The 57,671-nt window shown below is 40.8% G+C and carries 63 protein-coding genes and 1 riboswitch (2 of these 64 cut by a window edge); of the genes, 3 read left to right on the forward strand and 60 right to left on the reverse strand.

Going from position 1 to position 57,671, the window contains the following annotated elements; translation table 11 throughout:
- From AKG37_RS00885 to AKG37_RS01035, 31 genes are all read right to left on the reverse strand, one after another.
- Positions 1-264, reverse strand: the 5' portion of a protein-coding gene (locus AKG37_RS00885; RefSeq protein ID WP_060697165.1) for a YpiF family protein. It extends 183 nt beyond the left edge of the window; 264 of the gene's 447 nt are visible here — the first part of the coding sequence; the start codon lies at positions 262-264; its stop codon lies beyond the left edge, outside the window.
- A gap of 61 nt (positions 265-325) precedes the next feature.
- Entirely contained in the window at positions 326-865 is a 540-nt protein-coding gene (locus AKG37_RS00890; RefSeq protein ID WP_008344562.1) for a ReoY family proteolytic degradation factor, read from the reverse strand.
- 75 nt (positions 866-940) lie between these two features.
- On the reverse strand, positions 941-2,212 hold the full coding sequence (locus AKG37_RS00895) for a tetratricopeptide repeat protein (RefSeq protein ID WP_060697166.1): 1,272 nt from the start codon (positions 2,210-2,212) through the stop codon (positions 941-943).
- Between the two features lie 280 nt (positions 2,213-2,492).
- Positions 2,493-3,779: a 3-phosphoshikimate 1-carboxyvinyltransferase gene (aroA, locus tag AKG37_RS00900; RefSeq protein ID WP_060697167.1), complete on the reverse strand. Its 1,287-nt coding sequence runs from the start codon at positions 3,777-3,779 to the stop codon at positions 2,493-2,495.
- A 10-nt stretch (positions 3,780-3,789) separates the two neighbouring features.
- Positions 3,790-4,905, reverse strand: coding sequence for a prephenate dehydrogenase (locus AKG37_RS00905; RefSeq protein WP_060697168.1), 1,116 nt, complete (start codon positions 4,903-4,905; stop codon positions 3,790-3,792).
- 115 nt (positions 4,906-5,020) lie between these two features.
- Positions 5,021-6,118: a histidinol-phosphate transaminase gene (gene hisC, locus AKG37_RS00910; protein WP_060697169.1), complete on the reverse strand. Its 1,098-nt coding sequence runs from the start codon at positions 6,116-6,118 to the stop codon at positions 5,021-5,023.
- A 12-nt stretch (positions 6,119-6,130) separates the two neighbouring features.
- Entirely contained in the window at positions 6,131-6,934 is an 804-nt protein-coding gene (gene trpA, locus AKG37_RS00915) for a tryptophan synthase subunit alpha (protein ID WP_060697170.1), read from the reverse strand.
- The gene (trpB, locus tag AKG37_RS00920; RefSeq protein ID WP_060697171.1) at positions 6,931-8,130 is read right to left on the reverse strand and encodes a tryptophan synthase subunit beta; all 1,200 of its coding nucleotides are present in this window, start codon (positions 8,128-8,130) and stop codon (positions 6,931-6,933) included. The genes trpA and trpB overlap by 4 nt, the downstream gene beginning before the upstream one ends.
- The gene (locus AKG37_RS00925; protein ID WP_060697172.1) at positions 8,111-8,779 is read right to left on the reverse strand and encodes a phosphoribosylanthranilate isomerase; all 669 of its coding nucleotides are present in this window, start codon (positions 8,777-8,779) and stop codon (positions 8,111-8,113) included. Before AKG37_RS00925 ends, trpB begins: the two co-directional genes overlap by 20 nt.
- Positions 8,776-9,528, reverse strand: coding sequence for an indole-3-glycerol phosphate synthase TrpC (trpC, locus tag AKG37_RS00930; protein ID WP_060697173.1), 753 nt, complete (start codon positions 9,526-9,528; stop codon positions 8,776-8,778). The genes AKG37_RS00925 and trpC overlap by 4 nt, the downstream gene beginning before the upstream one ends.
- Positions 9,521-10,543 (reverse strand): anthranilate phosphoribosyltransferase, encoded by a 1,023-nt coding sequence (gene trpD / locus AKG37_RS00935; protein ID WP_060697174.1) that lies wholly within the window; start codon positions 10,541-10,543, stop codon positions 9,521-9,523. The genes trpC and trpD overlap by 8 nt, the downstream gene beginning before the upstream one ends.
- On the reverse strand, positions 10,515-12,062 hold the full coding sequence (gene trpE, locus AKG37_RS00940) for an anthranilate synthase component I (RefSeq protein WP_060697175.1): 1,548 nt from the start codon (positions 12,060-12,062) through the stop codon (positions 10,515-10,517). The genes trpD and trpE overlap by 29 nt, the downstream gene beginning before the upstream one ends.
- A gap of 231 nt (positions 12,063-12,293) precedes the next feature.
- On the reverse strand, positions 12,294-12,677 hold the full coding sequence (aroH, locus tag AKG37_RS00945) for a chorismate mutase (RefSeq protein WP_060697176.1): 384 nt from the start codon (positions 12,675-12,677) through the stop codon (positions 12,294-12,296).
- The gene (gene aroB, locus AKG37_RS00950; protein ID WP_060697177.1) at positions 12,674-13,765 is read right to left on the reverse strand and encodes a 3-dehydroquinate synthase; all 1,092 of its coding nucleotides are present in this window, start codon (positions 13,763-13,765) and stop codon (positions 12,674-12,676) included. The genes aroH and aroB overlap by 4 nt, the downstream gene beginning before the upstream one ends.
- The gene (aroC, locus tag AKG37_RS00955; protein ID WP_060697178.1) at positions 13,765-14,937 is read right to left on the reverse strand and encodes a chorismate synthase; all 1,173 of its coding nucleotides are present in this window, start codon (positions 14,935-14,937) and stop codon (positions 13,765-13,767) included. The genes aroB and aroC overlap by 1 nt, the downstream gene beginning before the upstream one ends.
- 73 nt (positions 14,938-15,010) lie before the next feature.
- The gene (locus tag AKG37_RS00960; protein ID WP_060697179.1) at positions 15,011-15,790 is read right to left on the reverse strand and encodes a CheR family methyltransferase; all 780 of its coding nucleotides are present in this window, start codon (positions 15,788-15,790) and stop codon (positions 15,011-15,013) included.
- A 121-nt stretch (positions 15,791-15,911) separates the two neighbouring features.
- Entirely contained in the window at positions 15,912-16,358 is a 447-nt protein-coding gene (gene ndk, locus AKG37_RS00965) for a nucleoside-diphosphate kinase (protein ID WP_060697180.1), read from the reverse strand.
- A gap of 129 nt (positions 16,359-16,487) precedes the next feature.
- Complete coding sequence (hepT, locus tag AKG37_RS00970) at positions 16,488-17,450, reverse strand: heptaprenyl diphosphate synthase component II (protein WP_060697181.1); 963 nt, start codon at positions 17,448-17,450, stop codon at positions 16,488-16,490.
- Positions 17,451-17,474: 24 nt separating this feature from the next.
- Positions 17,475-18,179 (reverse strand): demethylmenaquinone methyltransferase, encoded by a 705-nt coding sequence (locus AKG37_RS00975; protein ID WP_060697182.1) that lies wholly within the window; start codon positions 18,177-18,179, stop codon positions 17,475-17,477.
- A 3-nt stretch (positions 18,180-18,182) separates the two neighbouring features.
- Positions 18,183-18,950, reverse strand: coding sequence for a heptaprenyl diphosphate synthase component 1 (locus tag AKG37_RS00980; RefSeq protein ID WP_060697183.1), 768 nt, complete (start codon positions 18,948-18,950; stop codon positions 18,183-18,185).
- 115 nt (positions 18,951-19,065) lie between these two features.
- Positions 19,066-19,296, reverse strand: a complete 231-nt coding sequence (mtrB, locus tag AKG37_RS00985; protein ID WP_060697184.1) for a trp RNA-binding attenuation protein MtrB — start codon at positions 19,294-19,296, stop codon at positions 19,066-19,068.
- 24 nt (positions 19,297-19,320) lie between these two features.
- A complete protein-coding gene (gene folE / locus AKG37_RS00990; RefSeq protein ID WP_060697185.1) occupies positions 19,321-19,890 on the reverse strand; it encodes a GTP cyclohydrolase I FolE in 570 nt (189 codons plus the stop codon).
- A gap of 190 nt (positions 19,891-20,080) precedes the next feature.
- Positions 20,081-20,359: a non-specific DNA-binding protein Hbs gene (gene hbs, locus AKG37_RS00995; RefSeq protein WP_003215863.1), complete on the reverse strand. Its 279-nt coding sequence runs from the start codon at positions 20,357-20,359 to the stop codon at positions 20,081-20,083.
- A gap of 374 nt (positions 20,360-20,733) precedes the next feature.
- Positions 20,734-22,212: a stage IV sporulation protein A gene (gene spoIVA, locus AKG37_RS01000; protein ID WP_060697186.1), complete on the reverse strand. Its 1,479-nt coding sequence runs from the start codon at positions 22,210-22,212 to the stop codon at positions 20,734-20,736.
- Between the two features lie 205 nt (positions 22,213-22,417).
- Positions 22,418-23,143, reverse strand: coding sequence for a hypothetical protein (locus tag AKG37_RS01005; RefSeq protein ID WP_060697187.1), 726 nt, complete (start codon positions 23,141-23,143; stop codon positions 22,418-22,420).
- An 18-nt stretch (positions 23,144-23,161) separates the two neighbouring features.
- Complete coding sequence (locus tag AKG37_RS01010) at positions 23,162-23,365, reverse strand: DUF2768 domain-containing protein (RefSeq protein ID WP_060697188.1); 204 nt, start codon at positions 23,363-23,365, stop codon at positions 23,162-23,164.
- A gap of 267 nt (positions 23,366-23,632) precedes the next feature.
- Positions 23,633-24,670, reverse strand: coding sequence for an NAD(P)H-dependent glycerol-3-phosphate dehydrogenase (locus AKG37_RS01015; protein ID WP_060697189.1), 1,038 nt, complete (start codon positions 24,668-24,670; stop codon positions 23,633-23,635).
- Positions 24,671-24,684: 14 nt separating this feature from the next.
- Positions 24,685-25,995, reverse strand: coding sequence for a ribosome biogenesis GTPase Der (gene der, locus AKG37_RS01020; RefSeq protein ID WP_060697190.1), 1,311 nt, complete (start codon positions 25,993-25,995; stop codon positions 24,685-24,687).
- Positions 25,996-26,154: 159 nt separating this feature from the next.
- Entirely contained in the window at positions 26,155-26,349 is a 195-nt protein-coding gene (locus AKG37_RS01025; protein ID WP_008344527.1) for a capping complex subunit for YIEGIA, read from the reverse strand.
- A gap of 6 nt (positions 26,350-26,355) precedes the next feature.
- Positions 26,356-27,240: a YIEGIA family protein gene (locus AKG37_RS01030; RefSeq protein WP_060697191.1), complete on the reverse strand. Its 885-nt coding sequence runs from the start codon at positions 27,238-27,240 to the stop codon at positions 26,356-26,358.
- Positions 27,237-27,839, reverse strand: a complete 603-nt coding sequence (locus tag AKG37_RS01035) for a YphA family membrane protein (RefSeq protein ID WP_420805444.1) — start codon at positions 27,837-27,839, stop codon at positions 27,237-27,239. Before AKG37_RS01035 ends, AKG37_RS01030 begins: the two co-directional genes overlap by 4 nt.
- A 119-nt stretch (positions 27,840-27,958) precedes the next feature.
- Here AKG37_RS01035 and AKG37_RS18350 point away from each other — a divergent pair, with 119 nt between their 5' ends.
- The gene (locus AKG37_RS18350; RefSeq protein WP_064497540.1) at positions 27,959-28,090 is read left to right on the forward strand and encodes a YpzI family protein; all 132 of its coding nucleotides are present in this window, start codon (positions 27,959-27,961) and stop codon (positions 28,088-28,090) included.
- Between the two features lie 17 nt (positions 28,091-28,107).
- Here AKG37_RS18350 and fni read toward each other — a convergent pair whose 3' ends face one another.
- The 17 genes from fni to AKG37_RS01120 form a co-directional block, all read right to left on the reverse strand.
- Positions 28,108-29,175, reverse strand: coding sequence for a type 2 isopentenyl-diphosphate Delta-isomerase (fni, locus tag AKG37_RS01040; RefSeq protein ID WP_060697192.1), 1,068 nt, complete (start codon positions 29,173-29,175; stop codon positions 28,108-28,110).
- Between the two features lie 14 nt (positions 29,176-29,189).
- Positions 29,190-30,341, reverse strand: coding sequence for a 30S ribosomal protein S1 (gene rpsA, locus AKG37_RS01045; protein ID WP_041085926.1), 1,152 nt, complete (start codon positions 30,339-30,341; stop codon positions 29,190-29,192).
- Positions 30,342-30,564: 223 nt separating this feature from the next.
- Positions 30,565-31,242, reverse strand: a complete 678-nt coding sequence (cmk, locus tag AKG37_RS01050) for a (d)CMP kinase (protein WP_060697193.1) — start codon at positions 31,240-31,242, stop codon at positions 30,565-30,567.
- A 71-nt stretch (positions 31,243-31,313) separates the two neighbouring features.
- Positions 31,314-31,496, reverse strand: coding sequence for a YpfB family protein (locus AKG37_RS01055; protein WP_060697194.1), 183 nt, complete (start codon positions 31,494-31,496; stop codon positions 31,314-31,316).
- A 63-nt stretch (positions 31,497-31,559) separates the two neighbouring features.
- On the reverse strand, positions 31,560-32,207 hold the full coding sequence (locus AKG37_RS01060) for a flagellar brake protein (RefSeq protein WP_060697195.1): 648 nt from the start codon (positions 32,205-32,207) through the stop codon (positions 31,560-31,562).
- Between the two features lie 102 nt (positions 32,208-32,309).
- Positions 32,310-33,659, reverse strand: coding sequence for a germination protein YpeB (gene ypeB / locus AKG37_RS01065; RefSeq protein WP_060697196.1), 1,350 nt, complete (start codon positions 33,657-33,659; stop codon positions 32,310-32,312).
- 16 nt (positions 33,660-33,675) lie between these two features.
- Positions 33,676-34,578: a spore cortex-lytic enzyme gene (gene sleB, locus AKG37_RS01070; RefSeq protein ID WP_060697197.1), complete on the reverse strand. Its 903-nt coding sequence runs from the start codon at positions 34,576-34,578 to the stop codon at positions 33,676-33,678.
- Positions 34,579-34,710: 132 nt separating this feature from the next.
- Complete coding sequence (gene prsW / locus AKG37_RS01075; RefSeq protein WP_060697198.1) at positions 34,711-35,367, reverse strand: glutamic-type intramembrane protease PrsW; 657 nt, start codon at positions 35,365-35,367, stop codon at positions 34,711-34,713.
- A 153-nt stretch (positions 35,368-35,520) separates the two neighbouring features.
- Entirely contained in the window at positions 35,521-36,492 is a 972-nt protein-coding gene (locus AKG37_RS01080; protein WP_060697199.1) for a YpdA family putative bacillithiol disulfide reductase, read from the reverse strand.
- A 123-nt stretch (positions 36,493-36,615) separates the two neighbouring features.
- Positions 36,616-37,890 (reverse strand): Glu/Leu/Phe/Val family dehydrogenase, encoded by a 1,275-nt coding sequence (locus tag AKG37_RS01085; RefSeq protein ID WP_007500982.1) that lies wholly within the window; start codon positions 37,888-37,890, stop codon positions 36,616-36,618.
- Positions 37,891-38,086: 196 nt separating this feature from the next.
- Positions 38,087-38,665 carry a genetic competence negative regulator gene (locus tag AKG37_RS01090; RefSeq protein WP_024428080.1) on the reverse strand — a complete coding sequence of 193 codons (579 nt, stop codon included), beginning with the start codon at positions 38,663-38,665 and terminating at the stop codon, positions 38,087-38,089.
- A gap of 165 nt (positions 38,666-38,830) precedes the next feature.
- On the reverse strand, positions 38,831-39,619 hold the full coding sequence (locus AKG37_RS01095; RefSeq protein ID WP_060697200.1) for a metallophosphoesterase: 789 nt from the start codon (positions 39,617-39,619) through the stop codon (positions 38,831-38,833).
- An 86-nt stretch (positions 39,620-39,705) separates the two neighbouring features.
- Entirely contained in the window at positions 39,706-40,158 is a 453-nt protein-coding gene (locus tag AKG37_RS01100) for a DUF2663 family protein (RefSeq protein WP_060697201.1), read from the reverse strand.
- Positions 40,159-40,222: 64 nt separating this feature from the next.
- The gene (locus AKG37_RS01105) at positions 40,223-41,023 is read right to left on the reverse strand and encodes a LysM peptidoglycan-binding domain-containing protein (RefSeq protein ID WP_060697202.1); all 801 of its coding nucleotides are present in this window, start codon (positions 41,021-41,023) and stop codon (positions 40,223-40,225) included.
- On the reverse strand, positions 40,959-41,609 hold the full coding sequence (locus tag AKG37_RS01110; protein WP_060697203.1) for a CPBP family intramembrane glutamic endopeptidase: 651 nt from the start codon (positions 41,607-41,609) through the stop codon (positions 40,959-40,961). The genes AKG37_RS01105 and AKG37_RS01110 overlap by 65 nt, the downstream gene beginning before the upstream one ends.
- Complete coding sequence (locus AKG37_RS01115; RefSeq protein WP_060697204.1) at positions 41,606-43,114, reverse strand: RecQ family ATP-dependent DNA helicase; 1,509 nt, start codon at positions 43,112-43,114, stop codon at positions 41,606-41,608. Before AKG37_RS01115 ends, AKG37_RS01110 begins: the two co-directional genes overlap by 4 nt.
- Complete coding sequence (locus tag AKG37_RS01120) at positions 43,107-44,159, reverse strand: YpbB family protein (protein ID WP_060697205.1); 1,053 nt, start codon at positions 44,157-44,159, stop codon at positions 43,107-43,109. The genes AKG37_RS01115 and AKG37_RS01120 overlap by 8 nt, the downstream gene beginning before the upstream one ends.
- A gap of 266 nt (positions 44,160-44,425) precedes the next feature.
- Between AKG37_RS01120 and AKG37_RS01125 the strand changes: the two genes are divergently transcribed.
- Positions 44,426-44,674, forward strand: a complete 249-nt coding sequence (locus AKG37_RS01125) for a ferredoxin (RefSeq protein WP_003215700.1) — start codon at positions 44,426-44,428, stop codon at positions 44,672-44,674.
- 34 nt (positions 44,675-44,708) lie between these two features.
- Here AKG37_RS01125 and AKG37_RS01130 read toward each other — a convergent pair whose 3' ends face one another.
- On the reverse strand, positions 44,709-45,293 hold the full coding sequence (locus tag AKG37_RS01130) for an ECF transporter S component (RefSeq protein WP_060697206.1): 585 nt from the start codon (positions 45,291-45,293) through the stop codon (positions 44,709-44,711).
- A gap of 141 nt (positions 45,294-45,434) precedes the next feature.
- Positions 45,435-45,566: riboswitch (FMN riboswitch) on the reverse strand.
- A 287-nt stretch (positions 45,567-45,853) separates the two neighbouring features.
- Here AKG37_RS01130 and serA point away from each other — a divergent pair.
- Entirely contained in the window at positions 45,854-47,428 is a 1,575-nt protein-coding gene (gene serA / locus AKG37_RS01135) for a phosphoglycerate dehydrogenase (RefSeq protein ID WP_060697207.1), read from the forward strand.
- A gap of 173 nt (positions 47,429-47,601) precedes the next feature.
- On the opposite strand, the gene AKG37_RS01140 is transcribed toward serA, so the two are convergent.
- The 11 genes from AKG37_RS01140 to AKG37_RS01190 form a co-directional block, all read right to left on the reverse strand.
- A complete protein-coding gene (locus AKG37_RS01140; RefSeq protein WP_060697208.1) occupies positions 47,602-48,249 on the reverse strand; it encodes a peptidoglycan DD-metalloendopeptidase family protein in 648 nt (215 codons plus the stop codon).
- 100 nt (positions 48,250-48,349) lie between these two features.
- Positions 48,350-49,459 carry a hypothetical protein gene (locus AKG37_RS01145; protein WP_060697209.1) on the reverse strand — a complete coding sequence of 370 codons (1,110 nt, stop codon included), beginning with the start codon at positions 49,457-49,459 and terminating at the stop codon, positions 48,350-48,352.
- Positions 49,371-49,979, reverse strand: a complete 609-nt coding sequence (gene sigX, locus AKG37_RS01150; protein WP_024422837.1) for an RNA polymerase sigma factor SigX — start codon at positions 49,977-49,979, stop codon at positions 49,371-49,373. Before sigX ends, AKG37_RS01145 begins: the two co-directional genes overlap by 89 nt.
- 201 nt (positions 49,980-50,180) lie before the next feature.
- Positions 50,181-51,962: an ATP-binding protein gene (locus tag AKG37_RS01155; protein ID WP_060697210.1), complete on the reverse strand. Its 1,782-nt coding sequence runs from the start codon at positions 51,960-51,962 to the stop codon at positions 50,181-50,183.
- Positions 51,959-52,681, reverse strand: coding sequence for a response regulator transcription factor (locus AKG37_RS01160; protein ID WP_003215596.1), 723 nt, complete (start codon positions 52,679-52,681; stop codon positions 51,959-51,961). The genes AKG37_RS01155 and AKG37_RS01160 overlap by 4 nt, the downstream gene beginning before the upstream one ends.
- A gap of 86 nt (positions 52,682-52,767) precedes the next feature.
- Positions 52,768-53,946, reverse strand: coding sequence for a c-type cytochrome biogenesis protein CcsB (gene ccsB, locus AKG37_RS01165; protein WP_060697211.1), 1,179 nt, complete (start codon positions 53,944-53,946; stop codon positions 52,768-52,770).
- A complete protein-coding gene (gene resB / locus AKG37_RS01170) occupies positions 53,930-55,609 on the reverse strand; it encodes a cytochrome c biogenesis protein ResB (RefSeq protein WP_060697212.1) in 1,680 nt (559 codons plus the stop codon). Before resB ends, ccsB begins: the two co-directional genes overlap by 17 nt.
- Before the next feature lies 1 nt (position 55,610).
- Entirely contained in the window at positions 55,611-56,141 is a 531-nt protein-coding gene (gene resA / locus AKG37_RS01175) for a thiol-disulfide oxidoreductase ResA (protein WP_060697213.1), read from the reverse strand.
- A 90-nt stretch (positions 56,142-56,231) separates the two neighbouring features.
- Complete coding sequence (gene rluB / locus AKG37_RS01180; protein WP_060697214.1) at positions 56,232-56,966, reverse strand: 23S rRNA pseudouridine(2605) synthase RluB; 735 nt, start codon at positions 56,964-56,966, stop codon at positions 56,232-56,234.
- Between the two features lie 135 nt (positions 56,967-57,101).
- Positions 57,102-57,638 carry a spore maturation protein gene (locus AKG37_RS01185; RefSeq protein ID WP_060697215.1) on the reverse strand — a complete coding sequence of 179 codons (537 nt, stop codon included), beginning with the start codon at positions 57,636-57,638 and terminating at the stop codon, positions 57,102-57,104.
- A 4-nt stretch (positions 57,639-57,642) separates the two neighbouring features.
- Positions 57,643-57,671, reverse strand: partial view of a nucleoside recognition domain-containing protein gene (locus AKG37_RS01190; protein WP_060697216.1) — the 3' portion only. 559 nt of this gene lie beyond the right edge of the window; only the last 29 of its 588 coding nucleotides appear in the window; the start codon falls outside the window, past its right edge — the gene reads right to left on this strand; the stop codon is at positions 57,643-57,645.

Genomic DNA, 57,671 nt, shown 5'->3' on the forward strand with positions numbered 1-57,671 from the left:
AAAATGATCTTTAAGTGACTGCTTCATTGTAAGTATGTCTTCTTGTTTTCGGTCATTCACTTCCAAATATGTATGGGATGGAAAAAGAAAAACCCGCCCTTTTAGCTGCCTTTCAAGTTCATCTGTTACAAGAATTGTAAACTCCCCTAAAGACACGGTGTGTTTAATTTGATCTGCATCAATCCCAACTAATGGAATGATAGCGGTATCAATGTAATCTTTAGATTGCAAAAAGCGATCCGCATCCTCCGCTTGAAACTTCATCTATTTCCCCTCTTTCATAACATAAGCCCTGCCTGTAAAGGGCAAGGCTTATTTGTTCAGTTTATGACAATAGACTTAATTCTTTAGCTAACTTATTAAATGTTTCTTGGTCATGCCGGTCAAGTGCTTCATCTATTTCTTTCATGAGCCGTTCTTTTTGGAAAGTTGCGATCGAGTGCTCAAGCACTTTCTCAGCAAGATCCTTATCTTTTTCGTTCTCATAAAGATCCTTTGGAATATGAGGGTTTGTTTCAAGAACAGCTGCATATTCCGGTGAACGATAAGCAGAACGGAAATTCAATTGAATAAACAAATCTTGCTGTTTATTCAAACGAATATCATGAAATGACTTTTCAGCATCTGTCGTCATAATGTTTTCTTTATAAAATCTAAAGGGAACTTCATCCACACAGTGTGTTGACATAATAATCCCCCTTGGGCAAAATTCTGCTTGCTCTACAAAATGAACCTTTTCCATCAAAGAGTCGTGACTCATTAAATAATTTAATATCCAAACACACTCTCTTCGCTTTAGCTGATAATGGTTTAAGAACCACCGGATAAATTCCTTTTTTTCATTGACAGAAACAGGGGTCTGCATGTTATTCCCTCCTCTATCGTAAATTAAATTGCTATACATGAATTATTCAACAAACCAGTTCTTCATTCCTGCAAACTATAAGGAAATTTCGTCTTCAATTCTTAAAATCGTTTCTTCGATTTCTTCATTCGTACCATCTTTCTGAAGAACTTTGCGTAATAACGGCAATGCTTCTTTTTGTCTGCCTTCTTCTAAAAGGAACGAAGCGTATTCATATAAAAAGTCACGTTCCTCATCAAAATCAGGCAGGGCCAGCTTGAAATATTCGGCGGCTTCTTTGTATTCTTCTCGCCCGACAAAAGCAGATGCAGCATACCAATTCCATTTTGGATCATCTTCCCCAAAGCTTTTAACCTCTTTAATAACATCCAAAATCTCATCAAACAGCTCTTCATTTAAATAAATCGCAAGCAATGTTTGAACCGCTTCAATATATCCCGGATCGAGAGCAAGTGCTTCTTGAAGCAGCTTTTTCGCATCTTCTGAATCCCCGTTTTTCAAGTCAATCTTGGCACCATATAAATATAATTCTTTGTTATACTCATCAACTTTAATACCCTCTTTTACTACCTCTAAAGCCTCGTGATATAGTCCTTCTTCCTCATAACTTTTCGCTAAAGGCATATAAAGAGACGAATAAGACGGATCAATATCTTTTAGTTCTGAAAGCTGCTGAATGGCTGTTTTCGTTCTGCCAGCCCTCATCGCTGTAAAGCCGTAGCCAAAGAGTGTATTCGGGTCTGCTTGATCTTTTACTGCCTTTTCATACCACTCAAGCGCATCCTCAAATTCTCCAGCTGTACTGAGTGATTCAGCAAGCCGTTGATACACATTGACACCGCCAACTTCATGCTGTTGATCTGCCACTTTGTAGAAATAATCGGCGGCTTTCTTTGAAAGACCTTGAGAAAAATACAATTCACCTAATGCAAAATCGATGATGGCTTCATTCGGAAGTAGTTCTTTCGCTTTTAAGAGCTTTTGTTCACTCACTTCAAATAGTCCTTGCATTTGATACAAATCGGCCATTAACAATAAACTCTCTGGATATGCATCATCATCTTCAGGAATCGTTTCTAAAACCGCAATCGCCTTCTCTTCTTCATCAGAGTCAATCAATAGCTCTGCATAAAAACACGTTAAACCTGTTTCCTCTGGATATAAATCATGTAAATCACTGATGAGATTCCGCGCTTTATCGATATCTCCCCAATCATAATATAACTGAGCCGCCTGCGCCTTTTCTTCATCATGCAAATGCTTCTCTGCTTGAGCAAGTGTTTGGAGTCCTTTTTCAGTCTCACCCGCCTCAACTAATTTTATGGCTTCTTGTAATGAACTATTCAAATCAAACCGTTCCCTTCTGTTTCCAAAAACCAAAACTATTGTTACTTCATATCATAATCGACAGATACACATCCAGCAAATATGTTGCTCTTTTAAAATGAGCCCATTTTTGTGTTTTAAAGACTGTTTTTCATTCCATCCTTTACGAAACTGACGATTTGTAAACTGCAGGCACTTTTTTTATCATTCAAAATGATTTTTTTCAAGGTTTCACCTTGAGACAAGCTATGCTATATTTCTGACAAATATGCAAAAGGAAAGAAAAAGCCTGAGGCTATCCTCAGACTGTTTTCGTTAAATATTCAATGTGTTCAAAGAAATTCGGGTATGAGACACGAACAGCATCTGTATCTTCAATCTCAACCGCTTGCTTTGTTATACATGCTGCAATCCCGAGCATCATCCCGATTCGGTGATCTCCATAGCTTGAGACGACTGCACCGCCTTGAAGCGTGGTTTTCCCATGAATCTTCATACCATCATCTGTTGCTTCAATATCAGCACCAAGTTTTTTAAGTTCAGATACTACCGTATCAATGCGATTGGTCTCTTTTACTTTTAACTCAGCAGCATCTTTAATGATCGTTGTTCCTTCTGCTTGGGTCGCAAGAAGCGCAATAATTGGAATCTCGTCGATGAGTCTTGAAATCATGTCACCAGAAATTTCAATCCCTTTTAATGAAGAAGTAGAGATGATTAAGTCACCATACGGTTCTCCGTCTTTGGCATCTCCTTCATTAATCTCAAGATTTGCGCCCATTTGTTTCAGCACATCAATAATACCTGTTCTTGTTTTGTTTAGTCCAACATTTTTTAAGACGATCCGGCTGTTAGGAACGATCGCTCCAGCTACAAGGAAAAATGCAGCTGAAGAGATGTCTCCAGGAACAAAGATATCTGTTGCTTTTAATGTTTGGCCACCTTCAATAGAAACACTTTGTTCATCTTCTTCTAGTTTTACACCAAACATTGAGAGCATTCTTTCTGTATGATCTCTTGATTTATGTGGTTCAGTTAACGTCGTTGTTCCCTCTGCTTGAAGCCCGGCTAAAAGGACAGCCGACTTAATTTGTGCACTTGCCACCGGAGACTCATAAGAGATGCCTTTTAAATGACCGCCGCGAATGGATAGTGGCGTATACTCGCCGTTTGCTCTGCCATCTATTTTAGCTCCCAATTGTTTAAGCGGCCCTGTCACTCGTTTCATTGGTCTTTTAGCAATGCTCTCATCACCGATTAGTGTACTGTGAAACTCACATCCAGCTAATATTCCCATCATTAATCGAATGGTTGTACCAGAATTACCAACGTCGAGGATGTCGGATGGCTCCTTGAGCTCTTTCAGCCCCTTACCATGAATGACAACATCTGTCCCTTTTTGTTCAATTTCAACGCCCATCTTTCTAAAGCAATCAATCGTACTTAAACAATCTGCTCCAGGAAGAAAGTTTTTCACTACTGTTGTCCCATCAGCAATTGCACCAAACATCACTGATCTATGCGAAATAGATTTATCACCTGGGATATGAATCTCTCCATTCATAGGAGCATTTTTATGAATTTTCATGTTTGTCACCTCAGTCAGCATAAAATGTATCGTAGTTCGCTCTATTTTTTATACAGATTTCTGCACGCTTACGGTCGTCATCTGTTTGAAAACTAATGCGTAAAATCCCGTTAATGTCTTCCCGCGTTTCAATAATACGGATATTTGTAATACTAATGTTTTCACTTGCTAGATGCCCTGTAATCTCCGAAATGACCCCAGGGTGATCCGGAACATCCACATACAGATCATAAAAAGCAGGAATCGCTCCTTTCTTCCTTAGAGGAAGTCCATCGCGATATTTCTTTGCATCCTGAAAATAAGAGAACAATCCTTCAGCATCTTCTTGCTGGACAAAGGCTTCAATACGGTCGATCTCTTTTTTCCATTCATGGAAACGGTCTAAAATCTTATGTTTATTGTGCAGAAGGATATCCCGCCACATTGCAGGGTTGCTTGAAGCAATGCGTGTGATATCACGAAAGCCTCCAGCAGCAAACCGTTTGACAAGTGGGAATTGTTCTTCAAAATGATGCGCTTGATGCACAAGGCTGGCTGCGACAATATGAGGAAAATGACTAATAACACTTGTCACAGCATCATGTTCTTCTGGGGTCATCTCGATGAAATGAGCATTTGTCCCCTTTAACAAGTCCTTCAAACGATCAACAGCCTGGCGGTTTGTTTCCTTTGCCGGCGTTAAAATGTAGAACGCATTTTCAAATAAGAAGTCTTTTGCTGCAATGACACCTGATTTATGAGAGCCTGCCATTGGATGTCCACCAATAAATTGGTAATGCTTAGGCAGTGTTTTTTCAGCAAAATGGACGACCTTTTGCTTTGTGCTGCCGACATCAGTGATTGTAAGCTCTCTTTTAATCCCAGACTCTGCAATATCACTAAGCATCTTCACTGTTTGCTGGACTGGTGTTGCCAAAACAATCATCGAAGATTCATCTAACCCGGCCATAAACGAATCAGCTGCTACATCAATGATACCCAACTTTGTTGCAGCAACCATTTGCTCCTTTGAAACATCATATCCTACAATTTTTTTATGAGGATACTCTTTTTTTATGGAGAGTGCAATGGAGCCTCCAATTAAACCGAGTCCAGCGATTAATATTGTTTCGTTTGCATCATTCATATTCATCACCTGATTTTTCGCGAAAATTAAACAAACCATTTCTAAAACTTATATGTATATAAGGTTGGTACAATGAAAGCCATATCCTGTCTTAGGATATGACTTTATGGTTATGCTACGCACGAATGCCTTGCATTAAATCGGCAAGTGTACTTAGAATGTCTTCATTTTGCTCCTTTGTTCCGACAGTAATACGTAAAGAAGTAGGAAAACCAAGTGCTTTCCCGGAACGAACAATGTAGCCTTTTTTCAACAATGCATTGAACAATTCATCTGCATCTCTTTTAAAATCGATCAGCACGAAGTTTGTTTGAGATGGATAGATCAATAGTCCAAAACGGTCAGCAAAATCTTGATATTGCTTGAGACCTGCTTCATTTTTCTGCCTGCATGATTGAATGAAGTCTTGATCACTTATCGCTGCACGCGCAGCTGCCTGAGCGATGCGACTAGTATTAAACGGCTCTCTCGCTGGTTCAATGGCCGTAATCAGCTCTTCTGAAGCAATCCCATAGCCTACTCGCAGCGCTGCAAGCCCATATGCTTTAGAAAACGTTCGAAGTACAATGATGTTTTGATAGGATTGTAATAAAGATAAACTGTTCGGAAAATCTTCAGCACGAACATATTCGAAATACGCTTCATCAAGTACAACAAGCACGTGAGCTGGTACTTCGTCTAAAAACGCCACAAGCTCAGCTTCGGACAAATGATTTCCTGTCGGGTTATTTGGGTTGCACACCCAGACAACCTTCGTGTTTTCATCAATCGCATCCAGCATGCCCTTCAGATCGTGAGCTCCTCCATCTAAAAGAGACACTTCTCGAACTTCTGCCTTTTCAATCACTGCATTATGACGATATTGCGGAAAAGATGGAGATGGGACGACGGTATTTGTATGTTGGTCAAGGAATGCTCTAGCAATAATTTGTACAAGTTCATCTGAGCCATTCCCGAATATTAATTGTTTTTCATTTACTTGAAGGAACTCGGCCAGTTCTGTTCTTAAACTTGCGCTGTATCCATCTGGATAAATCGCTAAATGTTCAAGCTCAGCTTGTATCGCCTCTCTTGCATGTACGGAACATCCAAAAGGGTTTTCATTTGAAGCCAATTTCACAATTTTGTCTAATTGATATTCTTTTTTGACCTCTTCAATTGGTTTCCCAGGTTGATACGGTTTTAGTTGTTTTAATTGTTCTTTGATTTGCAAAATGTTTTCACCTCATTTGAATGTATAGAGGGGACTAAATGTTTTTGCATATGTTTCGAATTCTCTTAAAGCATCTTGACGTGTATCACTTGCTAACAATTGTTCGTGAAGCTCTTCAATTTTTTTCACAAGTGCACTGCCTACAACGACACCGTCACTCAGTTTATTCATTGAGTCTACCTGCTCTCTAGTTGAGATGCCAAAACCGACCGCAACCGGTATGTGACTCAGCTGTTTCACTTGTTGAATAAAATCAGTAATCGATGCATCAAAGGATTGTCTGACACCTGTTACACCAAGAGATGAAACACAATACACAAAACCTTCTGCCTGCTCTACAATGTTTACTAATCGTTCCTTGCTTGTTGGTGCAACGAGTGAAATATATGAAATGCCATGTGATTGACAGTTCTTTTGCAGCTCGCTGCTCTCTTCAAACGGTAAGTCGGGTGTTAAGAGTCCCGAAATATGATTTTTGCGCAGTAAAGCGAAAAAGTATTCTGTGTCTAATTGTAACACAGGATTATAATACGTAAATAGAATTACAGGAATTTTTACACCGTTTTTTTTCATCTTCCCTGCTAATTCTATCGCTTTTACGATATTCATGCCATGATTTAGAGCTCTTTTCGAGGCTCTTTGAATAACAGGACCATCCGCTAGGGGATCGGAATAAGGAACACCGAGTTCAATCGCATGTGCACCGGCTGCTTGAAGGGAGATAGCTAAATCAATTGTAATCTCTTCTGACGGATCTCCTGCAGTGATAAATGGAATAAATAATTTCTCACCTTGCTCTAATTGAAATGTAATCATTTTGTTTTACCCTCACTTTCAAGCACCTTCATTAATGTGTGCACATCCTTATCGCCTCTTCCTGACAGGCAGACAAGGACGATTTCATCTTCATTCATCGTCTTACTTATCTCACACGCCTTGGCTAACGCGTGTGCAGATTCAATCGCTGGCAGAATTCCTTCTTTTTCAGTCAGCAGCTTTAGGGCATCTAGTGCCTCTTGATCTGTCGCACTCACATATTGAACCCGGCCGCTTGCATGTAAATATGCGTGCTCTGGTCCAATCCCAGGATAATCTAAACCAGCGGAAATAGAATACGGCTCAATAATTTGACCAAATTCGTCTTGGATTAAATATGTCAAAGAGCCATGAATCACTCCTTTTGTACCTTTCGTGATGGTTGCTGCGTGCAGCGGCGTATCGATTCCTTTTCCAGCTGCTTCTACCCCAATGATATCTACCTCTTCATCTAAGAATGCCCGGTACATTCCAATGGCATTACTTCCCCCGCCGACACAGGCTATGACTTTATGAGGAAGTCTTCCTTCTTTTTCAAGCAGCTGCTCTTTTGCTTCATCACCAATCATCCGCTGGAACTCGCTGACAATTTGAGGATAGGGGTGAGGTCCTACAACTGAGCCAATCATATAAAAATGATCACTGCAATGCTGAACCCAATAACGGATGGCTTCGTTGGTAGCATCTTTTAATGTGCCATTCCCGCTTGTGACAGGTATGACCTCAGCACCAAGCAGTTTCATTCGGAAGACATTGAGTGATTGTCTTTCTACATCTTCTTTTCCCATAAATACCGTGCAGGATAACCCGAACTTTGCGGCCACCGTTGCAGCAGCTACTCCGTGCTGACCTGCGCCTGTTTCTGCAATAATGTTTGATTTCCCCATTTTTTTCGCAAGCAGGGCCTGCCCAAGCGCATTGTTAATTTTATGAGCGCCTGTGTGGTTTAAATCTTCTCTTTTTAGATAGATTTTTGCGCCGCCGAGGTATGCTGATAATTGGTCGGCATGTGTAAGCGCAGTCGGCCTGCCTGAATAGTTTCGAAGTAGTGATACATATTCTGCTTGAAAAGCAGGATCTTCTTTTAGTTCACGAAATGCTTGCTCGATTTCTGCAAGTGGCTGCATGAGCGTTTCCGGGACAAATTTCCCTCCGAATTCTCCGTATCTTCCAATCTCATTTGGATATGCGTACATCGTTTAACATCCTTTCTTCGAGCGCTTTAATCTTCGCGCTGCTTTTCTTCCCGTTTTCTTCTATTCCGCTTGAAAGATCAATCGCTTCTGGACCATAGGCGAGCAGCTCTGCTATCGTTTCTGGTGTGATGCCGCCCGCAATAATGCAAGTTTTCTCCAGTTGTTTTGCATGCTGAACATATAGAGGCACTGCCTCCCAAGCAAAAGCTGTTCCAGAGCCGCCTCTCATCCCTTTTACTTTCGCATCAATGAGGAAGCCATCGACTACAGGCGCAAATGCTGTCATTTTTTCAAGTGTGCTTGTTACATTAGACTCGTGATGAAACACTTTCCAAACGATCGCCCCTGTTTGTTGTTTTATTTCTTTTGCATCATCTTGTGTTTCATCTCCATGAAGCTGCACAATATCTAAAGGAATATGCTTTGTGATGTCGCACACTTTTTGTACCTTTTCATTTACAAATACACCAGCAATCTCTTTCTCACACTTTGTTTGAATGAGCCATTGTTTCACTTGATCTGGATGGACTTGTCTTTTACTTGGAGCAAAAATAAACCCGATTGCATCTGCTTGAGTTTGCGCAATGCATTCCACATCTTCTTGTGATACTGCCCCGCAATATTTTAAATAAGGCTTCATCTTGTTCATTCTCCAAACAATGTCTGAACGGCTTTTTCTTGTGATTGTTCTCTCATTAATGATTCCCCTACAAGGACTGCACTCGCTCCATGTTCCTTAACAAAGGTCAAATCATCAAATGTTTGAATGCCGCTCTCACTCACTAGTAAGACATCGTTTGGAACAAGTGGTGCGATCTCTTTTGTTTGTTCAACTGTTGTGATAAATGTATTTAAATTCCGGTTGTTTACCCCAATGATTTCAGGAGTAAACAACTTTAAAATCTTTTCCAGTGTATCTGCTGCATGTACTTCGACAAGGACATCAAGTCCTTTTTCTTCCGCTTCAGCATATAGCTCATACAGCTTTTGCGGCTCAAGTACTTCTCCAATTAATAAAATCGCATCTGCTCCTATACGTCTTGACTCTTCTACCTGTATGGAGTCAATGATGAAATCTTTTCTTAAAATCGGACGATCAACGTGTTCTTTAATGAGTGAAAGATATTCGTTTTTTCCTTGAAAGAACGGTTCATCCGTTAAGACAGATAGGCAATCAGCCTTTGATGTTTCGTAGGCTTTTGCTGTTTGTAAAGGGTCAAAATTCGGTTGAATGATCCCTTTAGATGGAGACGCCTTTTTCACCTCAGCAATCAGACCAATTGAGCGATGAGGATTCATTAATGCTTCTTTAAAGGATCGTCTGTCAAAGTGTCCATCCTCTGGTAATTTCAACGTTTGGATATGTTCTTTTTTTCGGGCAATGATTTGATTAAGCATAGATCTCTTCCTCTTTCGTTTTTTGTTTTAAACGAGCCAACTGTTCTTTCGCTGCACCGCTTTTAATCGTTTCTAACGCTTTTAATGTTCCTGCCATGAGGCTTTCTGACTTTCCTCCGACATATAAAGCCGCCCCAGCATTTAGGGCTGTAATATGAAGCGGCGCCCCTTCTGTTTGATGATTCAATATATTCTGAATCAATTTGGCGCTCTCTTCCGGTGATTGGACTTGAATATCGGATAAATTCCCTTTTTCCAGTCCAAAGTCTTCTGGGTTTAGTGTATATTCTGTCATCACATCTTTTTTGAGTTCAATCACATAGGAATTGGCTGTAATCGTTAATTCATCCAGCCCATCCTCCCCGCAAACAAATAGGACATGTTCTGGCTCTAATGGCGCAAGGGCTTTCGCCATTAATTTTGCCTTTTCCTTTGAGTACACACCGATGATTTGCTTTTTAGCTTGCATTGGGTGGCAGAGCGGGCCTAATAGATTAAAGACCGTCCGGAACCCGAGCTGCTTGCGGACTACTGCTACTTGTTTCATAGATGAATGATACAACGGTGCAAATAAAAAGCCCATGTTTTTCTCTTGTATTTGTCTTCTTGTTTCTTCTGGTGTGGATTGAATATGAATCCCAAGACACTCTAGCACGTCGGCACTCCCGCTTTTAGAAGAAACTGAACGATTTCCGTGTTTTGCGATTTTGGCGCCAGCGGCAGAAGCAACAATGGCAGCGGCAGTTGATATATTAAATGTAGAAAGCCCATCGCCACCTGTGCCGCATGTATCAACAACATCAAACGATTGTTCCATTGGTGCTGCATTTTGTCTCATGGCTTTCACAAAGCCTGTCATTTCCTCCGCCGTTTCTCCTCTATGCGCTAAAATGGATAAACTTGCAGCGACTTCAGCATCTGTTAAAGAGCCGCTCATCATATCATGCATCAGTCTATTTGCTTCATTTTCTGATAAATAGCCGCCATTAACAAGAGCTGATAGTCGTTGATTCATCCTGCACACTCTCCTTTTCTGAGAAAATATGTTCCGCAAGCTGAATGGCTTTTAGAAGCGCTCCTGCCTTGTTACAAGTCTCTTCCCATTCATTTTCTGGAACAGAATCAGCGACAATGCCAGCGCCTGCTTGTATAGAAGCGGTCTGATCTTTGACGCTCATCGTACGAATGGTAATACAGGAGTCGATATTGCCGTCAAATCCAATATAGGCAATACAGCCGCCATACGTTTCCCTTGGCTCAGGCTCCATTTCATTTAATAATTGCATCGCTCGTATTTTCGGTGCACCTGTTAATGTACCTGCTGGAAATGCTGACATGAGCGCATCAACTGGATGTGTATCCTGTTTTAACTTTCCTGTCACAATGGAGATGATGTGCATGACATGAGAGAAGTTCACTACTTTTGTAAAGGTTGGTACTGACACACTCCCGTATTCTGCCACACGGCCTACATCATTTCTAGCTAGATCCACTAACATATAATGCTCTGCTTTTTCCTTTTCATCTTCTAGCAGCTCTTTTGCTAGTGCAGCATCCTCTTCTCTTGTTGTTCCTCGTTTTCTTGTGCCAGCAATAGGATGAATTTCTAAATGCCCGTTTTTGGCATGGATTAATCGTTCTGGCGAGCTGCCGACTAAATCGCGGTCTTTTAATTTCATAAAATACATATATGGAGATGGATTCACAATGCGCAGCACACGGTATAATTCAAATGAACTGACTGACACAGGGATATCAAAGCGCTGCGAGAGGACGCCTTGAAAAATGTCACCCGCTCGGATGTACTCTTTGATTTTTTCTACATCCTTTAAAAATTGTGTTTTTTCATATGTTGATGTCACATGCTCAAAGGATGGCGGCTCGTTCATATTCCCTGTTATAATCAATTCTTTCATATCAATTTTTGTATGGAGTTTGTGAATCATCTGTTCAAGCTGCTTTTGATTTTCTTTGTAAGCTCGTATTTTTTCGTCTTCAGTTTCATTTCCGGCCAGCTGAGTGTATTGGATAAAATGAACATGATTTGTTTCATGATCAAAGGCAATCATCGTTTGGCAAACAAATAATGTACAATTTTCTGTCGTCGATGCGCCCCGGTGCGGCCTGACAGAAGGCTCAATGTTTGGGATCAGATCGTAACTTAAGTAACCAACAGCACCGCCTGTAAATGGGATATCAATATCTGGTGTCTTAATTTGATATTGTTCTTTCATCCAATCTAGCAAATCTTTCAGCTCTTGCTTTTGCATGACTTTCTGCCCCGCGGCGTCACGTGCAATGTATTTGTTTTGATCATCGTGTAAGGTTAAAAACGGATGTAATCCAATGAAGGAATATCTCGACCAGCTGGAAGACTCATCTTTGCTTTCTAGCAAATACACAATATCTTGTTTGAGTTTTTCCACAATTTGAATGGGTGAAATCGTATCAACTGTAATGGTTTTCACAATCGGGATTGTTTTGTGGGACTCACTGTCCTTTAAAAATTGGGTCAGATTTGATTGGGAAATCATATGCACACTCCTTAAATGGATTAAGGAGAATGAGGGGGACATATAGAGGATTTGTATGAGTATACGAAATAAGCCTAAAAGAGGGTTCCTCTTTTAGGCAGTATGATTAAATAGAAGTATCGTATCTCTGCTCAACTCTACTCATCTCAACTACCCTAGTCTCATTCTCATCTTCTCTAAACTTACAATGCCGTTTACACCTGTGTGTAAACTTCGGCTGTTCATATCGTATTATAATTCCTTGTTTTTTGTCAACTGTAAATCAGGGCGAAGCGTCACAGCTTCTTCCAAGTACACATGCTGTATGTCTTCCTGCTTTGTATCTGTCTGGACAGTCATTAAGACACGAATGCAATGCTTTAAGCCGCCATGAATGTCCAGTTCCTGCATACAAGTAACAGGTACATATGTCCATCCTTCAAACTGACGAAGTGCTTTTGCCGGAAAAACGGAGTGAATATCTTGTGTAGCTGAAATTAAGATCTGCACGACACGTTCTGGATCTACTTCATTTCTTGAAATAATCGCTTCTAGCAGCTGTTTCGTTTTGTTTAACACTTCTGTTTCTGTATCTTCTTTCACAGTTGTAGCTCCACGTATCCCGCGAAACATCATAGACATCCCTCCTCCCGTTTCCATTCTTCGAGCCAGTAGTGCAGCTCATCTTTAGTGAAAGACTGTAAGGTGACGTCTCCAACCTGTTTTAATAAAACAAATTGAACACTGCCGCCTCTCGCTTTTTTATCCCCAATCATCCGGTCAACAAATGTTTCCGTTGAAATATCTTGTGTGACTTGTACCGGGAATCCGAGTTCTTTCATCCACTCTTTCAGTTCCATGCGGTTGAGGCTGAGTCCTAGCTGCTTTTCGCTCACATATAGCGCAAACTGCATGCCGATGGCAATAGCATCTCCGTGCGTGATCACACCGTATCCATATTCTGCTTCAATGGCATGCCCAAGTGTATGGCCTAAATTCAAATATGCACGCACACCTTGTTCTTTTTCATCTTCCTGAACAATCGACGCTTTGACTTGAATGCCTTGATACAACATATGCGCCAGCTCACTCTTTGATAAATCTGCCAAAGAACGAATGGACATCAGTTCTGATAAAAAGTCTTCACTTGAAATCAGCGCATGTTTGATGACTTCTGCAAAGCCTGATCTTCGTTCAATTTGAGACAGGGTCTCAAGCATACTCGTATCATAGATCACAGCTTTCGGCTGATGAAATGCACCGATTAAATTTTTACCGAGCGGATGGTTGATCCCTGTTTTCCCGCCAACCGCGCTGTCATGTGCGAGCAGCGTCGTCGGAACTTGGATAAAGTCAATGCCTCTCATATAAGTCGCAGCAGCAAAGCCAGCCAAATCCCCAATCACGCCTCCTCCGAGCGCAATAATGCAGGAGGAGCGATCGAGCTGATATTGAATCGCTTTCGTATGAATATGCTCAAATTCGGCAAAGGATTTCGACTGCTCTCCGCTTGGCACAACCACTTTGTGCACAGACCACTTCTGCTGAAGTAAGTGAACTATTTCATCACCATAAATGGCATCGACAGCTGCATCTGTGACGATTAAGAGCTTCGTATAAGAATGCCCAGTGGAAGTTATCAAGTCGACGATATTGCGTTTAATCCCATCACCGATATATACAGGATAAGCAGCTGAGAACGTCTTAACTTCCAGTGTTTGCATTAAAATTCCCTCTGAAGCTGGCGCATTTTTTCAACATTTTCTTTAATGCGATCGATTTGATCAAGACCAAACTGCTCAACAACTGCATTGGCAATTTCCCATGCAACAACTGCTTCTGCAACAACACTTGCAGCAGGAACAGCACAGCTGTCAGAACGTTCAATGCTTGCAGAGAAAGGTTCTTTCGTTTCAATGTCAACACTTTGAAGCGGTTTATAAAGCGTTGGAATTGGCTTCATCACACCTCTGACGACAATTGGCATACCTGTTGACATTCCGCCTTCAAGACCACCTAAGCGATTTGTTTTTCTCGTATAGCCCTTTTCTTCATCCCAGATGATTTCATCATGGACCTCACTGCCATTTTTAGAAGCTGCCTCGAAGCCAATACCGAATTCAACCCCTTTAAAAGCGTTGATACTAAGTACAGCGCCAGCAAGCTTGCTGTCCAATTTACGGTCATAATGAACATAGCTGCCGACCCCAACTGGCATTCCTTCAACGATGACTTCAACAATTCCGCCAATTGAATCGCCGTTTTTCTTTGCTTCATCAATAGCGTCCATCATTTTTTGACCTGCTTCACTGTCATAGCAGCGCACAGGTGATTCTTCTGTTACCTTTTGCAAATCTTCAATAGACTCATATGCTGTAAGAGCTGCTTTCACTCCGCCAATTTCAAGAACGTGACCAGCTACTTTAATCCCTAGATGCGCCAAAATTTGTTTAGCAACTGCGCCTGCTGCTACGCGTACAGTTGTCTCGCGGGCTGATGAGCGCTCTAATACGTTTCGCATATCACGGTGTCCATATTTAATCGCACCATTTAAATCCGCATGACCTGGTCTTGGGCGAGAGATTTGACGCTTCATTTCACTCTCTTCTTCTTCTGTGATCGGCTCTGCCCCCATCACCTTTGTCCAATGCTTCCAGTCGTTGTTTTCAACAACAAGTGCGATAGGAGAACCTAATGTTTTCCCGTGTCGTACACCACTTAACACCTTCGCTTGGTCTTTTTCAATCTGCATTCTTCTTCCGCGGCCATGACCTTTCTGTCTTCTAGCCAGTTCATAATTGATGTCATCCTGCTCTATGTAAAGTCCTGCTGGAACTCCTTCAATAATTGTGGTCAATTGTGGACCATGTGATTCACCTGCTGTTAAATACCTCATGACTTAATCTCCCTTCATCGCATTAACGCTTTTAAGTAAAACTATAATAACACACTTCCTACTAAAAAGTCAGCTACATACCCTTTTTTTGATAAAAGAAAGTATCAGCAGATGTGAGTCCAAACTTCTCTGGATGAAAAATTTGCTCTGTAGAACCAACAAATAACACGCCATTTTGTTTTAAACTGCTGCTCATTTTTAAGTAAATCTCTTCTTTTGCCTCTTCAGTAAAATAAATCAGCACGTTTCGGCAGACGATGAGATCCAGCTGTTTTTCATATGGGTCTGCTAAAAGATTGTGCTTCTTAAATTGAATGTGCTTTCGAACCTCATCCTTCACAGTGTAAAATGAAGAATCTTCTTTTGTGAAATATTTTTGCTTAATATGATCTGGCACCTCTTGCAGAGAGCGTTCATGATATCTCCCTTTTTGAGCTGTTTGCAGGACCTTATCATCAATGTCCGTTGCAATAATTTGAAAATCTTTCACAAGAGGATGGCTTGACAGCAGCATGGAGAGTGTATATGGTTCTTCTCCAGTTGAACAGGCTGCACTCCAAATCTTTAGGGTGCCGCTATTTTTTAGAAGCAGCGGCAGGATTTTTTGATCAAGCACTTCCCAGCGCTGATAGTTTCGGTAAAATTCTGACACATTAATAGTCATTCGGTCCATTGTCTCATCTAATAGCGCTCTGTCCTTTTCAAGCGCGGACGCGAATGCTTCAAAGTCTTTATATCCTTTTTTATCATATAGTGATGTTAATCTTCGTTTCATTTGTGCTTCTTTATATAAATTCAGATCAACCCCGGTTAGTTTTTTCCATTTTCCAACAAATACTTGATATTGATCCATCAATGTCCTCTCCTGTCTCATCTATCTTTGTCCTAGTATAGCTGTTTTTATCGAAAATTTGTAGAAATATCAATATAAAAAAAGCCAAGGTGCTCATTTGATGAACACCTTGACTTGAACCTTAATAAATCCAGCTTGAGATGGTTTGATCCCAGCTTGTCAGTTCTTCTTGTTTGAAGAATAAGTTAATTTCTCTTTCAGCACTTTCTGGTGAGTCTGACCCATGGATAATGTTTTTCCCAACAGTCAATCCATAGTCTCCTCTTATTGTGCCCGGAAGCGCTTCCTTTGGATTTGTTTTACCGATAATCTGTCTTGTCACGTCCACTACTTGTTCACCTTGCCATACCATTGCAAATACAGGTCCTGACGTAATAAAGTCAACCAATTCCCCGAAAAATGGCTTTTCTTTATGCTCTCCGTAATGTGTTTCTGCTACTTCCTTTGGAATACGCATTAGTTTAGCACCAACAAGCTGGAGCCCTTTTTTTTCAAATCTAGATACAATGTCACCGATTAATTGTCTTTCTACACCATCAGGTTTGACCATAAGAAATGTTTTGTCCATATACGTTCTCCACCCCGTCGTTATGTATGTATAGGCTTACATTGTTACAAAGTGATCGTATCATTTTTTTTTATAATAATCAATTTTTGACAAAAAATTTCACAAAAAAACCAATCAACGAAACGTTGATTAGAATTTTCGTTTTCCAATATATTTTGCAATGGAAGCTAGTGACGTTTTCGCTCGTCCTCGAGGAAGTTTGTCCAGCTGTTCAAATGCTTTTTTCAAATACATTTCACTCACTCGAATCGAGCGGTCGATCGCATCTGTTTGTTTAAGAGTTTCAATGACAGGCTTGAGCTGTTTCTCCGTCGTTTCACTATTGATCAGCTTTAATTGACCTTCTAGTGTCGGATTCTTGAGTGCATACAAGACTGGGAGTGTGACATTTCCTTGTAAAAGGTCTCCCCCAACAGGCTTGCCGAGCTCTTCCTCAGTTGATGTGAAGTCTAGGACATCATCAATGATCTGATAGGACATACCGACATAGTATCCAAACCAGTAGAGAGCTTTATGTGTTTTTTCATCCGTACCTGCTGCAATGGCGCCTAATTGACAGCTGCCTGCAATGAGCAAGGCTGTTTTTCGTTTAATTCTTCGTAAATATGTACGCAGGTTTTGATCCATATTATATTTATCTTTCACTTGCTCTATTTCACCAAGACAGAGCTCGACGACCATCTTTGACAAAATTTCATGTGCCATTGGATGATTGATTTTTGTCATGTACTCGAGTGATCTTGCAAACATATAATCCCCAGTGTACATGGCAATTCTGTTATCCCATTTTGCCTTAATCGTTGGTTTGCCTCTTCTCAGCTCTGCATCATCAATCACATCATCGTGAACGAGTGACGCCATATGAATCAGCTCAAGGGCAACGGCAACATATTTAATTTTATTAATATCATAGTCACCAAACATGCCTGAAAGGAGAACAAAAACGGGGCGGATTCGTTTTCCGCCCGCTTGCAGCAAATGAAGACCTGCTTCACTTAATAATGCATAATCAGAGCGAACTGTCTGTTCAAGCTCTTTTTCAATTATATCGATATCATGATTTAAAAAAGAGATCATTGCTTTTAGTTTCATTATCTTCACCCAAATATCGTTTATTCAAAGCTTCTTTCCGATATGTGTTGCTGCTACACCGCCTGTAAATGGATGATACGAGACATCAGACAAACCTGCTTCTTCGAACAGAGCTGCCAGCTCTTTCATGCCAGGGAATGTTTTGGCTGATTCTTGAAGCCATGAATACTCCTGATAGCTTTTGGCAAACAGTTTACCAAAGAGCGGCATAATGTATTTGAAATAGACATAATAGCCTTGCTTAAAGCCGATCATCTCAGGCTGTGAAGTTTCAAGACAGACAACCATTCCACCAGGCTTCACTACTCTTGTCATTTCCTTTAGCACAGTTAAATAATCAGGCACGTTTCTAAGCCCAAAGCCAATCGTGACATAATCAAATGAGTTGTCTTCAAATGGGAGCTCCATCGCATTGCCGTGAAGCAATTCAATCTGATTATAGCCCCCTGTCTTCACCTTCGTTTCTCCAACACTCAGCATATTTTTACTGAAATCAAGACCTTTGACCTCGCCTTTTTCTCCAACAGCATCCGCAAGCGCAATTGTCCAATCGGCTGTTCCGCAGCATACATCTAATGCTTTGGCTCCTTTTTGCACATTCATGAGCTTCATTGTTTTATCGCGCCATTTTTTATGCTGTTTAAAGCTGATAACAGAATTCATTTGATCATAGTTTTTATAAATTTTTTCAAATACACCGTGTACTCGCTGTTCTTTTGATTGCTGCATGACTTACCCTTCTTCCACTTTCTGATGGTACGCAGGCTCATTTTTAATATGATCCAAGCGATTTAATAGCTCTTTTTGAACGACCGGAGATGAAACAAGATGTTCCTTGATCGGTCGTTTGGCTTGCTCATAGCCTTCATTCTCAAAGTTGTCAAAACATGAATAGGCGTCCGTATAGCTATCGTTCAAAAAAAGTTTTAAATGTTTGTCATCTTCTGCTTGTTTCATGAAACGCTTATAAACAAGGAAACGACTTGCAATCTCATTCCAATGTGTTAATTGAAAATGCTCCGAAATTCTTTGGAATAGCGCAGATTCAACTGTCGCTACACTTTTGTAAAAGTGCGCAGCATCTTGGATGGACCGGTCATACAGTCTAATTTTATGTTCATTGATCTCTTTGATCGCCGTAGCGAGCGTGCGGATCATATAAATGTCTTTCATGTCAGAGAGAAGAGAATAATAGAGACCGCTGAAATAGTCTCCTGCTAGGATGGTCAGCTGACGATTTTTAAATTCGTCTTGCTTGATGGCTGCAGCAGTTGTGACTTCGTCATGGGTATCAAGGGCAATTTGCACAAGCATCGCCGTTAAAATATAATTTTCTTTTTTCTCTGCATCAATTTGAGCTTCATCAAACATTGCATGAAAAAGAAGGAGCTTGTCTTCATCGATGAGTGGCGCGCGTAAATGCTTCGCCAAATAAGGATGAGAAAGCTTTTTATTTAATTTTATATTTAGATTAGATAAAATTCCGTAGATGTCTTGCAAAGATATCACCCTTGTCCCAAAAATTACAGTTTCATATGTAGCCCTGCACATTGTATAGAGAATTATTATACCATATCAGCTCTCACTTTTATGCTATCAAGTGCATACAAGTTTTTTATTTCTTTGCTTCGCTTTGAATTTCGCCGAAGCTCGTTTGAATGACTGCATCGCCTCTTACTTTGATCGCTGACGTATGCTCAGTAAATTGTGCAATGATGACTTCACCTTTATCGAGCTTCTCGGAATGGTGAAATCTTGTATCAGAGCCTCTCGTTAGGCCGATGACATTTACACCATTATCAATGGCTTTAATCACCACAAAATCAGATGCTTTATTTTGACTCAATCTGTTCACCTTCCATCTATTGAATTAGTCGTTTTTAATAAAGGAAAGCACTTCTGCTCTTGCTGCTGCATCATTTGCAAATGTGCCGCGTACTGCTGATGTCACTGTTTTAGCGCCTGGCTTTTTCACTCCGCGCATCGTCATACACATATGCTCTGCTTCAACGACAATCATCACGCCATGCGGATCAAGAGTTTCCACCATACTATCTGCAATGGTTGATGTAATGCGTTCCTGAAGCTGCGGGCGTTTTGCCACGGCTTCTACGGCTCTTGCCAGCTTACTAAGTCCCGTTACTTTTCCGCCGCGCGGAATATAAGCGACATGGGCTTTTCCATAGAAAGGTACAAGGTGGTGTTCACACATTGAATGGAAAGCAATATCTTTTACAAGGACGAGTTCTTCGTGGTCTTCACCAAAAATGGTTTTAAAATGTTCTTTTGGATCTTCATTTAATCCAGAGAACACTTCTTCATACATTTTTGCTACTCGTTTCGGGGTATCAAGAAGTCCTTCACGATCCGGATCTTCTCCGATTGCTTTTAATATATCGCGTACTGCGTGTTCGATTAGTTCTTTATTTACTTCACTCATGTATTATATCCTCCAAAGGCGATTACATTTCATTCAGATTCTAGCACACTTCAGATCCTAAAAGCAAAGGAGAGCGTTCTAAACGAACCTTTTGATTCAAAAGGAAAAGCCCCTTATGAAAGGGGCTTTTCTAGACCAGTGTGAAACTGTATATGTATAACTCCTTTAACAGGATCATTACACATAACGATTATTTACCTGCCACCGCGTCTTTAAGTGCTTTACCTGGTTTGAAAGCAGGTACTTTGCTTGCAGGGATTTCGATCTCTGCACCAGTTTGTGGGTTACGTCCTTTACGAGCTGAACGCTCACGTACTTCAAAGTTACCAAAACCAATAAGTTGGATTTTGTCACCATTTTTAAGTGCATCTAAAATTGTATCAAAAACAGAATCAACTGCTTTTGTCGCGTCTTTTTTAGATAACTCGCTTGCTTCAGCAACCGCGTTAATAAGTTCTGTCTTGTTCATGCCTTTCACCTCCTCCCAAAAATATGCATTCAGTAGATTGTTATCATTTCTTCACAATTCATCTTCTTTCTATACCCTTTTTCAGAAAAAAAGAGCGTCTAGAAAGCGTTATACATGGCTTTTCATTAGAAAACATCTCTTTGAAGGAATGTTTGTCCAACAAAGTGAAGATTTTCTGTAAGTAGATTAACACATATGAAATACCATATCAAGCATTTTAAAGGGAAGAATCCTTATTCGTCAAGGATTAAGGGCACTTTTGCGAACGAATATTCCTAATTTCAACCTGAATCTGACTAATCTTTATACAATTGTCTTTTTATGACTCATTCTCTACGCAAAAAAAGACCCCTATCAATGAGAGGTCTCACATGCTATAGAATAATCGCGATCAAGCCGCCTGATCCTTCGTTGATGATTCTTTCAAGCGTTTCTTTCAGCTTATATCTTGCGTTTTCCGGCATTAGAGACAGCTTTGCTTGAATGCCTTCTCTGACAAGGGAACTAAGGGAACGCCCAAATATATCTGAATTCCAAATTGACAGCGGATCATCCTCAAAGTCTTGCATTAAGTAGCGGACAAGCTCTTCACTTTGTTTTTCTGTTCCGATAATCGGCGCAAATTCGCTCTCTACATCCACTTTGATCATATGAATAGACGGAGCCACGGCTTTTAATCTAACGCCGAATCTTGACCCTTGCCTAATGATTTCAGGCTCATCTAAACTCATATCTGATAAAGCTGGTGCCGCAATTCCGTAGCCAGTCTGCTTCACCATTTTTAGTGCGTCTGATACTTGATCATACTCTGTTTTCGCATGCGCAAAATCTTGCATGAGCTCCAGAAGATGATCTTTCCCCCTAATTTCCACACCAACGACTTCTTTTAAAATATGATCATATAGATCGTCCGGCGCATAGAGGTCAATTTCCGCAATCCCTTGACCCATTTCAATTCCTGCTAAGCCCGCTCTTTCAATAAAGTCAAATTCGCTGAATTGACCAACGACGCGGTCGACATCTCTTAATCTTTTAATATCCTTTACGGTTTCCTTCACTGAATCCTGATAACTCTCTCTCAGCCAATGATCTTCTTTTAGCACCATCACCCAGCTTGGCAGGTTCACATTCACCTCTAGAACCGGGAATTCATATAATGCTTCACGAAGAACACTGAGAACGTCTTGCTCTCTCATGCTTTCTACACTCATGGCGAGTACTGGAATATCATACTTTTGGCTAAGTTCCTGCCGCAGCGCTTCTGTCTCAGGATGATAGGGTCTCACAGAGTTGATCACCATAATAAACGGCTTTCCAACCTCTTTGAGTTCGTCAATCACACGTTCTTCTGATTCAATATAATCATGTCGTGGGATTTCACCAATTGATCCATCTGTTGTAATTACAACACCGATGGTTGAATGCTCTTGAATGACCTTGCGTGTACCAATTTCCGCTGCTTCATGGAATGGGATTGGGTCTTCATACCAAGGCGTATTGATCATTCTTGGGCCATTTTCATCTTCATATCCGCGCGCACCAGGGACAGTGTACCCCACACAATCGACAAGCCTGATGTTGACATCAAGGCCGTCACTCACATGAATAGATGCCGCTTGATTAGGCACAAATTTTGGCTCTGTGGTCATAATGGTTTTTCCTGCTGCGCTTTGCGGCAATTCATCCTGTGCTCTTGCACGGTCTGCCTCATTATTGATATTCGGGAGCACCACGAGCTCCATAAACTTTTTAATAAACGTAGATTTCCCTGTACGAACAGCGCCAACGACTCCTAAATATATATCGCCTCCTGTTCGTTCAGCGATATCCTTGAAAATATCGACTTTTTCCAAGTGATCCCCTCCCGGACTTGCTATCCTCGTTTTCAAATAAAATACTCTATACTTCAATCAAACTGTGCTTGAAAGGTGTCTGGACAATATATGTGTATGACGTTGTCCTATTTGAATATGACACCTTTTTTGTTTTGAGAGTATGTTTAGCCATAAAAAAACCTTTCTCCTCATTTATATGCAGAGGAAAAAGGTTCATTCTTGTTTATGACGTCTTTTTTTCTAAAAAGGCAGGCTCACCTTTTTTGTTGATGGTATACGGGACAGAAAATGCGGGTACAAACGGGGTTTCCTGCCAATATACATCTTGAATGTTTTCACCTGGTTTCGGCTTTTGTTTCGTATTCTTTAAAATATGAGCAAAATCACTGCGGTAGTCTACATAGATTTCGCCATTTGATGAAATCAGTAATGGGAGGGAATTTCCTGTTACTGGACTCATGACTGTAGGCGGCGTTTTTAGCCCTAATTTTTTTTCATTTAACGTATATAACTGTTTGGATACTACTTTGCCATATGGCGGATATGTATGTTCATCTTGATATATTTTGATCCGAAGCCGTAATTCACTGATGGTTTGCGTCATTTTGACATCAAGCAGTTTCACCGTTGGTTTTTTTTCAACATCTGTGAGCACATAAATATATTCGCCCCCGCCTTCAAAGGATGTAGACGGTACATCGTGTAAATATCTTGGTGACAATCGCTTAAAGTCGATGACGTACTTCTGAAAAACCGGCGTGTCTGCTTCTTTCGTTTCAATCGGCAAAAGACCATTTGTTGCTTTTTGAAATTCCTCAATCGCTGTCTGTACACTTTGCAGCTGCTCTTCGTATGGGACCCGATTTTCAGCTTTGCGGTTCTCTGGATACAAACATCCTGTTAGTAATATAAGTGCTAACAACGTAACACTGACTTTTGCTTTGATCATCATATTCTTCCTTTTTCTTTATTCATTGACCGGCCCGCTAAATACAACTATAAACACAATGATACCTGATATGAGCATCAAGCTGTATGCGACAGTTGAGGCTGTTATTTTAAGAAATTTGCTTTTCAGTTTAAACCGGCTGAAATAAATGGTTACAACGGCTAAAAACATGAGCCCCATTGAACCAAGCGCAAACCACATCTTGATTAAAGCAAAACTCATTGTGCCTGTCCCCCTTCAAAACGAACAAATTGTAAGCGTTTATATTTCATTCTAAACCAAAAATAAGGTAAATATCAATCATTTTTCCAATCATTCAGAAAAAAGCGCATAAAAAAAACTGAAGCAAAGAGGGGGACTCTGCTTCAGTCATTAGGTCGACTATTTTTCCTCATTCTGTAGAGGCAAAGCTCTATTCAAACTTCATTGCTATGTTATGCAAGTCTTCCCCTTCTTGCATCCTCTACATGCCTATGTTCAGTCTTCCATTTATTTTGTTTGATTTTCAAACATGTTCACAAGGTCTTCCATCTCATGTGTTTTCACACGTGCCATCAATGATTCAACAGCATCATCAACCTTTTTCCCTTCAAACAGAACGTGGTAAAGCGCTTCTGTAATCGGCATGCTGACTTTGTATTCTTTGGAGAGCTGATAAGCGCCTTTTGTTGTGCGGACGCCTTCAACAACCATCCCCATTTTTTCAAGTACTTCTTCCAGCTTATATCCTTTACCGAGTAAATTCCCGCAGCGCCAGTTACGCGAATGAACACTTGTACATGTCACGATCAAATCGCCAACACCTGTTAAACCGGCAAAAGTAAGAGGATTTCCACCCATTTTTGTGCCAAGACGTGCGATTTCAGCGAGTCCTCTTGTGATGAGCGCCGCTTTCGCATTGTCACCATATCCAAGTCCGTCTGTGATTCCTGCTGCAAGAGCAATGATATTTTTCAACGCTCCGCCAATCTCCACACCAATCACATCAGGGTTTGTGTACACTCTAAAGTTGTTGTTCATGAACAAATCTTGAACTAATTGAGCTGCTTCAATATTTTCTGATGAAACAGTGACGGTTGTGGGATGACGCAAGCCTACTTCTTCTGCATGACTCGGCCCTGATAAGACCACGACAGCCTCTCTTTTCTCAGTTGGGACTTCTTGTTCAATCATTTGAGAAATTCTAAGAAGTGTATCTGGTTCAATCCCTTTACTCACATGAACAAACGGTACCTTCGATGAGATGAACTCATTTGCCTGCTTTAACACCTCACGAATGGCCTTTGTTGGCACAGCAACAATAATCGCGTCTGTTCCCTCTAAAGCCTGCTTCATATCCGTTGTTGCCTGAATAGATGCTGGCAGATCGACATTTGGCAAGTAATCATGATTTTCATGTTTCTCATTGATTTGATCAATAAGCTCTTGTCTATGTCCCCACATGTGTACATCATGATGATTATCAGCTAATACAAGCGCAAGAGCGGTTCCCCAGCTGCCTGCACCAAGTACTGTAATTTTCTTCATTCTGCTCACCCTTTTTATTTTCTCGCTCTAGCAAATATTTTAATTGGTGTTCCTTCAAAACCAAATGCATCTCGAATGCGGTTTTCTAGGAAACGCTCATAAGAAAAGTGCATAAGCTCTGGATCGTTTACAAACACAACGAAGGAAGGAGGCTTAATGGCCACCTGTGTTGCATAGTAAATTTTTAGGCGCTGTCCATTATGGGTCGGCGTTGGATTCATTGCCACTGCATCCATGATGATATCGTTCAAAATATTGGTTTGAACGCGCATAGCATGATTTTCACTTGCTGTAATAATAGACGGCATTAATGTATGAATTCTCTTCTTCGTGAGAGCTGACATAAATAAGACAGGCGCATAATCAAGGAATTGGAAATGCTCGCGGATATTTTGCTCAAATTCCTTCATCGTACGCTCATCTTTTTCAACCGCATCCCATTTGTTCACAATGATTACAACAGCTTTACCAGCTTCATGCGCATAGCCTGCAATCCGTTTGTCCTGCTCAATAATACCTTCCTCACCGTCAAGAACAACAGCGACAACATCAGAACGATCAATGGCTTTTAATGCACGAAGCACACTGTATTTCTCTGTTGTTTCATATACTTTCCCTTTTTTTCTCATGCCTGCTGTATCGACAATGACAAAGTCACGCTGATTGTACGTAAACATCGTATCGACAGCATCTCTTGTTGTACCAGCGATGTTGCTGACAATAACGCGGTCTTCTCCGAGCATTGCATTCACTAATGAAGATTTCCCCACATTCGGGCGGCCAATTAAGCAGAACTGAACAACCTCTTCAGCATACTGCGTATCCGGTAAGTTCTTAAAGTGTTCTGCAACGGCATCAAGCAGATCACCAAGCCCCAATCCGTGCGTTCCAGAAATCGGATACGGCTCCCCAAAACCTAGTGCATAAAAGTCATACACATCGCTTCTCATTTCAGGGTTGTCCAGTTTATTGACAGCAAGTACAACTGGCTTTTTCGTGCGATATAAAATTTTTGCGACTTCTTCATCCGCAGATGTCACGCCGTCTCGTCCATTCACCATAAAGATAATGACATCCGCCTCATCCATTGCAATTTCTGCTTGATGGCGAATTTGCGCCAAAAATGGCTCATCTCCAATATCAATTCCACCAGTATCTATTAAATTAAAGTCATAATTTAACCATTCAGCAGAGCTATAGATTCGATCTCTTGTTACACCAGGTGTGTCTTCTACAATCGAAATTCTTTCGCCTGCGATTCGATTAAAAATTGTAGATTTTCCAACGTTGGGCCTTCCAACAATGGCTACGACAGGTTTACCCATAGTACCCTTCCTTTCAATCCAGCCGCGATTCAATATGTTCATCATCATGTTTCAACCGGGATTTATAATTTTCATTCAGTTTTATGAAATAAACCCTTCAAACATGAAGGGTTCAACTTATATATTATATCAATTTTTAATCAGACCACAATGAATAACTTAAAAATGTTTGACAATCAAGTAAAGATCTTCTCCAATGCCGTGTGCAATTCCATCTAAAATAGCCTCTAAATTCATGGCATACATGTCGAGCTCTTCTTTATTTTCACAGAAAAAAACCGCTGTTCCGCCAATGACCCGCTCTTTATTTGTTGTCGCCACAGCCAATATAAATTGTTCAATGGTGTTCGCCATGCCCTATTACCTCACTTTCTTTTTAATGAAATCTGTCGGCATTCTAATGGCATTTTCTAAAATGGGCACCTCTTCTAATACACGGACAGCCAAATCTTCACGATACCATTGCGGTAAAATGAACACGCCTAGTGTGCCGTTATTCAGATCACGTTTTGCGAGCGGACAGAGAGACGGTTCACCAGAATCACGATACACACCAAGCACGTTGGATAAATCAAATAAAATGGCTTGCCGCTGTCCAAGATTGGCAATCGTTGTCGCTGAATTGAAATTTTTCGGCGTTAAAATAAAGCCCATTCCATGCTCTAGTATGAGCTTTTGCTTTTCAGGCAGCCCGATATTCATAATGTAAATATCATTTACATAAAGCCCTGCCCCATCAAAGCGAAGCTCCCCTTTTTGAATATTGACAATATCTTTTAATTGACTGCCTGACATTAATAGCTTTGCCATGAAAAAACAAAGAATACCGACCACTGTTCCAACAACGAGCGAGAAGAAAATGCAGGCTGTCGTTGTAATAAGTGCAGTGAGAATCGAAATATAATTTCGACTTTCAAAAGCAATGGCAATACCTTCTATATATGTACTGCCTCTAGACACAAGCTCATACGAATCCATTTGAGTTAACGTATTTCTTTCCATATTTCGGACATCTCGAAATTGCGTGGCTGCCAAAGTGAGAAAGGTGATTGCTGTGAATTCCTCCTGAATCAGTGCAGGCATAATAATCGCACCAAGTCCAGAAGCAATGAAACCAAGCGCAATGTGAATCACTTGTCCATGAATATACGTTGGGTACTGCCGGTAGTCTGTTCTTAACATATAAAGCCTGGCCGCCATCCCAAAGATGACACCAATAATCACAGGAAACATATAGTCCGTCATGTTGATTTTGCAGCCCCTTTTACTGGTTTTCTAGATGAACGGGCGTTTAAGAGCTTTTCAAGTTGATCGACACCTAATAGGAAGACAGTCCCTTGAACAACAAGGGATAGAAAAGAGAGATCCCCTATGACAATAAATGATGTGAGGCGATGAATCGTCAGCGCATAAAGGGCTTCGCCGAGACATACTGACATCATCCATAGGGTGATTCGTTCCGCTAACTGATGTCCATATGTCAATGACATCAAGATCAGCAAGGTAAAAACGGCCCAATCCACTTTTATTAGCGTGAACCAAACTGGATCATATAATGCAAAAATCATAAAAAAGGCATACGCGCTCACCATGGAGGATAATTGCATGAATTTCATCATTTTATGAGCAGACCGGAAAATAACGAAAGCCGCACAAGCATATAAAAAAGTCATCAAAAACCCCGCATTGATCGTTATATCGAGAATGGATATCATGAAATTGCTGCATATTATATGGAGAAGTACACAGAAGCCCAGCACGCTGCGCCAAGAGCTTTTTTCCATGATAAATGTCACGATAATCCAAACGAACCATATAGACCAATAATAGTACAATGCCTCCAAGCCTCATCACCTCAATTACATTATGGGAAAATCTCCATTTTTTAAACATGCGGGATCGTTACGTGCTTTGTATGAAATAAACAAGAGGTGACACCCTACTAATTGAGGAGGGATGTATGATGGGAAAAGATAGACAGGAAAAACGTTTAAAGGCGTCAAAAAGAGTGGAGTCTGATCGTGACCAATCCATTCACCATAAGGGTGCAACAGCATTAGAGGGTCCAGAAAGCGCTCGAAAAAGAAATCAATAAAAAGAGGCATGTGATGATCACATGCCTTTTTTTATTGATCTTAAACTATAGTACGTCGTGTCGACGCCTCTTTCTTTGAGCCAATGACTCGTTTCCCCAGAAATCACAACCTGAGCTTGTCTCAGTTCTTCAATTGTCTTCACGCCGAGCACTGTCATCATCATCTTTATATCTTCTTGAAGATCAATGATATCAGCGATGAGGCCGCTTTCTCCTCCACTGGTTAGTGATTTTAAGAAAAATCCAGCAAGACCAGCAGCAGATGCACCAAGAGCAATGGATTTGGTTACATCAAGGGCATCTTGAATACCTCCAGAAGCTAAAACGGTTTGGTTCTGAAACGCTGTATGTACTTCAGCAAGACTCGCTGCAGTTGGAATTCCCCATTGATCAAAAAAACGAAGCGCTTTTTTGCGGCGAAGATTTTCAATCTTAGAAAAGTTCGTTCCACCAAATCCGCCTACATCAACGGCTGCAGCCCCAACATGAAATAGCTTTCTTGCCGTTTCCTTGCTCATGCCAAACCCGACTTCTTTTACGACAACAGGCACGCCAACTGATTGTGTGATGACTGCAATCCGTTCAAGTGCCCCCCTGAAATCGCGATCTCCTTCAGGCATGACAATCTCTTGGATGACATTTAGATGAATCTGGAGCATATTTGCCCCCAGCATGTCGACAGCTTCCTGAGCTTGCTTAGCCGTCGCTTCACTGCCTAGATTCGCAAAAACAATTCCATCTGGATTGACTTTTCGAACAATTTCATACGTTCGTCTTTCTTCTTTGTCTTTCAGTGCAGCCATTTGTGATCCAACGGCTATTGGGATATTGGTCTCCTTCGCTGCGATCGATAAAGAACGGTTGATCTCATAGGTGGATTCTCCGCCCCCGCCAGTCATTGCATTGATAAAAATTGGCGAACCGAAAGTCAGTCCGCCAATTGTCGTATGTGTATCAATTTGTGATGTCGCAAGATCTGGTAAACTGGCGTGAACGAAGGAAACATCTTCTAAACCTGTTGCTGCATGCTGACCAGTGGACAAAGCATGCTCAATATGCTGCTTCTTTCTTTCTGCTCGCGTCAATTTTGATCACCAAATTATTTTAGTTTATTGAGTTTATCGCCGATCAGGTCACCAAGCTGGAATCCGCTTGTGTTTTCTTCTTTCGCCTGATATTGACGATAGTCCTCTTCGATTTGTTTTTCAGGATTTTCTTCTAAATCACGGATGCTGAGTGAAATGCGCTCTTCATCTTCATTCACATCAAGCACTTTCACTTTCACAGTCTGCCCTTCTTCAAGAACTTCTTGCGGTGTACCGATATGTTTATGAGAGATTTGGGAAATATGCACAAGTCCTTCTACACCTGGCAGAATTTCAACAAATGCACCAAAGCTCACAAGACGTTGAACAGTTCCTTCAAGCACATCACCTTGTTTTACCTTTTCACCAATTTGGCTCCAAGGTCCTGGTAATGTTTCTTTAATAGATAGTGAGATACGTTCGTTATCACGATCCACAGCAAGTACTTTGACCTGGACTTCCTGTCCTTCTTCCACTACGTCAGATGGCTTTTCAACATGCGCATGGGATAGTTGAGAAATGTGAACTAGTCCATCAATGCCGCCAATGTCAACAAATGCACCAAAATCAGTAAGGCGCTGCACTTTACCATCAATCACACTGCCTACTTCAAGCTTTTGCAGGAAGTCTTGCTTTTTGTCTAATTGCTCTTGTTCAACGACTGCACGGTGCGAGAGAATCACGCGATTTTTTTCGCGGTCAAGTTCTACCACGACAAGTGAGAGTGTTTTCCCTTTGTAATCTGTGAAGTCTTCTACATAGTGTGCTTCTACAAGAGATGCAGGAATAAATCCGCGCACACCAATGTCTACGACAAGACCACCTTTTACAACGTCTTTTACTTCAGCTTCAAATACTTCTTTTGTTTCAAACTTTTTCTCTAGGTCTTCCCAAGCGCGGTCTGCATCAACAGCACGTTTCGATAAAATCAAAGCATCGTCTTCGACCTTTGTTACTTTAAGCTCTAACTCGTCGCCATCTTTCACGACATCTGATGCTTTTTCAACGTGAAGACTTGATAATTCACTGATTGGGATGATACCAGGTTGTTTCACATTGACGATATCTACATTGACATGCTTGTCCTCAACTTTAGAAACAATCCCTTTCACTACATCTCCAACCTCTGGTACCTGAACATCGATTTGATTCATTTCCTCTGTCATTTCGATAACCTCCTTGGTCCAAACCTACACAGCTTAGTTAAAACGGCTGAGCGAATATGTGTCTTAAGCATGATGATTGCCAGCCGAATATGTATTATAGAAACATTCAAATCAATATAATTGCTTGAATGATCAATAAAAATAGTATTAGTATAAACTTCTAATAAAAGACCTTGTTTGTCAAGAGATAAACCTCTAACTTATAAAAGTTTTCTAAAATTTCTTACTGTTTCTCCACACGGTCTGCTGCATCTAAAATTTTACCTGCCACCTCTTGAATAGAGAGCGAAGTTGTGTCAATTTCAATGGCATCATCCGCTTTCTTTAAAGGTGAAATCTCGCGCTCAGAATCAAGCTTGTCGCGTCTTGCAATCTCTTCGATCAGCTGATCGTAATTGACATCGTAACCTTTTTTCTGATTCTCCTCAAAGCGGCGTTTTGCTCTTTCTTCTACAGATGCAAGCAAGAAAATTTTCACTTCGGCCTCTGGCAGTACGTGAGTGCCTATGTCTCTTCCGTCCATAACAACTCCGCCTCTTTTGCCAAGCTCCTGCTGCCTGCGGACCATTTCTTCCCGAACAGCTCTATGCTTTGCGACAACCGATACTTGGTTGCTTACGCGGTCTGTGCGAATATCCTCAGTGACATCCGTATGGTCTAGATGGACTTTTTGACCCTCGTCCGTTGATACAAGTTCAATGACTGTCTCTTTCAGTAATGAATCAAGTGCCTGTTCGTCTTCAAGATCTACACCTTGATTGAGTGCCGCAAGTGTAATCGCGCGGTACATAGCACCTGTATCGATATAAATATAAGATTTTTTGGCTGCGACAATTTTTGCCACAGTGCTTTTTCCTGCTGCAGCAGGACCGTCAATTGCAATAGATAATTTCTTTGTCATAATACCTCTCCTTGATTGAATCTCCCTTATGAATTGTAACACGATCACCACTCAAACGGGGGAATTTTCTATCAATCCTTCTGCTTGAACGTCTCAATCCATTCTTCAATGCTCATGTTATTCACACCCTCGTATTGTACGACTTTTGACAAGAAGAGTTCTCCTTTCGTCAAATGAAGTGTAATCTGGACAGCTAATAATAAAACAAGCTGAATGAGCACCATTTTCATTAACCATCTTTCCATTGTCTTCATACAAAAAGCCTCCAAGCTAGATTTCTTCACCTCTAGTATGGAAGCTTTTTACACCCTTTATTCTTATGCTTTTTTCACACGTGTTAAAAGCTGCTGCTGGAAGCAGTACTTCATGATGTGCTGCTGATGGTCATTTGTGATCTCGGAAAACTCCATGATTGCTCTTGTTTTGCCAGACTGTTCATCTTGATATATTCGATTCATTTCTGCAACCGCTTTAATTTCCACTGGTTCTTTCAGTGGAAGTGCAAACTCTATGACCACTTCTCCATATTCTTTAAGTGACACACCCTCAGGAACAGCGATCGCTACGCCGCCAGCACTCATATTCACAATAAATGTGTCAAAGGCCTCTTCATCCGTTTGCATGACGGTGGCTTTAACCATCGTATCCACTCTCAGGTATTCTCTGCGCTGAAGCCGGATCATTTCTTCTTTTGGTGGAATAGAAATGACGATCATCGGAATATCTTCTTTTCTTTTTCCAATGACCTCGCTTGGACATTTGTATGGTATTTGATTTTCATCGAAAAAGAAGACGGTGATCTCTGTTTTTTGGTTTAAGTAGATGGTGCGGCCCGTCTCCTTATCAGCTGGATAATTAATGCAAATATCATCGTTATTATTTTCCAAAACTTTAGATTTCCCTGTTTTCACTTCTTTGTTCTCATTGACATATTCAATTGTAATCGCATCCCCAATTTGTAACATTCCTCATCACTCTTTTCATCTGTGAAATCGTATCCTCTCCTATATTAAACCATGTATAAAACAAAAGGAAAAGACTTAATAGCCTTTTCCTCGCTTCCTTTTCTATAGGTCTTTATATATAGGTTCTGCATTTTTTAGTTTATCTACTCGTTCTTCTTTTCCAGTATCCGCATTAATGAACATTCGGTACGTATCATTTTTTATTGTTCCGAGGAACTCATAGCACAGCACTTCCTCTGACATATCATTTTGAACAATTGCTAAATGAGTATCTTCGATCTTTACATGCTGATTCAATGTTTTCTGCGCTTCTTTTTGAGAGATTTTCGGTGCTTTGATGTCTCGAGTCTTATGATTTGTTAAGTAGTCTTTCGCTGAAAATCCAACGACCTCGCCATCATCCAATGCGACTTTCATGCGTATACTATCCGGATAAAGCAGGACATTTTTTTGAAGAGGCACATAGGTAAATACGCCGATATTATCAAATTGTGCACTTTCATCTAAATGGAAAGATTCTGTATTAAATCCCTGCTTCTTTAAAAAGCTAAGTGCTTTTTTTGAAGCATCATTTAAGCTGATTTTTTGTTTTTTCACATCGCGATTTTGAAGAAGGTAGACTGGATGTCCTCCTTTTTCAGTCAAGTCTAAGTAAAAGTTTGCATGGCTGTCTGGGTCTGACATTGATAGACTGTACACGTCGCGATTGGTTTTGCTGCCACTTTTTCTCACTTTAAAATGTTGGTTATGGTCAGGTGTGAATTGCTGGGCAATGCGGATCGCTTCTTTTTTGGAAATTTTTTTACCTTTTAAATGATTGTAGCCCTGTGTTTCTGATTCTGTCGACACGTTTGTAGGTCCAAGATCGACATCTGCAAATGCATCCGCATTTCTCTCGACTGTTTTTAATCCATCAATGATGGTGTTATCATTCTTTCGGTCGCCGTCAGCCAGCGCCATTTCAACGTCCATCCACTTTAAATTTTTATTAAGTACAAGATGCTGTACTTGTCTAAGCTCATTTTGTATATCTGCCGCTTGATCATATAAAGATGTTATGGTTTTGTGCGTATCTTTATTTAATGGTTCATCTGATAAGGATTTGACTGATGATTTGTAGCTAAAGTCTCCGACATTTGCAAGAAATTCTTCCGTTTTATTAAAAGGCATTAATGTAAGCGGTAGCTGACTGACATTGTTATGTGCTTCGGATGACATTCTCCATACATCTGCAAGTGCTGGTGAGATGGATGTTTGGCTGTTCATCGCAAGTGTTGCGCCAAGCTTGTCATGCAGCTGATCCACCTGATACGTTAAATCATGGAAGGCTCTTTGGTAGTTGTTCTCAGCATGAAGCAGTACAGCGTCTTTTTCTTGATGCTCTTTATAGCCCCAGTAACCTGTTGAGATGACAGCAATTCCTAAAATAGCAATCAATATTCCTCTGATCATTTATTTACACCTCTTTTTATTCGCAGAATATATGTTTCCCGATTCGTTTAATTTGTGGCCTTCCCCAAATCCAAGGACTTGTTGCTGTATCAGGATTAAAGTAATAGATGGCACTCTCAGATGGATCCCAGCCATTGATTGCATCAAACACAGCTTTTTTTGCCGTTTCATTTGGCGCCATATAAAATTGCCCATCCGCTACAGCTGTAAACGCAAGCGGTTCAAAAATGACACCTGCTATTGTGTTTGGAAAAGTTGGGTTGTTCAAACGATTTAAGATGACGGCAGCGATGGCCACCTGTCCTTCATAAGGTTCACCTCTTGCTTCACTATATACAGCCTGCGACAAGAGCTGAATGTCATTACTAGAAAAGCCACCAGGCATGTTGGCTGCTGTTTGTTTCGGTGTTTGATTTCCCTGCTGATTGCCTGACTGATTCCCAGACGTCCCGCTTTGACTTTTTTGATTTTCTTTTGCACCTTGAGCTGTCTTTTTTTGTGAGCTTCTTTGCGCAGGAGCCTTTGTTTGCTGATCAAGGGGCTTCCCGCCATAATGGGTAAACTGGTTCCCTTGCTGCAGCTGCTTTTGAACAAACTCTTTATAGTATTTCGTCTTTTGAACTAATAGTTTTTTTGTTTGTTCTCCTACAAGACCATCGACCTTCTTCACACCAAATTGGCTTTGAAAGTTGCGTACGGCCCAGTATGTCCCCCAGCCATAGACGCCATCGATTTTGCCATTGTAAAAACCATTGTATTGGAGCCGCGCTTGCAGCTCGACTACATCTTCCCCTGTTGCCCCCCGCTGGATGACTTGGCTGGTGAAGGCTTCACTTTTACCGGCTGTCAAAAGTGAAGACACGAGTAGAACGATTGAGAAGATGAGGACGATTTGTTTCATAAAACGAGCTTTGTCCATATTTGATCCTCCTGTACTTTTGATGTTTGAATATATGTTTCTTCCGATTCCTATTTTTATACATTCATCACAGGAGAGAATTGGATGGAAAGACAAAAAAACGCCCTATAAACAGATAGGACGTTTTCCAAATTAAATTTGCACCATTTTTACCGCACGGGCTTTTTTTGCTTTCCTTAAGCCAAACCACCATAAAAAAATCATGAACGGCACCATAATATATCCCCAGTTTTTCATCCCTAATAAAATGAAATCATATAGGCCGTGAAAAAGCACAGGAAGCGTTAAAGAAAGCATCAGCCATTTACGCTGCTCTTTTTTATGAGAAAAACGGGCTTTTCCAATATAAAATCCCATCACAACACCAAATAATGCGTGACTTGATACAGGTAATAAAGCACGGGTAAACGCATATTCGACCCCATGACCGACTAAGTAAAGTATATTTTCAAGTGTTGCAAAACCAAGTGAGACGCTTGTTCCATACACAATCCCATCATAGTGTTCGTCAAACTGCGCATGCGCATAGACGCTGACCATTAAAATAAACCATTTTAAGGATTCCTCTAAAAAGCCCGATGTCACAAATGAAATCAAGAGAGGGTTCGTTGCAATTTTTTCCTCTTGAAGGACATATTGAATAAACATGGTTGGAAACACAAGTATGACACCTAGCATAAAAGATCTGATGACCATGTGAACCGGCTCATTGTCGTACTGATCTTTCAAATAAAAATAACTCAAAAGTGCGATGCCGGGAGCTAAACCTGCTGAGATAATTGCGATCATAACCAGACCTCTTTCCCTACATTATCCTTCATTATCGTACCATGATTTACCCTTTTTTTATATGACTCCAGCCCATTTTTCTAAAATAAATTTCTATATAATCCCATTTTATAAAAAAAGAACTGAATCCCTCTTAAGGATCCAGTTCTTTTTTTATCCATTGATTCTTTTATTAATTTCTTCTGCAATGAGTCCACCATGAAATCTTCCATTTTCGATGAAAATTTCATTGGCATTATTTCCAGCTGCAATGACTCCTGCAATGAAAATACCTTCAACATTTGTCTCCATTGTCTGTTCATCAAAGGTTGGACGGCCTGATTCTTGATCAATCGCGACACCCATTTTTTCTAAGAAAGAATGATCTGGATGATAGCCGGTCATGGCAAATACAAAGTCACTTTTCACACGATCCGTTTGATTTTGCTCGTTTGTAAAGATCACTTCATCTTCTGTGATTTCTTGCACCTGCGCGCCAAATTCCATTCGAATCGTTCCATTACGAACAAGCGCTTCAAACTCCGGTAAAATCCAAGGCTTGATGCTGGATGAATATTCTGTTCCTCTATACAGCACAGTAACTCTGCTTCCGCATTTCACAAGCTCCAGCGCAGCATCGACACTGGAGTTTTTCCCGCCGATCACTGTCACATCTTTATCAAAGTACGGATGACCTTCTTTAAAATAGTGATATACGTGAGGAAGGTCTTCCCCTTTCACGTTCATATAGTTTGGGTGATCATAGTAGCCAGTCGCAATCACGACGTAATCACATGAATAGTCGTCTTTTGATGTACTCACGGTAAAACGGCCATCTTGTTTTGTCACGGCGTTTACTTTTTCAAAAGCATGTACACGCAGGCTTTTTCTTCTGACGACCTCTCGATAATAGGAGAGTGCCTGAATACGAACGGGCTTGCGGTTTTCAGTAATAAAAGCAACATCACCGATCTCAAGCTTTTCACTTGTACTGAAGAAGGTTTGATGTGTTGGGTAATGATAAATACTGTTCACGACATTCCCTTTTTCAATCACAAGTGCATCAATCCCAATTTGCTTGAATGCGATGGCAGCTGATAACCCGCACGGGCCGCCTCCTATTATGATCGCTTTTTCTTGTTTCATTTGTTCCACTCCTGTCGTTTCTTGCAATAACAATTGCTGGGCTGTTTGAATCTTTGTTCCATTCCATAAAAAAATCTCCTATTTAAGGATAGGAGATTTTAAAGCGCGATGCAAATAAGCCGCTTAAATCCAGCCTCTGAATCGAGAAGCTTCAGCCATTTTACGTACACCAACCATATATGCTGCAAGACGCATATCAATCCGGCGGTTTTGCGCCATTTCATAAATATTATTAAATGATTTCACCATCATATCTTCTAAACGAGTTTCGACTTCTTCCTCAGTCCAGTAGAACCCTTGGTTATTCTGAACCCATTCAAAGTAAGAAACAGTCACTCCACCCGCACTCGCAAGTACGTCTGGAACAAGCAATACACCACGATCTGAAAGAATTTTTGTTCCTTCCAGTGTCGTTGGACCATTTGCTGCCTCTACGACAATTTTGGCTTTAATATTTGCCGCATTATCTTCTGTGATTTGGTTTTCAATGGCTGCTGGTACTAAGATATCACAATCCAGCTCAAGCAGCTCTTGGTTTGTAATCGTATCGTTAAATAGTTTTGTGACGGTTCCAAAGCTGTCACGTCGGTCAAGCAAGTAGTCAATGTCTAGACCATCCTCATCGTATAAGCCGCCGTAAGCGTCTGATATCCCTACGATTTTTGCTCCAGCATCATACATAAATTTAGCCAAGTAGCTTCCTGCATTACCGAATCCCTGTACGACAACACGAGCCCCGTTAATGTCAATTCCTTTTTTCTTCGCCGCTTCTTTGATGCAGATCGTCACACCTTTTGCTGTTGCAGTATCACGTCCGTGTGATCCTCCAAGAACAATTGGTTTACCTGTAATAAATCCTGGCGAGTTAAATTCATCAATTCTAGAATATTCATCCATCATCCATGCCATGATTTGAGAGTTTGTAAACACGTCTGGTGCTGGAACATCTTTTGTTGGCCCAACGATTTGACTGATGGCGCGAACATAGCCGCGGCTTAGTTTTTCAAGCTCCCTGAATGACATTTCTCTTGGATCACAGATAATACCGCCTTTTCCTCCGCCATAAGGAAGATCCACAATACCACATTTTAAACTCATCCAAATCGAAAGCGCTTTTACTTCTTTTTCCGTAACATTCGGGTGGAAACGAATTCCGCCTTTTGTTGGACCGACAGCATCATTGTGCTGCGCGCGATAACCAGTGAAAATTTTCACCGATCCATCATCCATACGTACTGGAATTTTGACCGTTAATAGACGAATTGGCTCTTTTAGCAATTCATACACTTCTTGCGGATATCCCAATTTGTCTAGCGCTTTATGTATGACCGTTTGAGTTGACTTTAAAACATCTAGCTTATCTTCTGCGTTATGAGCGGCGTTTTGATCGGCTGCCATTAAAATAAACCCCCTAGAAATCTTTCATGATCTACTGCTCCCTTTCAAGCAATAGTATACACCTTCGTACTGGTAAAGCAAAGGTAAAAAGCGTTTTTTATTAAAATAAAATATCAGCGTTTATAAATATAAAAAAGGATATAAAAAAATACTGTTGTTTCATCACAACAGTATTAAATATAATAGAAAAAAGTGATTAAAAATACATTTGAATCGTTTTCACTGCATCTTCTTGCATGATCACTTTTCCGTATTCTTTTAGCCGGTGAATGGTTAATGTCGTAGGCGAGCCAAACTCCGCTAAAATGGAAATGACTGTATCAGCAGATAGTTCTCCAACATCATCTAGGCTGAGATAATATTGGCCTTCATAATGGTAAACTGTACCCCCTAAAAGTCCAATGCGACTTAAACTATGGGACAGTTGAATCACATCTTCAAACGAGGCAAATTGATAGAGCACATGCTTGCTCTCGTCGAGCTTGACTTGCATCTCAATGTAATCTTCATCAAACTCATCATCAGCATCTTCCTGCTGACTCTTTGTGACAATGACGACCATCCCCTGCGCCTGAAGAGAAAATACTTCAACAGCAATCGGTCCATTCGCTTCAAAACCGAGCTCCTGATTCGCTTCGTTCATCATGTCTTTAAACAGCTGATGGACTTTGAACGAATCTTTCCAAAGGTCTTCTTTCGTAAGACCCCGGTCTGTCAGGTCATCTAGTGTGAGAAAAATTTTAATTTTATTATAATTCAGACGCTCCAGTCGCATAACGTTCCCTCCTGCCTCTTCTAAACACACATCATACTGTAGTATATGAGATGATGAGTCATAGGTTCTTAATTTTGTATTCAGTTTACACTGTGTCAAGACGGAAGACAAGCATGAAGCTATGCTTACGGTGACTTTTATGGAAAATATTGAGGGTGCAGCAATTTATTGCGTTTTTAGGGGCATTAAATAGATCAGATGGGTTTCTGGTTCTGCCCCGAGGCGCATAGGAATCTTTGTCGTTCCGTAGCCATTACTAATGAGAAAAAACGCGCCTTTGACCTGTCCTGTTCTTCCTTTTTCATACGGGCCAAATTTCCCAATTCGGATCTGCCCCCCGTGTGTATGACCGCTCAGCACAAGATCGATCCCCTCTTCTTCACTCATCAAATGATGCACATCTGGATTGTGTGACAAGAGAATATTTACATCACCTTTCACATACTCAGGTCGTATCGCTTCATAATCTGCTTTTTCAAGCCGAATATCATCAATTCCTCCGACTTTGATTTGCTGTCCTTCGAAGTTCCATACAGCCGTTTCATTTTGCAAAGTCGTGACATCGTATGCATGAAGAATCTCTTTAAACTTTTGCTGATGCAGCTCATGATCATTATTTCCCCAAACAAAATAAACCGGCGCAATTCTTGATAAACGTTTCACATTTTCTTCAATCCTTGCATAGGGTACACCTTTTTCTGCTAAATCCCCGCCGATCATAATCACATCTGGCTTTTCCTGTCTAACTTCTGCTAATAAGGTATCACTGATGAGGCGTCTATGTGTATCAGAAATAAAGAAAATAACTGCAGGTTGATCTGATTGAAGTGCTTCTATTGTAAAGTAGTGCTTTTTGATGTTGTTTTGTTTCGCTGTTTTCACCATTTTTGCCGTTACACATACACCTGTTGTAACAGCCGCAATGGCAGCAGTAAATCCGATGGCATATTTCATCACAAATGGCTCCCTTACATATCTTTCTCTGATAAGACGCTTGAATGAAAAAAGACGTTTCAACTGTTAAACGTCTTTTTTCTCATTTATTTACTTTCATAATAGAGATTAATGTCATATTGACTCTGCATATAGTGAAAAACCGCCTCACGCTCTTTCCACTGATTCAATTGAGGCCATAATTCTGTGCTTTTTTGTATAATTTCACATCTAAGCCGATGATATTCATCCTCAGCCTTCTCTTCTTTTTTCTTATAGTAATAAGAAGCGTAAAAAGCAAACACCTCCGCCATGATCCAAAACAAAAATACTTCATGACCAAGCAGTGTTGCAATCATCGCTTCCGGCTGAAGTGAGCCTTTCGAATTGGCCAATATCACAAAATAAAACAAAAGAACCGCCAGCGATAGAAGGGCTGTCCATTGCCACCTTTTACACTGCTTGGCAAAGCCCTCATATTTGTACTTTCTTTTAATTAATGTTTCCATCATTTTCTGTGTGGGCTGATCCATATAGCGGCTGATTGCGTGCAATGTCATCACATACACCCTGTCCCTTTTTTCTACATATGTATGTGCTACTTCATTGATTCATGTCAGGTGATTAGTTTTCTAGTGGGATATTCAACACTTGACCGCTATACACACTGTTGCCTTTCAAGTGATTATAGGCTCTAATTTTCTCTTCACCCGAACGGTTTTTGTAATACTTCATGGAGATTCTGTACAGGTTTTCCTCTGGGCCAACCGTGTGCTGTACGACACGAACTGGTTTTTCTTCCTGCTTTTTTTTCTCTTCCGCTTCTTTTCGTTTTTTCTCTTCTTGTTGCTTTTGCAGGGCTAGCTGCTGCTGTTCACGCTTTTTGGCAGCTTCGGCTTTTTCCCGTTCTTTTTCTTTAGCTGCTTGTTCACGCTCTTCTTTCTCTTTAGCAGCTTTTTCTTTTTTCTTCTGCTCTGCTTTTTCCTTCGATTGCTGCTTTTCTTTTTCTTCTTCTTTCTTTTGCTTCTCATCATCAGACGCGTCCGCTTTATCAGCGCTTGAGTCATTTTTCGTTTCGACAAGTGCTGATGGGACTGGGTCTGTGTCAGCACTTGAAGAAGAATCAATATTATATACATCTTGATTATTATTATGGTTAATTTCCTTTGACGTGTAATAGATCAAAAGGAAGAACACCGTGATGACGATAATAGGAAAAATAATAGCCAATGTTGTAAATAATGGATTGCGCACCTTTTTCGTGCGCTGTTTTTTATATTCATGGAAATCTTCTCGTGTAGGAAAGTGAGAATCATCTGAAGGATGTACTTTTTCTTCAAGAATTTCCTCTCCATCATCGTCATGGATGTTTGTCAGCTGCTCCTTCTTTCTCTTCTTTCTCTTCATTCTCGACATTTCTTCCATGTTCATCCCTCCCCCTATATTTCAAACGAATTTGACAAGCAAACACGAAGTCAATGACAAAATGAGTCATGACAGGAACAAATAAATTCCCAGTCCACTCGTATAAAAGTCCTAAAAAAATACTAATGGAAACCACAAGGATAAACAAGAGTATTTTTGATAAATAGCGAAAGTGAAGGAGCGCAAACACAATACTGGCAATCTCCAATCCAAATTGCTGTTGGACGATCCCGCGGAATAGTATTTCCTCTGAAAAGGCGATGAGCAGTGTTAACCACACAATATGCAGGAAGCTGCGGTTTTTAAACATTTTTTCATTTAAGCCGCCATCATCATACATATGAGCAGGAAATACCTTCATGACAATCCCATCTACAATTATGACAAGCAAAGCGCCGCCAATTCCATAAGTCAGTATTCGCATATCATGGATCGACCAAAGGGATGTGAAATCTGTCCAATGATCGAACATAAAAATACCTAGTAAAAAAGAAATGATCAGCATCAGCAGCTGCGTAAAATACAGCTGTTCTACGACTTGTCGATCGGTTAATTTTTCGATGATTCGGCGATGTTGTTCAATCAATGCTGCGCCTCTTTTGTCAGATGAAACATACGATCCAGCTCAGTCTTCCAGTGTTTCATTTCATTCAGCTCCAATGGTTGATCTTTTTTTTCATAAAGAGACAGGTCAATTCCGCAAGAAGAGCAGCATGTATTAGAGGACTCATCCTCCGTTTGATCAAGCTGTTCGTCAAAGTATGATAACAGAGATTGTCTAAAGCAGCCATGACCTGTGATCCGCTCCTTAAATTGCCACACTTTCCTCAGTTTTTCTGTTTGTCTGTCCTGCAATTTCTCTTTCAGAGTCATGTGGAGCACGCGAGGCTGTTCTGACTGATGCATCATGTAATAATGTGTCAGCATTCTTGCACGCGTCTCCTGAAGGCCTGATTCCATTAATTGATCACGTAATTTTTTTTCATCATTTGTCTGCATTTGTGTCAGCCTAGCTAAGAAGAAATCAATTTCTGGATCATCAAAGCCTTCTGTTTGTATTAAATGCTGTTGAATATCCGCATCCTCTTCTGTATACAAAAGAATGCTCACACTATTATTCCCGTCCCGTCCTGCTCTTCCAATTTCCTGCATAAATGCTTCAATGGATTGAGGCGGGCTCATATGAATGACAAATCGTATATCTGCTTTATCAATTCCCATTCCAAAAGCACTTGTACAGCAAATGAGGTCAAGCTGACCGCTGATAAATTGCTGCTGAATGAGCATGCGGTCTCCAGCATCCATTCCGCCATGATAAAACTCTACACGCTGATGAGTTTTTTGTTTCATAAAAAGCGCCATATCTTCTGTCATTTGCCGGGTTGGGCAATAAATCAGGCCGGGTCCTTGCAAGAATTCCACAAGTTCTATGGCTCGTTTCTCTTTTGCTTCTTTTGTTTCGTGCGTTTCTTTGACTAATGCGATATTCGGGCGGTTGACAGAATGAATATGAAAGTCTGGATGCTGCAGTCTTAACGTTTGCACCGTATCTTTTAGCGTTTGTTTCGTTGCTGTTGCCGTCAGTGCTAAGGCAACTGGATGCCCTAATGCTTCTCTCCATTCTCCCAGCTTGGAATATTCCGGACGGAAATCATGCCCCCATTCAGATATGCAGTGGGCTTCATCGACGACAAACAGACCAATATGCATCGACTTGAGCTGTTCTAGGAGCACCTCTGACATTAATGCCTCAGGCGCGACGAATAAAAATTTATATGATGGCAAATGCCGAATGATATGTCGTCTCTCCTGAAAAGACAATGTGCTGTTAAGTGCCGCCACTCGTTTTTCCCCGCGCATTTTCATTCGTTCAACTTGGTCCTCCATCAGCGATAAAAGCGGCGAAATAATGAGAACTAATCCTTCTGACATATACCCAGGAATTTGATAGCAAATGGACTTCCCGCCGCCAGTAGGTAACATGGCAACCGTATCTTTTTGATTCAGTACACTTTGAATAATGTCCTCTTGACCTGCTTTAAATGAGTCGTAACCAAAATATCGCATGAGCGTCTGATGAAGCTTATCCATTTGCTTTCACCATCCTTGTCAGTGCCAATCGTATTTGAAAATAAGTAAATGGATGTTCGAGTTTTTCTTTAATCAGCTTCATTTTATTTGTTTGAAGCTCCCTGGCTACTGCATGGATCGCCTGCTGCTCTTCTGCGCTGACATACGGCTCTACCGAAAAGCTTGGCTCATGTATGGACAGCTCGACAATATGGTCTTCGATCGTTGCCTTTTTTAATGAACGAATGTGAGCAATCTGATCAATCCCAAACCCTTTTTGCACAAGCTCAAGTGTTTTGTGAGTAGAAGTTGTGAGCACGCGTTTGAATTCAAGATCACCAATGATCTGCTGCATCATCGGGGCCTCACCTTTTTGGGCAGATTGAATAAAATAATGGAGGACATTCCAAAAAAGCAGGTACACATACCACACATCTTCTTTTAGCCACTCTGCCATTTGCTGATACGTAAGTCCAATCCTTTCATTTGAGGTCAATGAATAAACAAAGATCAGTGCGTCTTGATCACTTATATCAGCAAGGAGCTTATCGAGTTCATGATGCAGATTTTCTGAAAGCTTTTTCTTCTGGTGGTGCTGCTTTAAGAAGGACTTCGTCCAGCTTTGCACCGATACATCTCTTTGTATTGGGATATACTGATGCGATCCAGCCATATGGTGTGAAAGCACTTGTACAAGTAAAGAAAGTCTCATCCACAGCACCTTAGCTTTATCATGATACTTGGCACCATGAAAGTAAGCAGGCATCGGTTTTTGTGTGAAATGATGTGTTAGCATACGCTGTCCTTCATCTGTAACAGTGAATGTCTCTCCTGTTTTTATCATGTAGTGCTTTTCATCAAGCTTTATTAAAGAGCGATTCAGCTGATCCCTCTTAAACCCCGGGTAACAGCCAAAGTACTTTGCAAGCTGAAACAAACTGGCATCCTGTATCGTTTGTGATGATTTTTTTCCTTTAAAAAGATGGTAGACAGCACTAATGGAGCGTTCGCCGTTCAATTTATGTACGCTGTCCATTAACATGACATCCAAGTAATGAAGAGTCATTCGTCAAAGCACCTGTCTTCCTGACAAAATTCGAATATTTTCTCCCTTTATTTTAACAGATTTCATAGAAGAAGAAATGTTTAAACTCAATTTATGGGGGAAAGTTATGAACAAACCCTTATGTGATAAGCATTCTCAATCACTTTACAGTTGAAATGTTAAATTAAAATCATTACAATAAGGTTTGAGGAAATTGTTTTTATCGGTGAAACTAATAAGGTTAGACCATTTGTTCCATCGAACAATCTGGGAGGTATTTTTTTAACATGGCAAAATATACAATTGTAGACAAAGACACATGTATTGCTTGCGGCGCATGCGGTGCAGCTGCTCCAGACATTTATGATTATGATGATGAAGGCATTGCATTTGTTACGCTTGATGACAACCAAGGGACTGTAGAAGTTCCAGAAGTACTTGAAGAAGATATGCTTGATGCATTTGAAGGATGTCCAACGGATTCAATTAAAGTTGCGGACGAATCTTTCGAGGGTGACCCGCTTAAGCACGAATAGTATAAAAGCCCCTTATACAGGGGCTTTTTTTATATTAACTATTTTGAAGTCCGCGTTTATTTTCAAACCATGGACGCATTTTCACAAAAATGAAGCTGAATACGATCGTAATGATCATTCCTTTAATAAGATTAAAAGGCAATATCCCTGCTGTGATTGTCGTCTTTAGCACATGATCAGAAAGTTGAGGCGCATTTAAAAACCATGTGTAAGCCGGTATAAACAGGAAGTAATTTAAAATGCTCATTATCACAGTCATGAGCAACGTACCCAGGATCATAGACCATGCAATTCCCTTGGCGGATTTAATTTTTTTGAAAATGAAGGCCACTGGTAAAATGAACAATACACCTGCTGTAAAGTTCGCTACTTGATCAACAGGAACACCAGACATACTGCCATGAATGAGATAATGCAGTACATTTTTTAATGCCTCCACTGCAATCCCAGCACCCGGACCATAAATTAAAATCGCAATAATCGCAGGAATATCGCTGAAATCAATTTTCAAATATCCTGGAAGCCCAGGGAACGGGAAATTTAATAACATTAAAACAAATGAAATACTGCTAAGCATACTGATAACAACTAAACGCTTTACTTTACTATGATTCAACATTCTCTCTCCTTTTCGATCAAATCTTTCGAAAAGAGGATTGTTCAATTTTAGCCACAAAAAAACCGCTCTTAAAGATAGGAGCGGGGAAATTGGGCTAGACAAATAAACGTGTGAACAGCAATGTTTTCAACGTTTATGAACCTCCATCTTCTCCCATCCAGACTATACTGTCGGCTTCGGAATCACACCGAATCCTGCCAAAAAAGGCTCGCGGGCTTAGAGACTATGCTCATCACCGCCGGTAGGGAATTACACCCTGCCCCGAAGATTGATCATTATTCAATTCGACATCATTATATATGATATATGAGCATTTGTACAGATAAAAATCCTGAGCAATTTCGTCAGTTTTAAGAAATCGTAAAAAAACCAAAAATTATAATGACAAATGCGTAAAAATTGGTTATCTTTTGTTTAAAGGTGTTCATTCTTTATAAAGACACAAAGAAATGTTCGTGTTTCCTTTTTCACTTTACTGCTTTAATTTGATTGACACAGTGAAAAGGAATATGGTAAATTATCAGATATTTATGACGTTTATTTTAGGAGGAAATCTTACGATGTTTCGAGTATTAGTCTCAGATAAGATGAGCAATGATGGTCTTCTACCACTTTTAGAATCAGATTTTGTTGAAATTGTTCAAAAGAATGTAACAGAAGCAGAAGATGAATTACACACGTTTGATGCCTTACTTGTCAGAAGTGCCACGAAAGTAACGAAAGAGCTTTATGAAAAAATGACTTCATTAAAAATTGTTGGCCGTGCTGGTGTCGGAGTAGACAATATTGACATTGATGAAGCGACTAAGCATGGTGTGATCGTCATCAATGCACCAAACGGTAATACGATCTCAACAGCTGAGCATACTTTTGCCATGATTTCATCACTCATGCGTCATATTCCGCAAGCGAATATTTCTGTCAAATCAAAAGAGTGGAACAGAGGCGCATATGTCGGTGCAGAGCTTTACGGTAAATCTCTCGGGATTGTTGGTTTAGGCAGAATTGGAAGCGAAATCGCTCAGCGTGCTAGAGCATTTGGCATGACAGTCAACGTGTTTGACCCATTTCTTACAAAGGAACGTGCAGAAAAAATTGGCGTCAATGCGAAGTCATTGGATGAAGTACTCGAAGTATCAGACATTATTACTGTACATACTCCATTAACAAAAGAAACTAGAGGACTTCTTAATAAAGAAACCATTGCAAAAACGAAAAAAGGAGTTCGCCTTGTAAACTGTGCGCGCGGCGGAATTATTGACGAAGCTGACCTTCTTGAAGCACTGGAAAGCGGCCATGTCGCTGGAGCTGCACTCGATGTATTTGAGGTAGAACCTCCTACTGATAACCCGCTCGTGGATCATCCGCACGTCATTGCGACTCCGCATCTTGGTGCATCAACAAAAGAAGCACAATTAAATGTGGCGGCGCAAGTATCTGAAGAAGTCCTTCAATTTGCAAAAGGTCTTCCTGTCATGTCATCTATTAATCTACCAGCGATGACAAAAGACGAGTTCAAAAAAATTCAGCCTTATCATCAATTTGCAGGTAAACTTGGACGTCTTGTCTCTCAATCGATGAGAGAACCTGTGAAAGAAGTGAGTATTTCTTATGAAGGCTCTATTTCAAAACTCGAAACATCCTTTATCACAAAAAGTCTCCTGTCAGGCTTTTTAAAAGAGCGCGTCGATTCGACTGTAAACGAAGTAAATGCTGGAATGGTGGCAAAAGAGCGCGGCATTAGCTTTAGTGAAAAAATTTCTTCTAGCGAATCTGGTTACGAAAACAGCATTTCCATTGAAGTCAAAGGTGATCTTTCAACCTTCACTTTAAAAGCAACCTACATCCCGCATCTAGGAGAACGCGTTGTTTCTATTAATGGATTTAATATTGATTTTTATCCAGATGGACACCTTGTCTACATCCAACATACAGATGCACCTGGTGTAATTGGTAAGGTTGGGCAGATTTTAGGCGACCATGATGTCAACATTGCGACCATGCAGGTAGGACGTAAAGAAAAAGGCGGCGAAGCCATTATGATGCTTTCTTTCGACAAACATCTTGAGGACGAAATTGTGAAAAAATTAACTGAAGTGCATGATATTCTTTCTGTCCGCCTGATTGATCTATAAAAAATACATTAACAAAGTGCTAAAATGATCTTTTATTTTAGCACTTTGTTTTCTTTTTAACGTGATAGAAATCCTTTGGCCAAGCTACTTTTACATTCGTAAACACCAGCATGCAGAACTTTCAATGATGAGGGTTTGTCTACATACTGAAACCTCATGCAAAAGCATGAGGTTTATTTTGTTGGAATGATTAAACGGTCTCCCGTTTGAATGAGGTGAGTCGTAAGCTCATTCATCTTTTTCAATTGTGCCACAGTCATCTCGTGCGCTTTAGCAATGGACCAGAGAGTGTCTCCTTGCTTAATGACATATGTATCTTTTTCATGTCCGTTTACATAAAGAGCCGGCTCTTTGAAACGATCCATCGCAATGATTGTGAGCGGATCTACCGCATCTTCTTTGCTGACTGACCAATTGCCGCGATGCACCTCAAAATGCAAATGAGTGCCTCTAGAGGCTCCTGTGTTGCCGATAACACCAATCGGCTGTCCTGCTTGTACATGCTCCCCTTTTTTAACAAAACGCTTGTGTAAATGAGCATAGACGGTTTCGTATCCGTTTGGATGCTGAATAAATACAACTTCTCCATATGTAGCTGACACATATGAACGAGAGACCATCCCTTCACTTGCAGCAAAAATGGATTCTCCTTCTGGCGCAGCTATATCTAATCCCTTGTGTGAGCCACCTCTTGTCCCAAATAGGTCAGTGACTTCTCCTTTCACTGGCTCCACCCATTCGTTTTTCTTCTGTGCATGGGCAAATGGAGCTAAGATCAAGAGCAAAAAACAACTGGCACCTATGAAGCAATACCTTTTCATTAGTGTCTCCCCTTCTTTGAGGTTCTTTTCATGACAGCTTAGTATACAGCAAGGAGGTCACTTTCTATACATCAAAAAAGAACGCAATGAATTGCGTCCTTTAACGTTCTTTTATGACAACTGGATTCGGCAGAGCCGGCACCTCTATTGGTTCATTTAATTCATATGGGCCTACTTGTTTCGTTCCTGTATGTTCGATTGTGACATCTGTAAAACCAAAATCTTTCGCTGTGAGCAGCAGACCTTCAATGAGTAGAATATGATCAATTGAGTCCGATAATTGCGCTGATGCTCCAAACGTAATGGTCACATGCTTTCCTTTTGAGGTCACTTCTTTAATCGGTTCTTCTTTTATTAGCGGATCAAGTCCAGAATCGCTGGTCCGTTTCATGGCCTCTACCGCATCCTTATAAGAAGAATAATGTGTTTTTGATGGCACTAAAAAAGTCCCACTCTTATTTTCTAATACATAATAAGCGTGCTTTGTTTGTTTATCAATCGATACCTTTCCAATGTTTCCATACGCCCCTAATTGAAGTTGAGAGCCTTTGATTGTCTTGACTTCCACTTGCTTATATTGGCTCCATTTCAGCGTTTCTTTTACCATATCTTTAAATCGGTTGGCTTCTTTTAACGTATCAAGGGACAACTCATTTTTTAACTGAAAAATGAGTGTATTCCCTTTTTCACGAAGATCCACCATTTCAAGATAAGATGGAAGAGGCTTTGTCATTTCAGGCAGCTGCACTTGTTCATATGTGTTCATCATTTCCTGTAAATGATTACTTTCATTCTCTTTTTCAATACTAATGGGGACCACTTGAGATGTCGATTCATCTATGTATGCAACCGTCATATACTTTTGCTTGTCTTCATGAGAAACAACATGCGCGGACCCGTTTGCCTGTTTCACCGACTCTAATGTAGCATTGACCTGTCCTTTGTCAGCCATTGAATCCATTTCTACTTGCTTCTTATGTTCCTGAGCAGCCTGCTGAAATAAATGAGGAGAAATCAAAAACGCCATAAATAAAACCACAACGGTTGCTACCGCTGGACCGATCCATCTGACATTTTTCTTTTTCTTCCCGCTTGCCATCAGCATCTGCTGGTATATCTGCTTAGATGAACGGTTGTCCTCCACCTTTGGAAGCTGACTTAGTAACACCTTGATTCGTTCTTCGCTCCAATCGGACCTGTTCGTTTTCATTCACTAGCTCCTCCTTCAAAAGCTCCATATGTTTTCGGAGCACTTTCAGGCCTCGGTGCTGCGTTGTTTTGACTTTGCTTTCCGAGAACTTTAGCGCCTTTGCCGTCTCCATGATTGAGTAGCCCTGGATAAACCTTAAAATGATGACAGCTCTTTGATCTATTGTACAATGATCAAGTGCAGCATAAATTTCTTTTGTATTTTCATCCTGTACAGCCAGCTCGTCTGGGAGCAAATCTGGATCTTTGACATCCTGCTTATCCCAATCAAACGTGCCGAGCACCCGTTGTCTTATGGTTTGCTGTTTGCGAAACCAGTCAATCGCCACATGCCTTGCAATTGAAAACAGCCATGTTTTCTCGCTGCTTCTTCCTTCAAAAGTTTTATATGAGTGAAGTACCCGAATGTAAACCTCCTGTACGAGATCCTCTGCCTGATTTTTATCTTTAACCATATAAAATAAAAACTGGTACAAATCTTGATGGTACGAATCATATATTTTTTGAAAGGTTTCATGCATAGGAAACCCCTCCGTTCACTTATTTTTGTCGAGTGACTCTTACAAAACGTTACATTACAACTTTATGACAAATATATTACAAGTTCGGCAATTTGGAAAGGGCTTTTAGTTTAACTTCTCCTTAAAAATATGAAAATAAAAAAACACTTCATTTTCTTTCGAAAAGAAGTGTTTCTCATGTAACAAGATTCTTCGTCAGGATTAGACGAGTTCCTGCTTTTTTCTCGGAATATAAAAGGTGAAATGTGTACCCGTACCCGCTTTACTGTGTGCATGAATGGACCCTTGATGCGCCTCTACGATGTTCTTCACAATCGCAAGGCCAAGTCCAGTACCAGAACGTCCTCTTGTTCTTGCCTTATCGGCTTTATAAAAGCGTTCGAAAATAAATGGCAGATCCTCTTCCGGAATTCCGCTTCCCGAATCCTTAACATCCATCTTCAGTCCGTTTTCCATCGATTGAACCGAGAAGTGAACCTCTCCGCCCTCTGGTGTATGACGAATCGCATTATCAATCAGATTCGTAAACACCTGCTCAATCTTATCTGGATCGAATACAAAGTCCGGTTCATCCACTTGAATATCATACGTAAGATTGATTTGTTTTTCTTTCGCAATCCCTAGAAACTTGCGGTAGATCTTCTCAGTCAGCTCTTGTGTATCTGTTGATTCAAGGTTCAGCGTAATATGACCCGCTTCCATTCTCGCTAGATCTAGAAGGTCATTCACAAGACGTCCCATTCGAAGTGATTCGTCATAGATAATTTGTGCAATCTCTTTCTTTTCCTCTTCTGATCCTGCAATATCATCCACAATTGCCTCACTATACCCTTGCAGCATGGCAATCGGTGTACGAAGTTCATGACTGACGTTGGCAATGAAGTCTTTTCTCAGCTTATCAAGTCTTCGTTCCTCGGTCATATCACGAAGAACAGCAACCGCTCCCCTGACATCCTGCTGATTATAGAGCGGAGACATAAGAAGAACCCAGGTACGTCCTTGCAGCGTGACTTCGATCATTTGCTCTTTTTCTGTGCTGACCGCTGTATGAAATAGCTCTCGCGCTTCTGGCGGCAGTTCATCTCCATCTTTGATCTTCATATTTTGCTCGTAATACCACGCCTGCAAAAATCGTTCTGCAGGAGGATTCGTCATCAAGATTGTTCCATCAATATTGATGGTGATGACGCCATCGGCCATACTGCTTAATATATTAGACAAATGTTCTTTTTCTTGATTCAAGGCTGTAATATGGAATTTTAGCTGCTTTCCCATTTGATTAAAGGCGATCGCCAGTTCTCCAATTTCGTCTTGCGTTAAAATAGGAATCTTTGTATCAAATTTCCCTTTCGCCAAATCTTGCGCACCCTCTCTCATCTTTCTGAGAGGATAGGTGACACGTGTTGATAAGAAGAAAGCAAATATAGTGGTCAGTACAATGGCAATTCCGGCAGCTAAGAAGATGTAGCGCGTCGTGTGTTTCGTTGTTTGTTCTACAGCAAGAAGTGACTGAGAAAGAAAGACCATGCCTTTTTTTCCGTTCGCCTCATATGGAACACCGACTACAATTCGTTCATCTTTCTGATTACCTGTATTGGCTTCTGCACGTTTACTGATCTTTTTACGATCTTTCAATGCTTGATTTAAATCTCTGTCCGCTTCAATTTGTTTCTTTGTAATCGCAGGAAGCTTCCCGTCTTTTTCAGACGAATACCACTCTAGCCCGTCCTCTTGGATAATGGCAATACTCGTCAATTTGTCAGCAAGCTCTGATGTAATCGACCTTGCAAGCGATTGATCCTCATGGCTTTCTAAAATAACGGCTACTTTGTTTGCCATTTGTGTTAAATCAGACTTTGCTTCTTCTACATGATAATTCTCAATGAACTCTAAAAGAAGCACAGTTAAAATAGATAAAACAATGAGGACGAGGAAGAGGATGGTTAACCATAACTTTCCTACGACACTTTTCCACAGTTTCATTCAGCGCCGACCTCAAATTTGTACCCGACACCCCATACAGTGACGATTTTTTTCGCCGCTTCTGGTGACACTTTATTCAGCTTTTCGCGAAGTCGTTTGACGTGGGTATCGACTGTTCTCAAGTCTCCAAAGAATTCATATTGCCATACTTCTTTTAACAGCTTCTCTCTGTCATAAACCTTATCCGGTGTTTTCGCAAGGAAGTATAACAGCTCATATTCCTTCGGTGTGAGGCTGACTTCTTTGCCATCAGCCGTCACTCTATGTGCATCATGGTCAATGGAAAGATGGGAAAACACAAGAACATCCTTTGTTGTTGTCCCAGTATTAAGATAAGACGTTTGAGACGATCTTCTGAGCAACGCCTTTACACGTAAAACAACTTCACGCGGGCTGAAAGGTTTGACGATGTAGTCATCCGTCCCTGCCTCAAATCCTTGAACGCGGTTGGCTTCTTCTCCTTTTGCCGTCAGCATAATGATTGGAGTCGCTTTTTTGTCTCGAATTTGATTACACACTTCGATTCCATCTGTGCCAGGCATCATTAAATCGAGCAGAATGAGGTCATAATCCGTTTGAAGCCCTTTTTGAATCGCCTCATCTCCATTTTCTGCTTCATCGATTTCATAGTTTTCACGTTCTAAATACATTTTTAAAAGGCGGCGAATTCTTGCCTCATCATCTACGACTAATATTTTCGTTTGAGTTGTGTGTTCCATTAGACAATCCTCCTGCTTTCTCCGTTGTTACATTCATTTTAACAAAAAGCCGAATTGATTCATAAAAGTTGGCCTTTTCCTTGTAATTATGCGTAAGAATGAAGCCCCGCAATCACAAGATTGACAAAGATAAGATTAAACATAATAATGGCAAATCCAATCACAGCAAGCCAAGCGGACTTTTCACCATGCCAGCCTCTCGACAAGCGAAGATGAAGGTAAGCTGCATAAAAGAGAAACGTAATCAATGCCCATACTTCCTTCGGGTCCCAGCCCCAGAACCTGGTCCACGCAATTTGCGCCCAGATCATTGCAAAGATCAGCCCGCCTAATGCAAAGACAGGGAAACCAATAGAAACAGCCCTGTACCCAATTTCATCGACTAAATCTAAGTTCACTTGTTTCACAAGCGGCTGAAGCAGTGCGCTCAGTCGTTTGCGAATGATCAATCGAATCAGGCCGTATATAACCAGGCCGACGCCAAATGACCATAATACCGTATTGACCTTTCTACCTGAAAAAACAGGCGGCAGGTCAACAAACGGCTCCAAACGATCTTGCGTCACAAGTTCGCCTTTATGAGGTCCGACTAGAGCTGGCAGCTCATAGACCATCACACTTTCTTCTTTATTTTTATCGATCCAATTAAATGTCGCTTCATATCCTGTCATTCTAAAGATAGACGTGACAGCGATAAATGCAAGTGTCACCACAATCATAAACATGACAAATTCTAAACCAAACGTCTTCTTCCCTGGCTTTGTTTGATCCACATGCTTTAACAGAAAGATAACACCCGCTACAAAGCTAATCGCTAAAATGGCTTGGCCGAGTGCTGCAGTTGTCACGTGAATATAAAGCCAATTACTTTGAAGTGAAGGAATCAGCGGTGAAATATCTGATGGGAACATACTTGCATAGGCAATAATCAATAAAGCAATTGGAAGTGTGAATAAACCAAGTACAGACACTTGATACACAAAATATAAAATGATGAATGCAAGCACAAGCATCATGCCAAAAGCAGTAGTGAACTCAAATAAATTACTGACTGGTGCATGACCAGACGCTATCCATCTTGAAATAAAATAGCCTAATTGGCTTAAAAAACCGATGATGGTGAGCGTAATGCCGATGAGTGCCGCCTTATTTTTGCGCGGTCCATCTTCCTTCTTTTTTCCTTTCATGGCACCACCAAAAAAAGGAACTGCCACTAAATAAAATAGAAAAGCTGCAAATAACAGATTTTCACTGACTGCCGCCATCTAATCCTTCCCCCTTGCTTTTGCTGATACTTGTTGTATCAGGCAGTTCTTTTTGATCAACTGGCTGTTTGATGCCACTGTCACTCAGTAACACTTTGAGATCAGATTTTAAGCCGAACCAGTTTTTGTTTGTGTGTCCTGCCACAAATACTTTTCCATCCTTTGCCGAAAGCCAAATTCTTCTGTGCTGCCAATACATCCCCTGCACGACACCAATCATGAAGATAATCCCGCCTACGATAAGCACCCAAAGTGTTAGATCTTTTCTCACAGTCAATCCTGTGACGTTCTTCGTTTCAACGCGATCAAACTTCATCTTATAAATGTTGTTATCAGAGCCCTCTACTGTCTCTTGAATCGCTACAAAGCTTTTTTCCCCTTTAGGTTTTTCAGGAGAGATCATTTCAAACACGAAAGCAGGATTGTTCGGATTCCTTGTTTTCGTACTAGGCGTTCCATCATCGTCAAAATAAAAATCAGGCAGATAGCTCATCACCTTGACTTTGTAACCGCTACCAAGATCATATTCTGACTTGGGCTCCAGCAGATTAATCTTCACCGTTCCAAAAGATTTTTCTGTATCTTTACGAATCAGCTGAAAGACCATTTGATCGAGTTCATTTTGTTTAAAATCCACTTGATATAATGAGAAATTATCAAACTTTAGCGGTTCGTTCACTTTGATATCGTGTTCTGTTACCTGCTTCAGCTTAGGCTTTTCACCAAATACAACTTCTCCTTCACGTTTGTACAAGATGGCATCCGTTTTATAGCTTTTTACCACTTGACCGTCGCCGGCTTTTTCAATAGCATTCTCAAACACTTCTTTTTCATTTCCAGATTCATAGCGATCAATTGAAAACGCATTATTCTTCAAGAAGTATTGACCATCCGTGCCGGGGATTGGTGCGGTTTCACCTTCTCTGACCCAAAGCGTCTCGTCAACGTACATGCCCGGGACAAAACGGAGCATCGATCCAATGAGAAAAATGATGAGTCCTATGTGATTGACGTAAGGTCCCCAACGTGAAAAACGACCTTTTTCGGCTAAAATATGTCCATTTTCTTCTCGCACGCGGTAACGCTTTTGTTTCATGGCTCTAATGATGCCTTCATATGTATGCTGATCTAACGTTTTGTCTGTCTCACTGAACAGACGCTGCCTTCTCATAAAGCCTTCTTTTTTGATCACACCTTGGTTTTTGAGTGCTCGATACAGAGGGATAACCCGGTCGAGACTGCAAATGACAAGGGAGATTCCGATTGATGCGATAAGAGCTAAAAACCACCAAGAATTATAAAGATCATGGAATCCAAGGATGTAATACAGCTTTCCAAACGACCCATATTGCTCTTCATAATAGGTGGAAGCAACTGCACCCGGCGGAATAAACCGCTCCTGCGGAAAAATGGTTCCAAGCGAGGATGCAAACAGTGTGATGACAATCAACCACACACCCACTTTAACGGAAGAAAAAAAGTTCCAGACTTTATCAACAATCGTTTTGTTGTATGTTTGCGAGCGTCTCGCACTGCCGTCATATCTCATATCAAGCAGTTTTGAAGAATTTTTCTCTTTAGCTGCAATGGGATTCCCGCATGATTCACATAGAACAGTACCGATTGGATTAATATGTCCACATTCGCACTTTACCTCTTTCATTCTATGACCCCTTTGGTTTAATCAAATTCATATATTCATAGACATTACGTTCTGTCATGGTTCCCTTTATGACTTTGATTACCTTGCCTTCAGGATTAATTAAAAATGTGGTTGGCAGCGGCGTAATATCATATGCCTCTGTCACTTGACGATCTTTGTCCATGGCAACAGGAAAATTCACGCCATAGGATTCCATAAAATTCTTCACGGCAATATTTGATTCCCCAACATTGACTGCAACAATTTCCACACCGCGATCCTTGAACACTTCATATTGATTCGCCATATACGGGAATTCTTGCTTACATGGACCACACCATGTACCCCAAAAATTAAGAAAGACGCCTTTGCCTTTTAAGTCCTTTAATTCAATCCGATCCCCATCCACAGATTGAAGGACAAAATTTGGCGCAATAGATCCTTCTTTGACTCGATCCTGTTTGGCAAATACTGAGTTATACATTGTATAACATAGCGCTGCAAGCATCACGAGGAGAATGCCCGTCCGTATGAAAAACCGCCTTTTTTTCATCTGAAGTACCCCTTCCCCATAGACATTCAGGTAAATTATAGCATTCTCCTTCTTTTGATGCTTCTTCATTTTTTGAAGTTTATGTGAAAGTTAAAAAGCGCTTTTCCCATGATCCGCAAGTGCTCTCAGGCGCTTTACTTCATGCGGAGACAATTCTCTGCGGTCTCCTGGTCTCATGCCTTCAATATGAAGGAACGAGTATTGCTCCCTTTTTAGCTTTAACACATCATGACCAATCGCTTCAAACATGCGGCGCACTTGTCTGTTTCTGCCTTCATGAATGGTTAATTGAACAATACAAGTTTGCTTTCGTTTATCAATAGAAAGCATTTTCGCACGAGCAGGAGCTGTCTTTTTATGATCTAGCATGATCCCTTTCTCTAACTTTCTGATCAGCTCCTTAGAAGGAATGCCTTTTAGCTTCGCTGCATACGTTTTGTCAATTTCATATTTAGGGTGCATAAGCTTATGGGCAAATTCACCGTCATTTGTAATCAAAATCAAACCGCTCGTATCATAATCTAACCGTCCGATCGGATAAAGGCGCTGCGGGACATCATCAAAGAAGTCTGTGACGACCTTACGTCCTTTATCATCCTCGGCAGCAGAAATGACGCCGCGCGGTTTATAAAGCATAAAGTAAACTGGTTCTTCTCTTTCAAGCTTTAATCCATTGACTTCAATTTTATCTGAAGAGCCCACCTTCACTCCGAGCTCTGTTACTGTTTGACCATTAACGGTAACTCGTCCTTCTTTAATTAATTCTTCAGCCTTTCGCCTAGAAGCGACGCCGGCATGTGCAATTACTTTCTGTAAACGTTCCATTTGTCTTTCACCTCATGTACTATCTTACTTGCTTGACTTAAAACAAACAAGCATTCGTGGAAAAATAAGCGTATCGTCTGTCTAATTTCAGCTAAAAAGTGATTTTCCATCCATGAAATACAAAAAAGCGCCTGATTAGACGCCGCTAAATAACAAACTGACAATAATCACAGATGCAATGACACCAATGAGATCTGCTAACAGACCTACTTTCAGCGCATCTCCCATTTTTTTAATCCCGACTGCTCCAAAATAGACCGTTAAAATATAAAGAGTCGTATCTGTTGACCCTTGCATGACAGCCGCAAGCTGGCCAATAAAAGAATCTGGACCATAGGTTGCAATCAAGTCTGACGTCATCCCAAGTGCAGCCGTTCCTGATATCGGGCGAATAAACGCAAGCGGCACCACTTCTGCCGGGAAGCCAATCGCTGTAAAGACGGGTTTTAACAGCCCCATGACAAAGTCAAGCGCACCTGATGCACGGAATATGGTAATGGCCACAAGCATGCCGACTAAATAGGGAATGATTGAAAAGGCAATTTGAATGCCCTCTTTCCCTCCTTCTACAAATGTTTCATAGGTTGGTACCTTTTTAATGGTTCCCGCAATTAAAATCCCTGCGATGATCAGTGGAATCAAAGCAAGTGACAGCCAATTAATAAATGCCACAAGATCACCCCCGCCTGCTTCTGCGATAGTGGA

The organism is Bacillus australimaris (assembly GCF_001307105.1).
In the GTDB taxonomy this organism is placed as follows: Bacteria; Bacillota; Bacilli; order Bacillales; family Bacillaceae; genus Bacillus; species Bacillus australimaris.

Excerpts from the sequence above, each read along its gene's own strand:
- aroH (WP_060697176.1), bottom strand. The coding sequence starts at position 12,677 with ATGATGTTTCGCGGGATACGTGGAGCTACAACTGTGAAAGAAGATACA.
- AKG37_RS01030 (WP_060697191.1), bottom strand. The coding sequence starts at position 27,240 with ATGACGGACTATATGTTTCCTGTGATTATTGGTGTCATCTTTGGGATG.
- AKG37_RS01080 (WP_060697199.1), bottom strand. The coding sequence starts at position 36,492 with ATGAAACAAGAAAAAGCGATCATAATAGGAGGCGGCCCGTGCGGGTTA.
- AKG37_RS01015 (WP_060697189.1), bottom strand. The coding sequence starts at position 24,670 with ATGAAGAAAATTACAGTACTTGGTGCAGGCAGCTGGGGAACCGCTCTT.
- AKG37_RS01155 (WP_060697210.1), bottom strand. The coding sequence starts at position 51,962 with ATGAAACTGTGGAAAAGTGTCGTAGGAAAGTTATGGTTAACCATCCTC.
- AKG37_RS01085 (WP_007500982.1), bottom strand. The coding sequence starts at position 37,890 with ATGGCAGCCGATCAAAACGCCGCTCATAACGCAGAAGATAAGCTAGAT.
- AKG37_RS00925 (WP_060697172.1), bottom strand. The coding sequence starts at position 8,779 with ATGAACAAGATGAAGCCTTATTTAAAATATTGCGGGGCAGTATCACAA.
- AKG37_RS01090 (WP_024428080.1), bottom strand. The coding sequence starts at position 38,665 with ATGCGACTGGAGCGTCTGAATTATAATAAAATTAAAATTTTTCTCACA.
- AKG37_RS01145 (WP_060697209.1), bottom strand. The coding sequence starts at position 49,459 with ATGAAAACGAACAGGTCCGATTGGAGCGAAGAACGAATCAAGGTGTTA.
- AKG37_RS01115 (WP_060697204.1), bottom strand. The coding sequence starts at position 43,114 with ATGGATAAGCTTCATCAGACGCTCATGCGATATTTTGGTTACGACTCA.
- AKG37_RS01140 (WP_060697208.1), bottom strand. The coding sequence starts at position 48,249 with ATGAAAAGGTATTGCTTCATAGGTGCCAGTTGTTTTTTGCTCTTGATC.
- AKG37_RS00960 (WP_060697179.1), bottom strand. The coding sequence starts at position 15,790 with ATGGATCAATATCAAGTATTTGTTGGAAAATGGAAAAAACTAACCGGG.
- AKG37_RS01010 (WP_060697188.1), bottom strand. The coding sequence starts at position 23,365 with ATGAGTTTTGCTTTAATCAAGATGTGGTTTGCGCTTGGTTCAATGGGG.
- ypeB (WP_060697196.1), bottom strand. The coding sequence starts at position 33,659 with ATGATCAGAGGAATATTGATTGCTATTTTAGGAATTGCTGTCATCTCA.
- sigX (WP_024422837.1), bottom strand. The coding sequence starts at position 49,979 with ATGCATGAAACCTTTCAAAAAATATATGATTCGTACCATCAAGATTTG.
- AKG37_RS01105 (WP_060697202.1), bottom strand. The coding sequence starts at position 41,023 with ATGGAAGAAATGTCGAGAATGAAGAGAAAGAAGAGAAAGAAGGAGCAG.
- aroC (WP_060697178.1), bottom strand. The coding sequence starts at position 14,937 with ATGAGGTATTTAACAGCAGGTGAATCACATGGTCCACAATTGACCACA.
- AKG37_RS01060 (WP_060697195.1), bottom strand. The coding sequence starts at position 32,207 with ATGTTACAAATTGGGGATGCGATTACAATTGAATATGTCAATGAGAAC.
- AKG37_RS01095 (WP_060697200.1), bottom strand. The coding sequence starts at position 39,619 with ATGAAATATGCCATCGGATTTACTGCTGCCATTGCGGCTGTTACAACA.
- hbs (WP_003215863.1), bottom strand. The coding sequence starts at position 20,359 with ATGAACAAGACAGAACTTATTAACGCGGTTGCTGAAGCAAGCGAGTTA.
- AKG37_RS01100 (WP_060697201.1), bottom strand. The coding sequence starts at position 40,158 with ATGACATTGCACGCAATCAGCCGCTATATGGATCAGCCCACACAGAAA.
- ndk (WP_060697180.1), bottom strand. The coding sequence starts at position 16,358 with ATGGACAAAACATTTCTTATGGTCAAACCTGATGGTGTAGAAAGACAA.
- aroB (WP_060697177.1), bottom strand. The coding sequence starts at position 13,765 with ATGCAAACACTGGAAGTTAAGACGTTCTCAGCTGCTTATCCTGTATAT.
- resA (WP_060697213.1), bottom strand. The coding sequence starts at position 56,141 with ATGAAAAAAAGGCGGTTTTTCATACGGACGGGCATTCTCCTCGTGATG.
- AKG37_RS01120 (WP_060697205.1), bottom strand. The coding sequence starts at position 44,159 with ATGACTCTTCATTACTTGGATGTCATGTTAATGGACAGCGTACATAAA.
- prsW (WP_060697198.1), bottom strand. The coding sequence starts at position 35,367 with ATGATCGCAATTATCTCAGCAGGTTTAGCTCCCGGCATCGCACTTTTG.
- folE (WP_060697185.1), bottom strand. The coding sequence starts at position 19,890 with ATGAGTGAAGTAAATAAAGAACTAATCGAACACGCAGTACGCGATATA.
- rluB (WP_060697214.1), bottom strand. The coding sequence starts at position 56,966 with ATGGAACGTTTACAGAAAGTAATTGCACATGCCGGCGTCGCTTCTAGG.
- trpA (WP_060697170.1), bottom strand. The coding sequence starts at position 6,934 with ATGATTACATTTCAATTAGAGCAAGGTGAGAAATTATTTATTCCATTT.
- AKG37_RS01125 (WP_003215700.1), top strand. The coding sequence starts at position 44,426 with ATGGCAAAATATACAATTGTAGACAAAGACACATGTATTGCTTGCGGC.
- AKG37_RS01055 (WP_060697194.1), bottom strand. The coding sequence starts at position 31,496 with ATGAAGACAATGGAAAGATGGTTAATGAAAATGGTGCTCATTCAGCTT.
- trpD (WP_060697174.1), bottom strand. The coding sequence starts at position 10,543 with ATGAATCAACGACTATCAGCTCTTGTTAATGGCGGCTATTTATCAGAA.
- serA (WP_060697207.1), top strand. The coding sequence starts at position 45,854 with ATGTTTCGAGTATTAGTCTCAGATAAGATGAGCAATGATGGTCTTCTA.
- AKG37_RS01160 (WP_003215596.1), bottom strand. The coding sequence starts at position 52,681 with ATGGAACACACAACTCAAACGAAAATATTAGTCGTAGATGATGAGGCA.
- cmk (WP_060697193.1), bottom strand. The coding sequence starts at position 31,242 with ATGACAAAGAAATTATCTATTGCAATTGACGGTCCTGCTGCAGCAGGA.
- resB (WP_060697212.1), bottom strand. The coding sequence starts at position 55,609 with ATGAAAGAGGTAAAGTGCGAATGTGGACATATTAATCCAATCGGTACT.
- AKG37_RS01025 (WP_008344527.1), bottom strand. The coding sequence starts at position 26,349 with ATGGCGAACACCATTGAACAATTTATATTGGCTGTGGCGACAACAAAT.
- trpC (WP_060697173.1), bottom strand. The coding sequence starts at position 9,528 with ATGCTTAATCAAATCATTGCCCGAAAAAAAGAACATATCCAAACGTTG.
- trpE (WP_060697175.1), bottom strand. The coding sequence starts at position 12,062 with ATGATTTCCCAATCAAATCTGACCCAATTTTTAAAGGACAGTGAGTCC.
- ccsB (WP_060697211.1), bottom strand. The coding sequence starts at position 53,946 with ATGGCGGCAGTCAGTGAAAATCTGTTATTTGCAGCTTTTCTATTTTAT.
- trpB (WP_060697171.1), bottom strand. The coding sequence starts at position 8,130 with ATGTACGCATATCCAAATGAGATTGGAAGATACGGAGAATTCGGAGGG.
- aroA (WP_060697167.1), bottom strand. The coding sequence starts at position 3,779 with ATGAAAATTCATAAAAATGCTCCTATGAATGGAGAGATTCATATCCCA.
- der (WP_060697190.1), bottom strand. The coding sequence starts at position 25,995 with ATGGGTAAACCTGTCGTAGCCATTGTTGGAAGGCCCAACGTTGGAAAA.
- rpsA (WP_041085926.1), bottom strand. The coding sequence starts at position 30,341 with ATGACAGAGGAAATGAATCAAATCGATGTTCAGGTACCAGAGGTTGGA.
- AKG37_RS00975 (WP_060697182.1), bottom strand. The coding sequence starts at position 18,179 with ATGCAGCAATCAAAAGAACAGCGAGTACACGGTGTATTTGAAAAAATT.
- AKG37_RS00905 (WP_060697168.1), bottom strand. The coding sequence starts at position 4,905 with ATGAATGATGCAAACGAAACAATATTAATCGCTGGACTCGGTTTAATT.
- AKG37_RS01005 (WP_060697187.1), bottom strand. The coding sequence starts at position 23,143 with ATGATCAAAGCAAAAGTCAGTGTTACGTTGTTAGCACTTATATTACTA.
- sleB (WP_060697197.1), bottom strand. The coding sequence starts at position 34,578 with ATGGACAAAGCTCGTTTTATGAAACAAATCGTCCTCATCTTCTCAATC.
- hepT (WP_060697181.1), bottom strand. The coding sequence starts at position 17,450 with ATGAAACTAAAAGCAATGATCTCTTTTTTAAATCATGATATCGATATA.
- AKG37_RS18350 (WP_064497540.1), top strand. The coding sequence starts at position 27,959 with ATGGGAAAAGATAGACAGGAAAAACGTTTAAAGGCGTCAAAAAGAGTG.
- AKG37_RS00890 (WP_008344562.1), bottom strand. The coding sequence starts at position 865 with ATGCAGACCCCTGTTTCTGTCAATGAAAAAAAGGAATTTATCCGGTGG.
- AKG37_RS01130 (WP_060697206.1), bottom strand. The coding sequence starts at position 45,293 with ATGTTGAATCATAGTAAAGTAAAGCGTTTAGTTGTTATCAGTATGCTT.